Source organism: Nocardioides sp. NPDC004968 (genome assembly GCF_040608935.1).
Taxonomy (GTDB): Bacteria; Actinomycetota; Actinomycetes; order Propionibacteriales; family Nocardioidaceae; genus Nocardioides.
In genome coordinates this window covers 107,580-162,489 of sequence record NZ_JBEXJF010000006.1, presented here as the reverse complement: position 1 = coordinate 162,489, position 54,910 = coordinate 107,580, and the positions used below count along the sequence as shown (strand labels likewise).

Here is a 54,910-nt window from a genome sequence, read left to right as displayed (position 1 = left end):
TGAACGTGGCGTGACGATCTGCCGAAGCACGTCAGGCGGCATCGCCCAAGTCTAGGGAAGGCGTACGCCGCCCCGCGATCACTTCGCGGAGCACGTCGGGGTTGTTGGTGATGATGCCGTCGACACCACGGTCAAGGACGGCGCTCATGGTCGCGGCGTCGTTGACCGTCCAGGAGTGGATGTGCATCCCGAGCGCGTGCACCCGGGCGACGTAGCCCGCGTCGAAGGAGCCGAAGTGCGGGTTGATCTGGTCGGCCCAGGTGTAGCTGTCCAGGTCGGCGTAGGCCGGGGTGCCGAGCAGGCCGACCGGCACCTCGGGCTGGATGCGCTTGTAGGTCTTCATCGAGTCGAAGTCGAAGCTCTGCACGGCGAGGCGGCCGGCGGCGACCGCGGCGGGCACGTAGCCGGGGAACGAGTCGAACTCGGCCGCGACCTTCTTCTCGATCCCCGGGTAGAGCTCCGGTGACTTGAGCTCCATCAGGATGCCGGACCGCGTCGGCCGCACCTGCTCGACCATCTCCTTCAGCGTCGGCACCGGCTCGCCGGCGTACTTCTCGCCGAACCAGGAGCCCGCATCCAGCGTCTTGATCTCGGCGAGGGTGAAGTCCTTGACGTTCCACGGCGAGCGGCCGGGGAAGCGCTGCTCAACGTCGGTGGTGCGCGACAAGGTGGTGTCGTGCATCAGCACGAGCTCGCCGTCCTTGGTGGCCTGCACGTCCGACTCGATCCAGTCGGCCCGCTGCTCGACACCGACGGCGAAGGCGGCGAGCGTGTTCTCGGGGGCGTACGAGCTCGCCCCACGGTGGGCGGTGACGGTGATGTCGTCGGCCCGGTTGGCCTCGACGGCGTTGACCGCCACCGGAACGATCATCGTGCCTGCTGCCAGCGCGACGCCGGCCAGTGTTGAGGTGAAGGTCTTGGACGCGACGGACGACAGCGACATTGCGCACTCCCGAGATCAGTGGACGACAACTGATCTCGAGTGAATCGGTCGCCGCCGACCTCACCCCGACGCCTTGATGGCCGAAGCCGTACGCCTCGGTGAACTCGGCCCGGAACAGGCCCGGAGTCAGCCCAGCACGGCACGCAGCCGGTCGGCGTACTCCTTCTGCTCGCCCTCGCCGTATTTGTGGCGCGGCCAGAAGAATCCCTTGAGGCCGTCGCCTCGGGTGCGGGGGACGACGTGCAGGTGGAGGTGTGGGACGGACTGGCTGACCACGTTGTTGACCGCCACGAAGCTGCCCTGGGCTCCGAGCCCGTCCACGACCGCGGCAGCCAGGCGCTGGGCGTTGGCGACGAAGCGTTCGTGCAGGTCAGGAGGGAGATCGAGGAGTGTCGCGAGATGCTGCCTGGGCACCATCAGGATGTGGCCCTTCTGCACCGGCCGATGGTCGAGGAACGCCAGGAATCCCTCGTCCTCGAAGACCACCTCGGTCGCCAGGTCGCCGGCGACGACGTCGCAGAAGACACAGCGCTCACTCACGACTCGTCTCCCCACGACAGCGTCGCGACCACGAGGTCGACGGTCGGCAGGGCCAGGTCGGCGAGGTCGGGGTGCGGGAAGGAGTAGATCAGCCGCGACTCGTAGAGCCGGTCGGGCGAGGCCACCCACCGCTCCCCCACCGTCGTGGTCTCGGCCTGCAGCGGGTGCCGCACCATGCCGAACGGGGCCGGCCGGCTCAGCGCGACCGCCAGCCCGGCCGGGCGCCGCCCGACCCGTTGCAGCCAGTAGGCCAGGAACGCCGCGCCCTGCTCGACGGCCGCGTCCTTGGCGGCAGCCATCCACTGGGCCCAGTCGGGCTGCTCGACCTTGGACCGCTGCACCTTCGGGAGGACCTTGGCGGCCAGGTCGGCGAGCTGGTAGTCGCGTACGTCCTCGTCGGACATGTCCACGACGTACCACTCCTGCGCCTTCGGCAGCCGCAGGTCGACGTGCGGCTTGGGGCCGATCGCCTTGACCACGTCCTTGATGCCGGCGCGGAACCGGCTCGGCCCGGCCGGGTCGAAGGTGACGTACGCGATCTCCTCGATGTTGGCGGTCAGGAACTCCCGCAGCCCGTCGACGTTGCGCAGCTGCGCGCGCCGGCGGGTGTCCTCGGCGAGGAAGGTCTCCAGCGCCTCCTGGGAGGAGAAGAGCATCGCCTCGTACGGTGGCCGGTTGCCGCGATCCCCGGGGAAGACCCTGATCCGGGCCTCGTCGAGCTGGGGAACGACAACCTGCCCCGTACGCAGCGCGGCACCGACCGCGTCGGCGTCGGCGGCGGCGAGCGCCGCCTCGAGCGCGCGGTTGCGGTAGCCGTCGATCATCTTCCGAGGCTAACCCTCGGACCTGGCCGGATCGGCCTAGGCGGCACCGAGACGCTGTGGCGTGTCGTCGTCGCAGGTCGCGAAGAAGTTGCCGACCTCGTCGACCATGTGGCTGAACGACTCCGCCGCGAAGAGCACCGGCTGGTAGTGGGTGATGTCGTAGTCGACCGTCGCCATCTGGGCGAAGTCGATCGGACGCACCTCCACCTCCCGCATCTCCTCGATCTCGCCGTAGGACGAGAGCAGCCCGGCCCCGTACGCCTTCAGCTCCCCGTCCTCGTGGAGCACGCCGAACTCGATGGTGAACCAGAAGACATCGGCCACGACCTGGAGCGCCTCCCTGGTCTCGACGCGACGCGCGGCGGCGCCGGCGAGACGCTTGACCTCGGCGATCTGAGGGTCGGCGAGGAGGTTCCCGTGGCCGATCACCTCGTGGATGATGTCGGGCTCCGGGGTGTAGAGCGGCACGGCGTGATGACGCAGGTACTGCGTCGAGTGGAACTGCCCGTCGGCCAGGCTCCCGTAGAACTCCTCCAGCGGGACGATCCCCGCGGCCGGGACGTACTCGAAGCCCGTCAGCGGCTTCAGGCCGGCGCTCACCTCGTCGAGCTGTGGCACCCGGTCCTGCGGGAGGTTGAGAGCCTCCACGGCCGCGATGTAGTTGCGGCAGGCGTACTTCGCGTGCAGCGGTGCGATCTCACGGCACACCGTGCGCCAGATCTCGTTCTCCGTCTCGGTGTAGTCGATCCGGGGCACTGCGTCCCCCGGTTTCCAACCCAGCGCCGCGGCAGCGATCTCGCTCCGCCGCGCCCGGTAGTCCTGGTCTGCGAACCCGGGGTGGTTGTCCCCCAGATGCACCTCGACCTGCCCATCCTCGCCCACGGTGACGGGCGAGTAGAGCTGTCCTTCCTCGAACATCCTTACCTCCATGTGACGTACGCCTCACAACCCTATCGCGCACGCAAGAGAAGTCATCCCGCCAGGGAGATGAACAACCGGAAGTCTTCCGACAGACGCGACCAGGCAAGAAACACCAGCCACGCGGAACTAGGGGGTGCGGGTGGCGAAGCCCCCGCCGCGACGCGAAGCGTCGCCTGAAATGACAAACCGACGTGGCCCTCCGTCAGGAGGGCACACGTCGGCCAAAGGTTTGTGGAGCTGCGGGGAATCGAACCCCGGTCCTCGAGCGCCGTGCCAGGTCTTCTCCGGGTGCAGTCTGTGGGTGGCGTTCTCTCATCCCCGGGGCTCGACGCAGACACGTCCCCGACAGGCTCAGCCGACTAGATGTCCCTCATGCCCCGTCGGCATGTGCATGAGGTTGAGTCTCCTAGATGACGCCTGGATCCGAGCCGGAGACGGATACTCGGTCAGACGCTTCGATCACCGCTCAGGCGGCGAGAGCGAAGGAACTGCGCTTAGCGTTGGCAGTTATTGGTTTCCAGCGATCGTTTACGAGATGACGCTGGCTCCTCGACCCGCTTCCCCTGGGAGCAACGTCCCAAGTCGAAACCGATCAGCCCCTTTTGAGTTTTCAACGCCTGCAACCAGGCAACAGGACAACACTACAGTCCCCCGCCGGCATTCCCCACTCGGTTTATCCCGTCATCCCCTTGAGCTTGCGGCCGACCTCGACCTCGGCCTCCCGCTTGGCCGTACGCTCGGCGATGGTGTTGCGCTTGTCCCACGACTTCTTGCCCTTGGCGACGCCGATCTCGACCTTGGCGCGGCCGTTGAGGAAGTAGAGGGCGAGGGGGACGACGGTGAGGCCCTTCTCGGAGACCTTGCGCTCGATCTTGTCGATCTCGGCGCGGTGCAGGAGGAGCTTGCGCTTGCGGCGGGCGGAGTGGTTGGTCCAGGTGCCGTTGAGGTATTCGGGAATGTGGATCCCGTGGATCCAGGCCTCGCCACGGTCGATGTCGACGAAGCCGTCGACCAGGGAGGCGCGACCCTCACGCAGCGACTTCACCTCGGTGCCCTGCAGGACCATGCCGGCCTCGTAGGTGTCCTCGATGTGGTAGTCGTGTCGCGCCTTCTTGTTCTGCGCGATCATCTTGCGCCCCTGCTCCTTCGCCATTCTTCTATTCTCTCAGGCGCAGGGTCATGACCGCGAAACGTTTAGGGCCCGAGTCACAGACCCAGCAGCGGCATCGGGTCGACCGGGGTGCCGTCGCGGAGGATCGTGAAGTGCAGGTGGCAGCCCGTGGACCAGCCGGTGGTCCCTGCGTACGCCACGGTCTCACCGCGCCCGACGGACCCTGAGGTCCTCGCGTAGCTCGAGATGTGGTTGTAGACGGCGGTGTAGGAGCGCCCGTTGACCTTGCCGAGATACAGGTGCAGGCGGTTGCCCCACACGCTGGAGTACGAGGTCGAGATGATCTGCCCGGAGTCGACGGCGAGCAGCGGGCGGCCGCAGGGTGCGGAGAAGTCGGTGCCGTTGTGCAGCGAGACGTAGCCGTAGATCGGGTGCTTGCGGACGCCGTAGGGCGAGGTGACGTAGGTGTCGGTCACCGGCGGCCCGAAGAGCCCGCCGACCGACCCGACGTTGCGGTCGGAGCCGGAGCCCGCCGAGGCGAGCGACCGGATCTTCGTACGCAGCGCCGACTCCTCGGCCTCGAGCTCGCGCAGCTCGGCGGCGTCCGCCGCCCGGGCCGCCTCGGCCGACTGCTTCGCGGTGGCTGCCTGGTCGGCCAGCGTGGACATCTCGGCGTGGGCCGCGGCGGCCTGGTCCCGGAGCGAGTCGACCTCGGCGACCAGCTGCCGAGCCTTCTTCTCCTTGGCCGCGATCCCGTCGGTCGCCTCCTGCACCTCGCCCTCGCGGACGACGAGCATCGTCTCGGTCGCCTCCATCCGCTGGAGGGTGGCGTCCTGGCCCGCGGAAGCCGCGTCCACGTACGTCTGCTGGCGCATCAGGTCCTCGAGGGAGCCTCCGGAGAGCAGGGCCGCCGCCTGGGCGAGCTGCGGGTCTCCGCCGGTGAACCGGGTCAGGATCGCGTCGCGCATCTCCTCGCGCTGCACCTTCACCTCGGCCTGGCCCTCGGCGAGCTCCCGCTTCGCCTCGGCGAGCAGCAGCTTCTGCTCGGCGAGCTCGGCCTCGAGCTTGTCGTGCGCGGCCTGCACCTCGACGAGCTTGGCGTTGAGCTCATCGAGACGGGTCTGGGCCTGGTCGAGTTTCTTCCGGGCCGCGGCGTACGTCTCCGACGCCTTGCGCAGGCCGGCGCTGGAGTGCTCGAGATCCTCGGCGGCGGCCTTCTGGTCCTGCTGGACCTCGCGCTGCTCCTGCTCGAGGCGGTCCTTCTCGTCGGCGGAGGAGGGGAGGGTGGGCGAGAGCAGCACGGCAGCCACCACGGCGCAACAGAGCACAGCGGCGAGCGAACCGGCACGGGGGAAGACGTGCACGGCTCCGACGGTAGGGGATCCGGGTCAGACCTTGATGTATTTGCGGGTGAGCAGGAGTGTCGGGACGAGCGTGAGCAGGATGCCGAGGATCGCGACGATCGCGAAGGAGCTGAAGAACTCCTCCCAGCCGACCCACTGGGTCACCGCGGTGGACGAGAGCCGCTGCTCGACGCCGAAGTACATCACCGCGGCCAGCGCGATCCCGGACAGTCCGATCCCGACCAGGGCCACCACGAGCGACTCCAGGAGGAACGGCAGCGCGATGTAGAGGGTCGAGGCACCGACCAGTCGCATGATCCCGATCTCACGACGGCGGGCGAAGGCCGCCAGCCGGATGGTGTTGGCGACCAGCAGCAGCGCCGCGATCACCAGCACGATCGCGCCGACCAGGGCCGCGCTCTGCAGCCCGTCGACGGCGGCGAGGATGGGCCCGGTGACCTCGTGGACGTCACCGACGTGGTCGATGCCGTCCAGGCCGGCGACCGCCTCGATGATCTCGGCGGAGTGGTGCGGGTCGGTCATCGTGACCCAGTAGGACTCCCACATGTCGCTGGACTTGACCACCGGGTCGGGACCGCTGACGCCTTCGACGTCGAGAGCCTGCAGCCGCTCGTAGGCCTGCTCCTGGCTCTCCTCCTCGATCTTGTCGACGTAGCGGTTGTCATCGAGGGCGGCGGTGATGACCTTCTTCTGGCTGTCATCGACGGCGCCGGCGCACTGCGGGTTACGGTCGTTGGCGCCGTTGCACATGTAGAAGGTGATCTGCAGCTCGTCGCCCCAGACCTCCTCGGTCAGCTGGGCCTGCTCACGCAGCAGCAGGCCGACGCCGGCGAGGGTGAGCGAGACGAGCAGCGTCAGGGCCACCGCGACGTGCATCGACAGGTTGCGGCGTAGCCCCTGGCGGAGCTCGGTGAATACATAGCGCAGCTGCATGGCGGGTCGAGGAACCTTTTCTGGTTGTGGGACCTGGTCGAAAGCGAGAGGGCCGGCTCAGCGCCGAAGCCTCAGAACTGGGCTCCGTAGCCGCCCTGGACCTGGTCGCGTACGAGGTGGCCGTGCTCGAGCTCGATGACGCGCTTGCGCATCTGGTCGACCATCTGGACGTCGTGGGTCGCCATCACGATCGTGGTGCCGGACCGGTTGATGCGGTCGAGCAGGCGCATGATGCCGACGGTGTTGCCGGGGTCGAGGTTTCCGGTCGGCTCGTCGGCGATCAGGATCATCGGCCGGTTGATGAACGCACGGGCGACGGCCACGCGCTGCTGCTCACCACCGGAGAGCTCGTCGGGCATCCGGTCGCCCTTGCCGTCCAGACCGACCAGCTCGAGCGTCTCCGGGACGCGCTCCCGGATCTCGCGGTTGGAGTGACCGGTCACCTGCATCGCGAAGGCCACGTTCTCGGCGACGTTCTTGTTGGCCAGGAGGCGGAAGTCCTGGAAGATCGTGCCGACCTGGCGGCGCAGCCGCGGCACCTTCCAGCCGGCGAGCCGGTTGATCTCCTTGCCTGCGACGTAGACCCGACCGGTGGTCGGGCGCTGCTCGCGCAGCATCAGCTTGAGCGCCGTCGACTTCCCCGAGCCGGATTGGCCCACGAGGAAGACGAACTCCCCCTTCTGGATGTCGATCGAAAGGCTGTTGAGGGCGGGGCGCGCCTGCCCTGGGTAGGCCTTGCTGACCTTCTCGAAGCGGATCACCGCACCGAGGGTAGTGCAACGGTGGTGGGCTCAGCACTTCGGCTCAGAGATACCTGCCCCTGTACTCTGACGGCGTGCGCTCTGCAGTCCGGATCCTCATCGGTGCCGTAGTCCTCACCGCGATCGCGGTCGGGGTCGGCGTACTCACCCTGAAAGACGACGAGCCCGAGGTCGCCGAGGTGAAGGGCGACCTGAGCACCGCGGACACCACCACGATGCACGTACGCCGCGGCGCGTTCTGCGACCGCGTCCCGACCGAGGACGCGACCGAGGCTCTCGGCGGCGCCGCCGCCGAGAAGAAGGCCTACGGCGACGGCGACCAGACCGCCATCTCGGGTGAGGTCAACGACGTCTCGCAGGAGTACGGCTGCATCTGGACCGGGCCGGAGGACTCGGCCACCTCGGCGCGGGCCTGGGTCTTCGCGCCGCCGGTCACCCTGGACTGGGCCACGCAGATGATCAAGAGCGTGCCCAAGGGCTGCAAGGCCGCGTCGACCCCTGCGTACGGGAAGCCGTCGGTCGCGCTCACCTGCACCGACGCGAAGAAGCAGACGAAGGTGGTCTACCGCGGCCTCTTCGGCGACGCCTGGCTCTCCTGCGAGCTCACCGGCAAGGCCGGCGAGGCGCCCGCGGCGGTCCAGAAGCGTGCCTCCCGCTGGTGCCTGGTGACCCTCACCGCGGCCGCCGCTGACGCCTGAGGTTCTGGATCGAGACCCGGTCCCGGCGCGGCGTTTGCACCGAACTAAAGTCTAGTGCTTTAATCGACTTAGTCGCTCGGGTCGGGTAGGCACCTCACCGGGCGGCGCGCGCCGCGGGCACTGAGTCAGAGCAGAGCCGGCTGGCGAGAGCGGGTGGGGTCCTTAGGGATGGGGATCCCACCCGCGACGCGGGACGCGTCGCATTCAGCACCGCGACGCGAGCCACGCCAGGACGGTGCCGGCGAACTCGTCGGGCTGGTTGCGATGCACGAAGTGACCGACGTCGAAGTGGACGAGGTCGGCCTGCGGAATCCGCTGGGCGACCTTCTCCAGGTCCGACTGCGGGATGTGGCTGTTGCCGCCACCAGCCACGATCAGGGTCGGCATGGGCAGCAGCTCGAGCTGCTCCCACATCCACGCGTCGTACATCGTCGCCTCGACCAGCAGGGACGCGATGCACTCCCAGTCGTGGGGCATCGGCCTGGCCGCGCGCCCGGGCGACCTGCGCTCGCGCGGCGCAGGTGGCACCACGTCCTCGATGATCAGCCGGGAGACCAGGTCGGGCCGGTGCATCGCGACCAGGAGGGCGACGTTGCCGCCGGTCGAGTGCCCGACGACCACGGCGCCCGAGATCCCGAGCGCGTCCATCGCCACGATGACGTCGTCGGCGATGAGCCGGTGGGAGTACTCCGAGGCCCAGTCCGAGTCCCCGTGCCCCCGCATGTCGAAGGCATGCACCCGGTGGTCGGCCGCGAACGGCGGCACCACACCCTGCCACCGCTTCGCGCTGCCTCCGAGCTCGTGCAACAGCACCATCGGCACCCCGTCCTCAGGACCGTAGGCGTCATAGACGTACGCCGCTCCCCGGCCCGGGAGTGGAAGCCTGGTGCGCGTCAGCGCATCCATCAGGTCAGTTCTGTTCGGCCTTCTCGGCGCCACGGCGCCACCGGATGCCGGCCTCGAGGAACCCGTCGATGTCCCCGTCGAAGACAGCCTGCGGGTTGCCGGTCTCGTAGGTCGTACGCAGGTCCTTGACGATCTGGTACGGGTTGAGCACGTAGTTGCGCATCTGGTCGCCCCACGAGGCGGCGACGTCACCCTTGAGATCCTTGAGGTGGGCCTCCTCCTCAGCCTTCTTCAGCGCGAGGAGCTTGGCCTTGAGGACGATCATCGCGGCGGCCTTGTTCTGCAGCTGCGACTTCTCGTTCTGGCAGGAGACCACGGTGCCGGTCGGGATGTGGGTCAGCCGGACCGCGGAGTCGGTGGTGTTGACCGACTGGCCACCCGGCCCCGAGGAGCGGTAGACGTCGACCTTGATCTCGTTCTCGTCGAGCTCGATCTCGTCGGTCTGCTCCAGCACGGGCACGACCTCGACCGCGGCGAAGGAGGTCTGGCGGCGGCCCTGGTTGTCGAAGGGGCTGATCCGCACCAGACGGTGGGTGCCGGCCTCGACGGAGAGGGTGCCGTAGGCGTAGGGGGCGTGGATCGCGAAGGTGGCGGACTTGAGCCCGGCCTCCTCGGCGTAGGAGGTGTCGAAGACCTCCACCGGGTACTTGTTGCGCTCGGCCCAGCGGACGTACATCCGCATCAGCATCTCGGCGAAGTCGGCGGCGTCGACGCCACCGGCGCCGGAGCGGATCGTCACCAGGGCCTCGCGGGCGTCGTACTCCCCCGAGAGCAGGGTGCGGATCTCCAGGCTCTCGACGGCCTTCTTGACCCGGCCCAGCTCGGCCTCGGACTCGGCGAGCGAGTCTGCGTCGCCCTCCTCCTGGGCCATCTCGACCATCAGGCCGAGGTCCTCGATGCGGGTGCGGAGCTCGGTGAACTTGTTGAGCTCGTTCTGCAGCAGGGAGAGGCGGCCGGTGACGCGGGTGGCGTTGTCCTGATCGTCCCAGAGGTCGGGCGCGGCGACCTGCTCGCCGAGGTCGGCGATCTCCTTGCGCATCGCGTCCAGGTCCAGCACCTGGCCGATGGTCTGCATCGTTGCCTGGAGCTGCTTGATCTCGGTGTCGAATTCGGGGCCTGCCACGTCTTACAGGTTACTTGACGCGTGGTGCCGCACCCGATTCGCCGACCTTCAAATATGCGCTCGCCCTCCGGTACGGGGAACCGGAGGGCGAGCATCAGGGGGATATAGGCCCCGAGACTGGGCTCAAAGGGAGGTCAGGCCTGGTGGGTGGAGCCGGCGAACCAGCCGTCCCAGGCAGCCTCTTCACGAACCGACGCGCCCGGCTTGGGGGCGTGCAGCATGATCGCCTGACCATTCTCCCAGCGCAGGAAGATGCCCACGTGGTAGACCGGGCTGCCCCAGAACATCAGGTCGCCGCGCTGGATCTGGTCGTTCGGGACCGTCGGCAGCGCAGCGGCCTGGTCCCGCGAGACCCGGGGAAGCTCGATGCCGGCGGCGCTGAAGGCGTACTGCGTCAGGCCGGAGCAGTCGAACGAGCTCGGGCCGGTGGCACCCCAGACGTACGGGTCGCCGATCTGCTCCGAGGCGACGCTGATCGCCCGCTCGATCTTGCCTTCCTGGCTCGCGGCGAAGGCCTTCGCCTCAGCCTCGGCCTTCTTCTTCGCCTCCGCGGCCTTCTTGGCGGCGATCGCTGCCTTGCGCTTCGCCTCGGCGGCCTTGCGGGCTGCCTCGGCCTTGCGCTCCTGCACCTCGACAGCCCTCTCGAGCTGCTTGATGTCGGTGAGCATCGCGGTGGGGGTGGCCGAGGCCTCCAGGGTCGGAGCCTCCACCACCTTGGCCGCCTCGACGGTCGACTCGACCGTCGTGGTCTCGTGGGAGGCCGGGGCGGCGTTGGCGGCGGGCACCGCCACCAGGGCACCGGCGGCGATGCCGCTGGCGAGGGTGATGCGGCCGATGAGCTTGCCGTGGCCGCTGAGCGTCGTCCTGAGCTTGTCGAAGGGAGATCCTGCGATCGACCGGGCGATCGAGACGTTCGGCGACCGGAACGGGCGGGGCGCGCCTCGGTGGGCAGGGTTGGATACGGACTTGGACATGCGTGAGTTCCTTCCCACGCCTGCGAGGTGAGCTGTCGGGTTCGGGCTAGAAGGTTGCCCGGCCATCTGCGATGGCTTCACCCCAAGCGACCGTCCGAGTTAGTCGCGTGGAACTTGGGTCCCCCGCTCCTGTCCCATACGTACTGCTGAGTGTGAGGGTAAAGGGGGTTCAGTAGTTGGGGCCGGCGTCCGGAGGGACAGGATTCGGCGTGTACCGGGGCCGGTCGTGCGTTCTGCACGGCTCAACCAAGGTGACATGCGATCTGGAACGGATCCAATCCCGAATGGCCGAATCTGGAGCACAATCCGCGTGTTCACGCGTGACTTTGCCGTCGTTTGTGAAACATCTCACGGACTGAACACGCGTATGACGCCGTGTCGAACTTGCGTTTACTCCGCAGCTTCGAGACGGAAACCGACGCCGCGGACGGCGACGACCTTCTCCTGCACACCGGCCGCCTCGAGCTTCTGGCGCAGGCGTCCGACGGTGACGTCGAGCGTCTTGGTCGAGCCGTACCAGTTCTCGTCCCAGACCTCGGCCATCAGCCGGTCACGGGAGACGACCTTGTCGCGGGAGGCGGCCAGGACGGCCAGCAGCGCGAACTCCTTGCCGGTCAGGGTCACCTCGCGCTCGCCGGCGTAGACCCGGTGGGCAGCCACGTCGATGCGCAGGGCGTCGTCGTCGGCGCCGAGCTCGACCGGACCCGAGCGGCGCAGCAGCGCGCGGACCCGCGCCTGGAGGACGGCCAGCGCGAACGGCTTGGCCAGGTAGTCGTCGGCACCGGCGTCGAGCCCGACGACCAGGTCGATCTCGGCATCACGTGCGGTGAGGATCATGATCCCGCCCTCGTAGCCGTTGTCGCGAGCGGCCTTGCAGACCTCGAGCCCGTCCATGTCCGGAAGGCCCAGGTCGAGCAGCACCAGCTCGGCGTCGTACGGAGGTGCCAGCAGCTCCAGCGCCTTCTTGCCGGAGTCGACCCAGGTGACGTCATAGCCCTCACGCTGGAGCGTGCGCACCAGGGGAGCAGCGATGTCCTCTTGGTCTTCTACGACAAGCACGGAGTTCGACATGAAGAGAACAATAGTTACAGCCCCGTAGGGCTTGTGAAGAGATCCCCCCTTTCAGATAAGCGCGTGATCACATCGTTAGGTCCGAGCTGGTCGATACCGAGGGGATCCTCGGCCCCTTCGGAGACCTCATCCCAGGTCACCGGAGCAGCGACGGTGGGGATCCCTTTGCCTCGCAGCGAGTAGGGACAGATCGTCGTCTTCGATCCCGAGTTCTGCGACCAGTCCAGGAAAACCTTGCCTGACCTGCGACTCTTGGTCATGGTCGCAGTGACCTTGCGCGGGTGGGCCTTCTGGAGGTCCTCGGCGATCTCCTTGGCCAGCGCCGTGGCGACGTCCGGCTCGACGGGCTCCGGCAGGGCGGCGTACAGGTGCACGCCCTTGCTCCCGCTGAGCACCGGAGTCGCGGAGAGGTCACGGGCGCCCAGCGCCTCCCGCACGAGCAGCGCCACCTCGCAGCACTCCTGCAGGCCGGCCGGCTCGCCGGGGTCGAGGTCGATCACGATCCGGTTCGCGCCGGCCGGGGCGCCGTCGCCACCGACCGTCCACTGATGGACGTGCAGCTCCAGCGCGGAGAGGTTCGCGGCCCAGGTGAGGGCGGCGAGGCTGTCGAGGATCGGAAAGGTGAGTGTTCCCTCCCTGTGGTCGGCGGTTCGGGATCCCGTTGTCGGAACGACGACCGTACGGACCCAGCTGGGTGTGCCGGCCGGTGCGTTCTTCTCGAAGAACGACATGTCGCCGACGCCGTGCGGCCAGCGGATCCTCGTCACGGCGCGGTCCTGGAGCTGCGGCAGGAGCGCCGGCGCGACCTGGGCGTAGTAGTTGAGCACCTCGCCCTTCGTCATGCCCGTACGTGGATAGAGCACCTTGCTGAGGCTGGTCAGGGTCAGGACCCGGCCGTCGACCTCGACGCGTACCTCTTCTCGTTCGACCATCACAGATCCTCCGGTGAGACGTCGTCCCTGATCCCGATGAAGCTCGGCTGCCGCAGCCGGCCCTTGTAGCTCGCCGCCGCGACGGCGGTGCCGTGGGTCTCCACCTCGACGACGAGGAGCGGCTCGACCCAGTGGGTGCCCCGAGCGTCCAGCGACGGCACTCCCCCGTCGGGGTCGACGTCGGGCCCGGCGAAGGGGCTCCGGCTGGTCTCGCGGAGCAAGTCCCCGAGTCGCTGGGCCCGTTTGCCGGTGATGCCGCTGCCGACCCGCCCGCGGTAGATCAGACCCTCGGGCGTCGGCTGCCCGACGAGCAGGGCGCCGAGTCGTTCGGTGCCGCCTTCGGTGCCCACCTCGGGCCGCCAGCCGCCGACCACCAGGGAGGCCCGGTAACGGTGGGCCAGCTTGATCCAGTCCTTGCTCCGCTCCCCCGGCCGGTAGCGGCTGCCGCGCCGCTTGGAAACGATGCCCTCCAGCCCCTGCGCCCGCGTCACCTCGTGGAGCATCCGGCCGTCGTCGTAGGTCGCCGGCACCTGCCACGAGCCCAGGTCGCCGTCGGCATGGACGGCCTCGAGGATCTTGCGGCGCTCGACCCAGGGCTCCTCGATGAGCAGCCGCCCGTCGAGACGGAGAAGATCGAAGACCATGTACGTCGCGGGGATCCTCTCCGCGAACCGCGCGGCGCGGCGTGCGTCGCGGTTGTGCATCCGATCCATGAGCACCCGGAAGTCGGGCAGCCCGGCGTCGTTGAGCGCAATCACCTCCCCGTCGACGACGATGTCGCGCTCCGGCCCCCTCGCGATCTCGGGCCAGGCGGGGGTCGCGTCGTTGTCGTTGCGTGTGGTCAGCCGGGTCTGCGTACGTCCTTCCGGGCTGTCGCCGAGGAGGCGGATGCCGTCCCACTTGACCTCATGGACCCACTCCTCCCCCGGCGGAACGTGGGCGCCAGGGGTGGCGAGCATGGGACGCATGCGTCCATCTTGCCTCTATGAAGTCGTTGCGCCGGGCAGATCGGGTCCAATCCTCACGCCCAGTCGATGTCGACGCCGGCGCTACTCCAGATCGGGTACCTCGGCCGGTGGTCGGCTGTCGCGCTCGACCAGGCAGGCCTAGCGTCTGGGTCGCGGGTCAGCGACCCGTGGCCCTCTCCGTTGGGTTGGCGGAGGGGCCGTTTCCGCTTCACAGCCAACCGGGGAGAGAGGGGCCAGACCCGTGTCCACCGACCTACGTGTGCTGTTCGTCTTTGCCGCGCTGATCGCCGCCTCTGTCGCTGCCTACATCGGGCTCATGCCCCTCGACGCACCATCGTGCGGGACCGGGCTGCGCCCCGAGGACATGTGCTTTTGGACCACTCCCGAGGCGCGCCGCCCGGAGGCGCTCGTGTGGCTCGCAGGCTCGGTCGGCCTGGTCGTGGCGGCGTTTCTCAGCGGCCGCTACCACTGGACCGGTCGCGACCTGTGACCATTGGCGCCGCCGTCGCGTGAGCCGACCCTGGCGAGTGCATTCCTCTCACCCGCCGTGTGACAGGTGCGGTTAAGGGGTACCGAGAAACTGGATTCCGGCAGATACTGGGGAAGTCGTTGCCGTTGCGGAGGGAGTCACCATGCGTGCGATCTGGAAGGGCGCGGTGTCGTTCGGGCTGGTCAGCGTGCCCGTGAAGCTTTATTCGGCGACGGAGTCCCACGACGTCTCGTTCCGTCAGGTGCACCAGTCCGACGGTGGCCGGATCCGCTATCAGCGGATCTGTTCGATCGACGGCGAGGAGGTGCCCTACTCCGAGATCGCGAAGGGCTATGAGACCGAGGACGGCGAGATGGTCGTGCTCACCGACGACGACTTCGCCAACCTGCCGACCACCTCCTCGCGCGAGATCGCGGTGGAGAAGTTCGTGCCGAGCGACCAGATCGACCCGATGCTCTTCGAGAAGAGCTACTACCTGGAGCCGGAGAACACCGGGGTCAAGCCCTACGCGCTGCTGCGCCAGGCTCTGCTCGAGGCCGACCGTGTCGCCCTGGTGACCGTCGCGCTGCGGCAGCGCACCACGGTCGCGGCGCTGCGGGTGCGGCCGACCGACAACGGCGACGTGATCGTGCTGCAGACCATGATGTGGCCCGACGAGATCCGGGTACCCGACTTCAAGGTCGAGGCCGGCGAGATCAAGGACTCCGAGATCAAGATGGCCAACATGCTCGTCGAGACGCTCGCGGGCGACTTCCATCCCGAGGAGTTCTCCGACGACTACGCCAGCGCCGTCGAGGAGATGGTGAAGGCCAAGATCGAGGGCGGCGAGGTCGAGCGGACCCCCACCTCCACCAAGACCTCCGGCGAGGTCGTCGATCTGCTCGCGGCGCTGCAGCGCTCGGTCGCCGCGGCCAAGAAGTCGCGCGGCGAAGAGGTCCCCGAAGAGGCCGAGGACAAGAAGTCGGAGGCGTCCTGAGGCGTCCTGACCGACACGTACCGAATTCTCTGGTGCGGACGTGTCGAAAGCGGCAGGCTCTTCTCGACGCGTAGGCGACGACGCGCAACGGACGCGACGCCGACACGCAAGGAGAAGCCGATGCGCTACATGATGTTCGTGAAGATGGACCCCGAGGCCGGGCCGCCGCCGGTCGCGCTGATCGAGGCGGTGGAGGCCGAGATCAAGCAGCAGTACGCCGACGGCATCCTGCTCGACGCCGACGGGCTCGGTCCCGCGGTGGAGATCCGGCTGACCGCGGGCGAGGTGACCCACATCGACGGGCCGTTCGCCGAGGCCAAGGAGGTCGCCGGCGGGTTCTCGCTCTTCGAGGTCCGCTCGCCCGACGAGGCCATCGAGCTCGGGCGCCGGATGATCCAGCTCCACGAGGAGCTGTGGCCGGGACAGGACGTGGCCGTGGAGATGCGGCCGCTGTTCGGTCCGCCGACCCCGGCTGAATGAGCTCGCCCACCGAGCACGCGATCGTCGCGGTCTGGCGCAACGAGTCCGTACGCCTCCTCGCCGGTCTGGCGCGGATGACGCACGACCTCGACCTGGCCGAGGACCTCGCCCAGGATGCTCTCGTCGCGGCGCTGGAGCAGTGGCCGCACGAGGGCATCCCTCGCAACCCCGGAGCGTGGTTGATGTCGATCGCGAAGCGGCGCGCGATCGACGGGTTCCGCCGTGACGAGGTGCTGCGCCGCAAGGTCGCCCTGCTGGGCCACGAACTGGAGGAGGGTGAGATGCCTGACCTGGCTGCCGCGGTAGACCACATCGAGGACGATGTGCTGCGGCTGATGTTCCTCTCCTGCCATCCGGTGCTGGCGCCCGACTCCCGCACCGTGCTGACGCTGCGGCTCGTGGGCGGTCTGACGACCGCCGAGATCGCCCGGGCCTACTTCGCCAAGGAGTCGGCCGTCGGCCAGCGGATCTCGCGGGCGAAGCGCACCCTGGCGGAGGTCGGGGCCTCGTTCGAGCTGCCCACCGGCGAGGAGCGGACGGCACGGCTGCGCGACGTGATGCAGACGATCTACCTGGTCTTCAACGAGGGCTACGCGGCCACGTCGGGGCCGTCGTGGACCCGGCCTGAGCTGTGCCTGGAAGGGATGCGGCTGGCCCGGATGCTGGCCGCGCACGCCCCGGGCGATCCCGACGCGCAGGCGCTGCAGGGGCTGCTCGAGATCCAAGGGTCACGGCTCGCGGCCCGGGCGGATGCAGAGGGTCACCCGGTGCTGCTCGAGGACCAGGACCGGACCCGCTGGGACCAGCTGCTGCTGCGGCGCGGCCTGGCCGCGGTCGACCGGGCGACGGCGCTGGCCTCCTCCGGCACCCCCGGCGGAAGCTATCTGGTGCAGGCGATGATCGCCGCGTGCCACGGCCGCGCCCGACGGGCCGAGGAGACCGACTGGGCCGAGATCGCACGCCTCTACGACATGCTCGCGACCGGCGTCCCCGGCGCCGTCATCGAGGTCAACCGGGCGGTGGCACACGGGCGCGCTTTCGGTCCCGATGCCGGGCTGGCCATCCTGGCAGCACTCCCCGAGGGAGCGCTTCCTGGGTCGCATCTGCCCGCCGGCGTACGTGGTGACCTGCTGCACCGCGCCGGGCGACACCTCGAGGCCGCGGTGGCGTTCGACGAGGCGGCCGCGTTGACCACCAACGCCGGGGAACAGGAACTTCTCCAGAAACGTGCGGCCGCGTGTCGAAGCGACGAGGTCTCGTCCGACGCGTAAGTATCAACCGGCTCGACCACCGCGACAGAAGTGAGCAGACGATGACCACAACCACCACCTCCGCCGACGGCACCACGATCGCCTACGACGTCACCGGCACCGGCCCGGCGCTCGTCCTGGTCGACGGGGCCTTGTGCTACCGCGGCTTCGGGCCGTCGAAGGAGCTGGCCGACGCGTTCTCGGACCGGTTCACCGTCTACCGCTACGACCGCCGCGGCCGCGGCGACAGCAACATCGCCAAGCCGGCTGCCGCCGGCACCATGGAGGCGGTCGAGCAGGAGGTCGCCGACCTGGGGGCGGTGATCGAGGCGGCCGGCGGGCACGCCCACCTGCTGGGCCTGAGCTCGGGCGCGTTCCTCGCCCTGGAGGCCGCACGGGCCGGGCTGCCGATCGACAAGATCGTCGCCTACGAGGCGCCGCTCATCCTCGACGACACCCACCGCCCCAACGACGCCGACCTGGCGCAGCAGGTCGAGGCCCTGGTGGAGAAGGGCAAGCGGGCCGCCGCGGTCGAACTCTTCATGCGCATGGTCGGCATGCCGCTGATCGCGGTCAAGATGATGCGGCTCACCCCGGCCTTCAAGAAGCTCATCCCGGTCGCCCACACGCTGGTCTACGACCTGGGCATGTGCGTGCCGTTCCAGCAGGGTCTGCCCCTGCCGGGCGGCTACTTCAAGAACGTCTCGGTGCCGGTGCTGTCGGTGGCGGGCAGCAAGAGCCCGACCTACATGACCAACGCCCAGCAGGCCATCTCCAAGGCCGTTCCAGAAGGCCGCTACGTCGTCCTCGACGGGCAGGACCACATGGTCAAGGCCGACGCCCTGGCTCCGGTGGCCACCGAGTTCCTCACCGCCTGAACGACCCCGCCGGAGGGCGGCCTATCCTGGCGCCATGGCGCAGCTCTGGGACATCTCCCCACCGGTCCATGCATCCTCGCCGGTCTTCCCCGGCGACCATGCCACCGAGGTCGGCTGGACGTTCCGGATCGGCCCCGGGTGTCCGGTCAATGTCGCCGAGCTGACTCTGTCGGCCCACGTCGGCGCGCACGCGGACGCTCCGCTGCACTTCACCGACGGCGGCACGCCGGCCGGCGAGATGCGGCTAGAGCCGTTCCTCGGTCCGTGCCGCGTGGTCGACGTGTCAGGGGTCCGACCGCTGGTCACCGTCGACGACATCGACCTCACCGATCTTCCGCCGCGCGTGCTGTTCCGGACGTACGCCACCCAGCCGACGACCTGGGACGACGACTTCTGCGCGCTCGACCCTGCGCTGATCGACCTCCTGGCCGCCCACGGGGTGCAGCTGGTCGGCACCGACGCGGCCAGCCTGGACCCGTCCTCCTCCAAGGATCTTCCGGCCCACTTCGCGACCCACCGTCATGACGTACGCATCCTGGAGAACCTGCTGCTCGATGAGGTACCCGCGGGCGACTACGAGCTGATCGCGCTCCCCCTCAAGCTCACCACCGCCGACGCCGCGCCCGTGCGCGCCGTGCTCAGGCCGATCAAGGAGACTGCCGAATGAACCGCGACGATGCGGTCGCTCTCGACCAGGCCGACCCGCTGGCCCCGCTGCGGGACCTCTTCGACCTGCCCGAAAGGACGATCTACCTCGACGGCAACTCGCTGGGCGCGCTCCCCCGCGCCACCGCGGGCCGCGTGGCCGAGGTGGTCACGCAGGAGTGGGGCCAGGGACTGATCGAGTCCTGGAACACCGCCTCCTGGATCACCCTCCCCCAGCGCGTCGGCGACAAGATCGCCCGGCTCGTCGGCGCAGGTCAGGGCGAGGTCGTGGTCGCCGACTCAACCTCGCTCAACGTCTACAAGGTGCTCGCCTCGGCGCTCTCGATCGCGTCCGTAGACTCGCCCGAGCGCCGCATCGTGGTCAGCGAGCGCAGCAACTTCCCGACCGACCTCTACATCGCCTCATCGCTGTGCCGTGACCGCGGCTACGAGCTGGTCCTGGTCGACTCCCCCGACGAGATCGAGGGGCTGCTGGACCGGACCGCGGTGCTGATGCTGACCGAGGTCAACTACCGCACCGGCTACCTGCACGACATGGCCGCGGTGACCGCGCTCGCGCACGAGCACGGCGTGCTTGCCGTCTGGGACCTGTGCCACTCGGCCGGTGCGGTGCCGGTCGACCTTCGGGACGCCGACGCCGACTTCGCGATCGGCTGCGGCTACAAGTTCCTCAACGGCGGCCCCGGCTCGCCTGCGTTCCTGTGGGTCAACCCTCGCCACGTCGACCGTTTCGAGCAGCCGCTGTCGGGCTGGATGGGTCACGCGGCGCCGTTCGAGATGTCGCCGGGCTACCGGCCCGCGGAGGGGGTCTCGCGCTACCTGTCCGGCACCCCCGCCGTCATCGGCATCTCCGCCCTGGAGTGCGGTGTCGACACGCTGCTGGCGGCCGAGACGTACGGCGGTCTCGAGGCGATCCGGGAGAAGTCGCTCGCGCTGACCCGGCTCTTCGCCGACCTGGTCACCTCCCGGCTTCCCGGGTTCACGATCGAGTCCCCGCTCGACGACGCGCAGCGGGGCAGCCAGCTCTCGCTGAGCATCGGCGAGGGTGCGTACGCGATCGTGCAGGCGCTCATCGAACGCGGTGTCGTCGGCGATTTCCGCGCAGGCTCACCGGACATCCTCCGTTTCGGCGTCACCCCGCTCTATACGCGCTACGTCGACGTGTGGGACGCCGTCGACCACCTGGTCTCGGTGATGGACAACGACGAATGGCGCGACGAGCGCTTCTGGACCCGAGGAGCAGTCACATGAGCAGCACGCAGGACCTTCCGATGGACTACTCCGACTATCTCCACCTGCCGGAGGTGCTCGGCGCGCAGAATCCGCTCTCGGGCGACCACAACGAGATGCTCTTCATCGTGCAGCACCAGGCGATGGAGCTGTGGATGAAGCTCGCGCTGCACGAGCTGACCGAGGCGCAGCGGCTCCTCGCCGAGGATGCGGTACGTCCGGCGTTCAAGGGGCTGGCCCGGGTCTCCCGGATCATGGAGCAGCTCGTGCATGCCTGGGACGTCCTCTCGACCCTGACCCCGACCGAGTACGACAAGTTCCGCCCCTACCTGGCCACCGGCTCGGGCTTCCAGTCGTGGCAGTACCGCTGCATCGAGTTCGCGCTCGGCAACAAGGCCGCCTACACGCTCCGCGTGCACGAGGGACGCCCGCACGAGCAGGATGTGCTCTCCGCGTACGGACGTCCGTCTCTCTACGACGAGTCGCTACGCCTGCTGTCCCGGCGCGGCTTCGACATCCCGTCCGATCATCTCGACAGGGACTGGAAGCAGGAGTACGCGGCGTCCGACGCCGTCGAAGCCGCCTGGGGCGAGGTCTACCGCGACCCGGACAAGCACTGGGACCTCTACGAGCTCGGCGAGGAGCTCACCGACCTCGAGACCGCCTTCCGGGTCTGGCGGTTCCGGCACGTGACCACCGTCGAGCGGATCATCGGGTTCAAGGTCGGCACCGGCGGGACCAGCGGTGTCTCCTACCTGCGCAAGCAGCTCGACATCATCCTGTTCCCCGAGCTGTGGGCGATGCGCACCGAGCTGTAGCGCTGTTCCGCCATCAAGGTATGCAGGGAAAGGAACACATCCCGTGCGGAGTTCCGCCCGGAATGTGTTCCTTCGACTGCATACCTTGACGAAGGAACCGACCGCTCAGCGCGCCAGCTTCCCGCGGAGCCGCTCGGCGAGACGTACGGAGGCCTCGATCTCGACCTTGCGGATCGAGACGGACTCGATGTTGATGCCGAACGGCACGCCGAGCTGGCGGCAGAAGGACATCAGCTCGATCGCCGTGGCCTCGGCCTGCTCGAGCGAGGCGTCGAGGGTGTCGGTGGCGTGGCGCAGCTCGTTCTCGATCCAGCGCGGGACGTCGACGCCGAGCCAGCGGAGGAACTCGAGGGTCTTCATCGAGCCGCAGACGGAGAAGGTGAACACGATCGGCACCGGCTGCAGGCCACGGGTCTCGCACTCGTAGCGGTAGTCGGAGACGAGGTTCTTGGCGGCGTTGACGTCGTAGACGACCTGGGTGACGAAGTAGGAGCAGCCCGCCTCCTGCTTGGCGATCAGCCGAAGGTGCTCGTCGCCCTTGGCCGTGTGTCGCTCAGGGATCGCGACGGCGCCCAGGAGCAGGTCGGGGTTGGCCTCGTTCCGGATCTGCTGGGCACGGCGCAGGCTGGTGGCGACCCGCTTCTCACCCGAGGAGGCGCCGACGAAGACCGACAGCGCCTTGGCCGGGTCCTGGGTCTTGACCCAGTCGCGCAGTGTCGGCTCGTCGTACTTGCCCGTGGCCCGGTAGACGACGGCCGGCACGTCGAGACCGGCGAGGTTGCGCTCGAGGAACTCGGCGGGGTCGAGGGTGCGTGCGAACGGGAACGGCCGCTCTTCCGGGTTGCGGTCGGACTCGTCGTCGATGTCGTAGAGGATCAGCCCGTCGACATCGAGGGGCCGGATCCGCTCGAGCGTGACCTCCGCGATCTGCTGGACCCTCTCGGGTGCCGTCGTCACCCTCGGCGGGGTGACGGCGAACAGAAGAATCTCACCGGCACGGTCATTGATGCGCTGCTGCAGATCCACGACATCAACGCTAGCCGAGCCGTGCCGACCCGGCGCGTCTGTCCCACCCCAGAGCGCCGAGTCGGCGTCGATCAGTAGACGCTCGGCCCCGAGGTGGGGGCGTCGTAAGCCTCGGTGTCCGGCTTGATCTTGAACAGCTCGGCACGGCGCTTGATCGTCTCGGCGCGAGCCAGACGCGGCTTGTCGCTGCCGTCGCGGATCACGCGGCCGCCCTCCTCGAACTTGTGGAGGAACTCGTGGGCCCAGGTCACGTCGGACGGTGTCGGGCTGAACGACTCGTTGATCACCGAGGGCTGCTCGATGTCGAGGCAGAGCTTGCCGGTCATACCCATCGCGACGCCGTCGGCCGACTGTTCACGGAGCAGCGGGTGGCTGCTGCCCACCGTCGGGCCGTCGATCGGACCGGACAGGTTGCCGATCCGCGAGGCCAGGACCAGCTTGGTCCGCGGGTAGGCCATGGCGAGCGGGTCGTTCTCCGCGCCCGTGTCGCGGCGGTAGTCACCGGAGCCGAAGGCGAGCCGGTAGGCGCCTCGGGCGCGCGCAATCGTCGCGGCGTCCTCGATCCCCAGCGCCGACTCGAGCAGCGGGATCACCGGGGTCTTGCCACCCAGCCGCTGGAACGTGTCGGTCACCTGGTCGGGCGACTCGGTCTTCGCGAGCATCACACCGGCGAGCGTCTCGATCCCGGCGAGCGCCGCGATGTCCTCGCTCCAGTCCTCGGTGGTCCAGTCGTTGATGCGTACCCAGGCACGGCCGCCACCCTTGAGCCAGCTGGTCACGTTCTCGCGCGCCTGCGACTTGAGCGAGGTGTCGATCGCGTCCTCCATGTCGAGGATGATCTGGTCGGCTCGGCTCAGCTGGGCGTCGTCGAAAATCTCCGTACGCATCGCGGAGACCAGGAGCCAGGACCGGGCGTTGTGGCCCTCGACTCGGTTGGCTTCGCGGACCTCGCGCTTCTCGGCGATCTGGCTCGTGCTCATCGTTCGTCTATCTCCCTACTGGCGTCCTGGATGGGCGCGACTTCGGACGGTAAACCAACTTCTCGGTGACTCGCGAGTAGGAGGCGGCCTGGGGCAGGCGTTGAGACATGACTCACGTCGCCGCCCCCGGATCGGCCTCACCGGCCAGGTCCGGCATCGGCTGAACGAGCTGGTAGACCGAGTAGAGGTCCCGCTCCTCACCGGATGGCTGGCGGCCGGTCTCGCGGTAGCGCGCGACGACCTGGTTCAGCTCCTGCTGCAACTCGAGGGCCTCGTCCTTGGTCAGGCGCAGCGACGACTCCGACACGAGCCGCCTGGCCGGATCGTCCTCGAGCTCCGAGGAGATCTTGAAGGCCTCATCGACCAAGTGGTGGCCCCAGGCGACGGAGCTGCGCTGGAACACCGTGTACGCCGCCTCGCCTCCCGGCTGCTGGACCATCTCTCTCGGGCTGATGGTGATGTCGTCGTCGGTGAGCCGCCAGACCCGGTCGCGCTTGTCCCGGCCGGCGTCGGGGTCGATCTCCACCAGGCCGTACTTCGCCAGCTGCCGCAGGTGGAAGCTGGCCTGGTTGGCCGGGATGCCGGTGCGCTGCGCGACATCCGCGGCGCGGAGGGATCCCGCCGCGGACAGCTCGTGCAGCACCCGGTTGCGAGTCGGGTGGGCGATCGCGCGCAGGATCCGCGGGTCGTCGTACGTAGCCATGGCCGCAGTCTACAGAATTCCGCAATACATATTGCGCAACATATCTTGCGCACCTTATGGTGCGGGTATGCCCTCCTACCGCGAGCTCGCCCGCAACCACGACTTCACCGCCCTCTGGATCGGCGCCACCGTCGCCGAGCTCGGGACCCGGGTGAGCCTCTTCGCGATGCCCCTGGTCGCCTACGCGATGACCGGATCCGCCTTCTGGGCCGCGTCCGCGGAGGCGATCCACCTCATCGGGATGGTGGGGATGCTGCTGCCGGCCGGGGTGATCGCCGACCGCCGCCATCGGCTGCGGATCATGCGGTTCGCCCACGGCTCGGGCACTCCTCGTCGCCCTCCTCACCGGAGCGCTCAACGGGCTCTTCCTCCCGGCCGAGAACTCAGCGATCAGATCGGTCGTCGCGGCAGACGACCTCCCGACGGCCCTCTCCCAGCAGCAGGCACGCCAGCACATCGCCGGACTGCTCGGCGGGCCGCTCGGCGGCGTGCTGCTCGGCTTCACCCGCTGGGCGCCGTTCGCCGGAAACGCCATCGCGTACGCCGCCGGCTGGCTGCTCCTCGGACGCGTCCGAGCCGACCTCTCGGCACCGCCGGCCCTCACCCGCGCGCCTCGCGAGAAGGCCTCGGCCGACCTGGTCGCGGGACTGCGCTACAGCTGGCAGCAGCCGTTCCTGCGTACGCTGCTCTTCTTCGGGCCTGCCGCCAACCTGGCCGTCAACGCGCTCTTCTTCATGGCCCTGCTGCGACTGATCGAGGCCGGGTTCCCGGCCTGGCAGATCGGGTTGGCCGAGGCGGCGATCGGAGCATGCGGGGTCCTCGGCGCGCTGGTCGCTCCGTGGCTCATCGACAAGATCCCGACGGGCAGGCTCACCGCCCTGGTCGCGTGGAGCTTCGTGCCGCTCTCGATCCCCCTCGCGTTCTGGACCCACCCCGCCGTGATGGCTCTGGCGGTCTCCGTCGGCCTCTTCCTCAACCCTGCAGGCAACGCCGGCGTCGCGGCGTACCGGATGGCGATCACCCCACCGAAGCTGGTCGGACGCGTTCAGTCAGCGGCCCCGTTCGTCTCCATGCTCTCGATCCCGCTGGCGCCCGCCCTGGCCGGGGCACTGCTCGCCGTCACCGACGGCACCACCGCGGTCCTCGCGGTCACGGCGCTGGTCGCTCTCGCCGCCCTCATCCCCACGCTCGCTCGCTCCGTACGGTCGATCCCGCGCCCCGCGGACTGGCAGACGCTGCGCTCGAACGATGACAACCTCGGCCACACACGCGCTTCAGAGCGTAAAAATGCGGTTCCGCAGGGATAACCTTCGTCAAGTCCCCCAACGCAACGTTTGCTCCTCGGAAGCAAAGGATCCCCTCGCATGTTCAACCGGGCCTGTCTGGCGTTGGCACTTCTGGCCGGCGTGTTCGTCACGGTGCTGTCTCCGGGACCGGCTCATGCCGCGACCGACTCGTGGGCCGAGTGGGCGCCCGTCTCCGGGACGTCCAACGACTACTCCACGACGATGACCCAGCGGTCTGCGGGCTTCCCCGCGGCCCAGATGGCCAGCGACTCCCGGGCCAACGTCGCCCTTCCCAGCGGCGCGAGCACGTTCCTCGACGCAAGCACGCCTCCTGGAGCGAAGTACGGATCGAGCCGCGGCTCGGCCTACATCAACCTGCGCCCGAAGGCCGACACCCCGACCGGCGCCTCGACCACGACGTACGCCTTCGAGAACCCCACGCCCGACACCGGCTGGGCGTTCGTGCTCGGTGACATCGACTCCGACCAGGTACAGGTCCAGGCGACCGACGAGAACGGCGAGGAGGTTCCGGCCGCGGCGATCTCCTCGTGGTTCCAGGGTTCGTTCAACTACGCCGGCGGCACCGACCAGCCGACCTGGAACCCGGCCACCTCGACGCTGACCGGCAACCCCACCGCCACCGACACGAACGGCGCCAGTGGCTGGTACGAGCCCGACATCCGGCTCACCAGCCTGACCTTCGCCTTCACCCGCCGGGCCGGCTTCCCGGTCTACCAGACCTGGTTCGTGAGCCGGGCGCGGCCGATCGGCGGCATGGTCTCCGACGTGTCGACCTCCGGGTCGTGCCCGGTCGAGAGCTCGGTGCTCACCCTCGTCTCGCCCTACGGGGAGACCCTGGCCACCACGAGCCCCGCCGCCGATGGCACCTACTCCTTCGGCGAGTTCGCCACCCAGGACGGCTACACCGTCCGGCTGAGCCAGCCCGACGGATGTGCGATCGTCGGACAGACCGAGGCGACCGCCAGCAACCGCGGCGAGGACAGCGACCCCGCCTCCCGGGCCGACTTCGAGGTGCGGCAGGTGATCCCGCAGGCGATCAGCGGCACCGTACGCGACGACGCCGGCGCTCCGGTCCCGGGCGCGACCGTGACCCTCACCCGGCCCGACGGGACCACCGCGACCACGACCACCGGCACCGACGGCAGCTATCTCTTCGACGACAACGCGGTCGGCACCGGCTACTCGCTGACCCTGACGGTGCCCGACGGCTACACCGCGGGCCCCGATGGTACGACCCGCTCCGACATCACCGTCGACGACAGCCCGATCACCGACCAGGACTTCGTGGTCAACCAGCTGGCCAGTGTCTCCGGCACCGTGACCGGCGGCGGCAGCGGGCTCGGCGGCGTCCAGGTGCGCCTGGTCCCCGCCGGCGGCGGCGACCCGATCACCACTGTCACCGACGGCGACGGCAACTACGCGCTCGACGGGGTGCCGCCCGGCGACTACACCGCCGAGATCGAGGCGCCCGAGGGCTACACGGGCGCCACCACGCGACCGGTCACCGTGGCGACGAGCGACGTGACCGGGGTCGACTTCGACCTCACCCGCCCCGGCACGATCGCTGGGCGGGTCACCGACGCCTCCACCGGAGACCCGGTCGCCGGCGTCACCGTCACCGTCGACGGGCCCGACGGCCCGATCACCGCCACCACCGACGACGCGGGCGGCTACATCGTCGAGGATCTGCCGCCGGGCGACTACACCATCACCGTCACCGCACCCGATGGGATGCGGGTCGTGGGTGAGGCCTCGCGTACGGTCACGATCACCTCGGCCGGCGAGATCCGGGGAGGACAGGACTTCAGGGTCGACGAGGTCCCATCGCCGAGCCCCACACCGGACCCGACCCCGACGCCGGACCCGACCCCGGATCCCACGCCGACCCCGGATCCGACGCCCACGCCGGATCCGACCGACGTCCCGACTCCCGGCGGAAATGAGAATCCGCCGACGGCCCCGAACCCGGGACCGCCGACGGAAACCTCACCTCAGAGCTCGCTCCCCGAGACCGGCGGCCCGTCGTGGGTGTTCGCCGCCCTCGGCATCTCGCTCCTGCTCGCCGGCACGGTGCTCACCGTGACGGCGCGTCGAGCGTCCCGAATGCGAGGTTGACCTCCTCGTTGAGCACCGAGGTCGCCCAGATCTCCCACCGCAGCGGGTGATCCACGATGGCCTCGGGGAACCGCTCGCGGATCGCGGTCGGGAAGTAGGCCACCAGACGCTCCGTCATCACCGGATCCGCGGCCGGGTCGGGAAGACCCGCGGCGACCAGCTCGCGTCGGCGCTCGATCTTGGTCCAGGCGAGCATCACGGCCAGCTCGGGGGCGGTGAGCCCCTCACCCGCCTCCAGACGGCGGGCGACCTCGGTCGAGGAGGGCAGGCCCTCCACCTCGCGGCCGAGCAGTCCGGCCGTGACCCACTCCGCGATCTGGCGCTCGTGAGCCTCCAGGAGCTGCGGGGCCGAGGCGACCGCACGGGTGAGGGTCACGTTGTGGGCCTCGTTGTGAGCGAGCACCAGCGCGGCGACCTCGTCGGTCATCTCCTCGAGGAGCTCGTCACGCGCGGCCAGCGTCAGCGAGCCCGCGCGTACCTCTCGGTCCAGCAGGATCTTGAGGTTGACCTCGTGGTCGGAGGTGCCGACACCGGCGGAGTTGTCGATCGCGTCGGTGTTGATCAGCCCACCCTTGCGGGCGAACTCGACGCGGCCGGCCTGGGTGATGCCCAGGTTGCCACCCTCACCGACGACCCGCACCCGCAGCTCGGCGGCGTCGACCCGGACCCCGTCGTTGGCGTGGTCACCGGCGTCGTCGTCGGTCTCGCTGGACGCCTTGACGTACGTCCCGATCCCGCCGTTCCACAGCAGGTCGACCGGCGCACGCAGGATCGCGCTGATCAGCTCCTGCGGGGTGAGCCGCTTGACGTCGGTCGCCAGACCGAGCGCCTGCCGCACCTCGGGGCTGATCGGCACCCACTTCAGCTGCCGCGACCACACGCCGCCGCCCGCCGAGATCAGTGAGGTGTCGTAGGACTCCCAGGTCGACCGGGGCATCTCGAAAAGCCGCTTCCGCTCCTGGAATCCCACCGCCGCGTCGGGCGTGGGGTCGATGAAGATGTGCCGGTGGTCGAAGGCGGCCACGAGCCGGATGCGATCCGAGCGCAGCATGCCGTTGCCGAAGACGTCACCGGACATGTCCCCGACGCCGACCGCAGTGATCTCGTCGGTCTGCGGGTCGATGCCGAGCCGCTTGAAGTGGTGCTGCACCGAGACCCAGGCACCACGCGAGGTGATGCCCATGGCCTTGTGGTCATAGCCGGCCGAGCCGCCGGAGGCGAACGCGTCGCCGAGCCAGAAGTCGTACTCCGCCGCGACCGAGTTGGCCAGGTCGGAGAACGTCGCGGTGCCCTTGTCGGCGGCGACGACCAGGTAGGAGTCGTCGCTGTCGTGGCGCACCACGTCGGCCGGCGGCACGATCTCACCGTCCACCCGGTTGTCGGTGACGTCGAGCAGGCCACGCAGGAACGTGACGTACGCGTCCGGACCGGCGACGCCCTTGGGGACGAAGCCACCCTTCGCGCCGCCCGGCACGATCACAGTGTTCTTGACCTGCTGCGCCTTCGCCAGCCCGAGCACCTCGGTGCGGAAGTCGTCGCGCCGGTCGCTCCACCGCAGGCCGCCACGGGCCACGGGGTCGAAGCGCAGGTGCACACCCTCGACGTCGGGCGAGTAGACGAAGATCTCGTACGCCGGCCGCGGCAGCGGCAGGTCGGGCACCTGCTGCGGGTCGAACTTGAACGCGAGGTAGCTCCGACCGCGGTAATAGTTCGTCCGCATCGTCGCCAGGATCGTGGAGACGTAGCTGCGCAGGATCCGGTCCTGGTCCAGGCTCGCGACGTCATCGAGAGCCTCGATGATCGCCTCGGCCCGCTTCGTCTCGTCACGCGTGGTGAGCGAGGGATCGAACCGGGTCTCGAACAGCTCCACGATCTGCCGGGCGATGCCCGGGTTGGCGCACAGCGCGCCCGCGATCGTCTGGAACGAGTTGGGCGTACCGGCCTGGCGCAGGTAGCGACCGTAGGCACGCAGCAGCGTCACCTGACCGTGGTCGAGACCGGCCAGGACGAGCGCGTTCAGCCCGTCGACCTCGCTGCGGCCGGACCAGGCCTGGTGCAGCGCGGCGACCAGCTGGGTCGGGGTGCCGGCCGGGGTGCCGGAGTAGGCGAGCCCGAAGTCGTAGATGAACCACTCCTCCGACCCGGACGTGCCGACGCCCTCGAGGTCGTAGGGCCGCTCGTCGGTGACCTCGAAGCCGAACGAGGACAGGATCGGGAGCATCAGGGACAGCGAGAGCGGACCACCGGTGCGGTAGATCTTGATCCGGAAACCGCCGGGGCTCTCCGGGTCCTTGTAGAAGGAGAAGTCGACCGCCTCGCCCTGGTGCGAGAGCATCTCGAGCCGGGTCAGGTCGGCGGCGCCGGTGTCGGCGTCGAAGTCCTCCTTGTAGGCCTCCGGGAAGGCGTCGAGCACGTGCGAGAGCCGGGCCGCGCCGTCCTCGCCGGCATGGGCGATGACCGCGCTGACCAGGTCGTCGCGCCAGCTCCGCGCGGCCTTGCGCAGCCGCGACTCGAGGCTGTCGACCAGCCCCGGGGTGTCCAGGGCCTTCCCCAGCGACTCGGTGGTGCCGTGGACCACGAAGTGCACCCGGGCGGTGGTCGACTCGCTGATGCGTACGGTGAACTCCAGGTCGGTGCCGCCGAGCGCGTCGAGAAGCACCTTCGAGAACCGCTCGCGGACCGTCGTGTTGTAGCGGTCACGCGGCAGCGAGACGAGCACCGAGACATAGCGACCGTACGTGTCGGGCCGGACGGCCACCCGCAGGATGCGACGCTCGATCGCTCCCAGCGCGGCCTCGGCCAGGTCCATCAGCTCCTCGGTGGAGGCGTGGAACAGCTCCTCGCGAGGGTAGGACTCCATCGCGTCGAGCATCGCCTTGCCGGTGTGGCTGCGGGCGTCGTAGCCGGTGTGGTCGAGGACCGCGGCGACCTTGCCGCGTACGACCGGAATCCGGGTCACCGACTGGCGAGCCGCCTTGGTGGTGAAGAGGCCGAGGAAACGGTGCTCGCCGATCACCTCACCGGCGGCGTTGAAGATCTTGATGCCGACATGGTCGAGGTAGGCGGGCTCCCCGACGGTCGAGCGGGAGTTGGCCTTGGCCAGGACGAGCATGACCTTGTCGCGGGCGTGGGCGGCGACCTTGGGCGGCATCTTGCCGTGGTCGGGGGCCTGCGGCGGGTCGGCGCGCAGGATGCCCAGGCCGGTGCCGGAGCGACCGCGCAGGTACTCGCCGTCGAGGCGGTACTCGCGGTAACCGGTCAGCAGGAAGTGGTCCTCGGCCAGCCAGGCCAGCAGCTCGGCGGCCTCGGAGGCCTCCTCGCGCGGCACGCTGTTGGGCGGGGTGTAGCGCAGACCGGCCGCGATCTCCGCCAGCCGGCGGTGCAGCCTAGGCTCGTCCTCGACGACCTCGCGTACGTCCTCGAGGACTCCCTCGAGGCCCGAGACGATCTCCTTGGCGGCGTCGGGGGCCAGACGGTCGATCTCGATGTGCATCCAGGACTCGCTGATGTCGCCTTCGTTCACCCCCTCGAGCGCACCGGTCACGTCACGGGCGACGTCGATGACGGGGTGGACGACAAGATGCACGTCGAGGCCACGACGGTAGAGCTCGGTCTTGACCGAGTCCACGAGGTAGGGCATGTCGTCGACGACGATCTCGACGACGCTGCGGCCTCCGGCGGACCAACCGTCTGCGGCGGTGGTCGGGGTGAGGATGCGCACGGCGGCGGTGCCCTGCGGGCGGTTCGCTGCCAGCGCCAGATGCGATCCCACCGCGCCGGCGAGATCAGTCTCGCTGCGGCCGGTGAGCTCCTCGGGGGCTACGTGGCGGAAGTAGGTGGTGCTCGGCAGTCGGAACTGCTGGACGTTCTGCTGAGCTTGGACAGGTTTGATATGCGTCTCCGTTGACACACCTGTCACGGTATCCCGGGCGAGCACCGAGTAGGCGGCTGGATCCGAAGGAATCGCCGATGTGAGTCATAGGCTCACGACCTCCCGCCGGCCTGGGGGTAAAGAGCATACTCCTGGAATGTGTCGGTTCTCTCGGCCGCTTCGCTGATGACTCTGGCCGGACTAGGCGTCATGATGTGTGCTTATGAGTAAAAAGCTGTCGATCGACCTGGCCTACGACGCGCCGATCGCGGCCGTCTCCGGGATGCTCGCCGATGCGGCGTTCCGCGAGCAGGTCTGCGACGCCCAGCACGCGCTGTCCAAGAGCGTGGCGATCACCGGGTCGACGGTGAGCATCCGCTACGAGCAGAAGGTGAGCGGCGTGCCCGGGTTCGCGAAGAAGTTCGTCGGCGACACCATCGAGGTGCACCAGGACGAGATCTGGTCGGCCGACTTCACCTCCGGCGACCTCAAGGTCACCCTGCCTGGCAAGCCGGGCTCGCTCTCCGGCGTCGCGCGGGTGGCCGAGAACGGCACGAAGACCATCGAGACGGTCACCCTGACCGCTACGGTGAATGTTCCCCTGGTCAGCGGAAAGCTGGAGGATCTCATCCTCTCGATCTTCAAGAAGGCGCTCGAGAAGGAGCATGAGGTGGGCACCCGCTGGCTCGCCGCCTGATCCCCTCAGCCCCAGCCCCAACCCGCAGAAGCCCCAAAGGATTCGGCAATGACGACGACCCTTCAGCACGAGCTCGTGTACGACGCCCGCATGGGCGAGGTCTCCGCGATGCTCGCTGATCCGGGCTTCCGCGAGCGGGTCGCCGACGCTCAGGGAGCGCTCCGTCGCCGGGTGACCGTCGGCGGTGCGCCGCGGGAGGTCCGGATCGACCGGGTGCAGTCGACCGTCGGCGTACCCTCCTTCGCGAAGCGCATCGTCTCCGGCGATCTCACCGTCCATCAGAGCGAGGTCTGGTCCTCCGACACCGTCGCCGTCGTCGACATCACCGTCCCCGGCGGCCTGGCCACCTTGCGCGGCAACATCTCGCTGTCCGAGTCCGACGGACGCACCACCGAGAGCGTGCGGCTGAACATCAAGGTGCCCGTGCCGCTGGTCGGGGCCAAGCTCGAGGAGTACGTCGAGGAGCTGATGCTCAAGGCCTTCGACCTCGAGCAGGCGGTCGGCGCGGCGTACCTTTCTCGCTGATCTCACCGATCTGGTGCAACCAGACCGGGAAACCAACCGTCCCCATATGCGGCGGGCACTAGATTGCCGGCCACTCGGCGCCTCGGATCGGGAGGATCCAAGGCCGTTATAAGGGGATCTCGATGGTCAAACCTCGCACTCGCGTCCGGCAGCTGGTCTCGGCCGGCATCGGGCTGGTCGCAGCCGCACTCGTCGTCACCACGACGGTGACGGCGAACTACGGGGCCGCGAGCGGCACCACCGGCAAGGGAACGTTGAAGCTCGTCGCCGCTGCCGACACCGTCGAGGTGGCGTCCTACGACGGAATGGCGTACATGGAGCCGTCGGTCTGGCTGGCCGCCTATGACGCGGCATTCGAGTTCCGCGCCAGCCACACGGCGTACGACAAGCCGGTCAAACTGACCAAGACCATCATCCGGGGCAAGAAGCGCACCACCACGACCGCGCCCGCAGCGATCGTCGACGGGATGAAGGGCTTCAAGGACGGCCTGCGGGTCACGCTCAAGAACAAGGCCGGCAAGGTGATCCTCGACGAGAGCCGACCGCTGTGCCCCGGCGGCTACGACCGGCAGCGGGTGCAGACCGACGGTGCCACCGGCCCCGTCTACCCGGAGTTCTGCGGCGGCAACTGGTTCACGAAGGGCGTCCTGTACGGGATCGAGCGGGGCATGGCGGTCCCGACCGTCTCCGACCTCGAGTTCGAGACCAAGGGCGAGACCAAGCTGACCATGACGATGAGCGTCAGCAAGCCCGTCGCCGACTTCCTCGGTCTGCCGAAGGCCAGTCGCAGCGCCAAGCAGAACCTCGTCATCGTCGACGGCTGCCCCGAGGGCGGCTGCGAGGGTGAGGGCGAGATGGGCGCTCGCTCAGCCCATGGAGCCGATGGAGCCCACGGAGCCCATGACGACCAGGGCGCTCGCACGGTGGTCCCGCGAGAGTCGCTGGAAGGCGCCGAGGACGGTCGTGGACGACTCCCGCTCGGCGGCGGCGCCGGCGGTACGTCGCACGGCAAGCCCAAGAAGAGCAGCCTGCCCGACCTCGTCTCCGTGCCCGCCTGGCAGATCTCGACCGCGATCGACGAGGAGGGCACCGACCGCCTCAACTTCGCCGCCAACGAGTGGAACGCCGGACCGGCTCCGATGATCGTCGAGGGCTTCCGGCGCGGCACCGCTCCGGTGATGGACGCCTACCAGATGTTCTACAGAGACGGTGAGCAGGTCGGGATGAAGCGCACCGGCACCATGGAGTTCCACGAGGCGCCGGAGCACAACCACTGGCACTTCCTCGACTTCGCGAAGTACGAGCTGGTCGACGCCAAGGACAAGGTCGTCTCGACCAGCGGCAAGCAGTCGTGGTGCCTGGTGCCCACCGACCCGGTGGACCTGACCGTGCCCGGTGCGACGCTGCGGCCGGGACAGACCGGCCTGGAGTCGGCCTGCGGCTCCAAGTCCGCGCTGTGGCTGCGGGAGAGCCTGCCGTCCGGCTGGGGCGACACCTACGACCAGTCCCAGACCCAGGCCTTCGACCTCACCAAGGTCAAGAACGGCACCTACCGGATCAAGGTCACCGTCAACCCGGACGGCAACCTCTACGAGACCACCCGGTCCAACAACGTCAGCCACCGCACCGTGATCATCGGCGGCAAGGCCGGCGCCCGCACCGTCACCGTCCCGCCCTACCAGGGCGTCGACACCGAGACCTGGTGGAACGAGGACTGAGGAGTACGCCGACCGCCTGCTCGAGGGCGACCTCGAGCAGGCGGTGCGTGCCGGGTGCGGTTCACGATCGCCCAGGTCGCAGCATCGTGTGGGCACTCGACCAGGCCCATCTCCCTCGGGACTTCGCGGACCTGGCTGGCTGCTCGCCGCCGCAACTGTTCGCCGATGACGTCCCAAACGTCCAAGACTCGCTGGGGGACGGAGTGTGACGCTGTGTCCATGACCTACACCAACACCAGCGGAACCGATGGCCCGACCCGCGTCTGGCCGGTCCTCACCTACCGTGACGCCCCCGCGGCGACGAAGTTCCTCAGCGAGGCGTTCGGGTTTGAGCTGCGGGTGGCGTACGCCCGCGACGACGACCCCACAGTCATCGAGCACGCCGAGATGCGGTGGGCCGGCGGTGGTGGCCTCATGCTCGGCACCGCCGGAAAGGATGACTCGGCGTTCGGGCTGCGCAACTCGGGCAACGACTGCGTGTACGTCGACTGTGACGCGCCCGATGCGCTGTTTGAACAGGCCGTGGCAGCCGGAGCCGAGGTCGTCCGAGCCCTGAACGATGCGGATTCCGGCTCACGCGGCTTCACAGTCCGCGACCCGGAGGGCAACCTCTGGAGCTTCGGCACCTACGACGGCGAAGCCAAGCCGGACTCCGGAGAAGCATCGAGCGCGATCGACACCTTCGCCAAGCTGCTGGACGATTGGGCGGAGGCTTTGGTTGCCAACGATGCCGATGCCATCGGCGCCTTCGCCGAGCCGGACTGGATGTTCGTCGGCGAGAACGGGATCGTGCCGGGCTCGTCGTTCCTCGAGAGCGTGACCAGCGGCCTGGTGACCCACAGCTCGATGGCATTCGAGGTTGCGGAGGCCCGGATACTCGGTGACACCGCGTTCGTCGTCGCCCGCTGCGACAACCACGGCACGTGGCAGGGCGAGCCGTTCCACCTCGACGAGTGGACCTCCGACGTGTTCGTCCGCCGAGGCGCCCGCTGGCTGTGCAGCCTGACTCATCTGACGCCGGTCAAACCATGACACTGGAGTCCGACAGCGAGGTGGGCGTAGCGGTTGAGTTTGGCGGAATGTCCGCCCTCGATTGAGTAGAACTCACAGCGAGGTCACGCATGGCCATCATCGGAAGGGCCACGCCACCCCACCCGAAGACACCTGAGCCGCCGCCGGGTCCTCGAAGCTCTGACGATTGGTGGAGTAGAGCGACGGCGCGCCGACGAGCGGCTGCATCACGAAGGTGGGGCTGTCGAGTCCGCGATCGCGAGGCAAGTAGGACTGCACGGTGGCTCGGCGGCTGCACATGGGTGTGCGTACTACCCCTACCCGATGAGCTGCGGGATCTCCTGGGTCGCGAACCAGCCCAGGTCCTCGTCGGGGTCGGCGTCGGCAGGCCGGTCGGCGAGGTCGGCGTGGACGGCGGCGACGAGCTTGAGCGGCACGACCTGGTCGCCTAGCGCGGCCGGAGCGTCGACGACGACCACGACCCGGCGCCCGGGGCCCGCCAGGAGTGCCGCCGAGTCGTCGGCGGCGCTCATCAGGGCTGCGTACTCGGCCTCTTCACTGTCGTCGGGAGCCGCGTAACCGTCGGCGGTGCCGGGCAGCTCCCCCTTGGCGTACCAGTCAGCGAGGAGCTCGAGCGTGGCGGGTACGTAGATGCGGGTCACGGGTCGGATTCTGCCTCACTCGCCGGAGTTCTTGACCACGCGCAGGCCCCGGGGGGCCCGGAACCGGCGTCCGGAGACGGTGTCGAGCAGCTCGTCGAGGGCGTCGCTGATGCACTGTCCGACCAGTGACGCATCGGGCACCAGGTCGCGGTCGGCGGTGATCGCGAAGAAGACCTGGCCGTCGTAGGAGGTCACCCCGATCGCGAGGGTGTGCCCCTTGGCCAGCGGGTGGATGGGATAGGAGGCGACCAGCCGGGAGCCGGCGGCATAGCGCGGCTCCTGCGGGCCGGGCACGTTGCACACCGAGAGCAGGTAGTCGTGCTCGCTCTCGGCGGCCACCCGGGAGCCGACCACGTGGAAGGTCGCCGGGGCAAAGCCGCTGATCCCGGCCAGCCGCTGCGCACTGACCGTGCGGGCGTTGGCCTGGTGCTGCTCGAAGGAGTAGGACACCTGGTGGAGACGGACCACCGGCGACGGCTCTGCCACCGGGAGCACCACGAAGTGAGGCGCCACCGCGGAGCCGAGCTGGGTCGGGTCGAGCTCCTCGTCGATCACCGAGACCGGCACCAGGGCCGGCACCTGGCGTACGCCGGCCAGGGACTGCTGCCGGGTCATCAGCCAGGCGCGCAGACCGCCGGTGACGGCAGCCAGGATGACGTCATTGACGGTGCCGCCGTGGGTGTCCCGGATGCGACGGAAGTCGGCCAGGTCGGCCTGGAGCGTGACCACGAGCCGCTGCTGGGAGAGCGTCCCGTTGAGCGGCGTCGGCCGCTCCGGAGCGCGGCGGGTGAGCGCCCGGGCGATGCCGACACCCGCGTTCTGGACGTCCTTGGCCACCCCGGTGACCCGCCCCAGGGCGAAGCCGCCCAGGCTGCGTGCCATGCCGGTCAGGCCGCTGACCGAGGTGACCGCGTCGAAGACCGCGCCGGCGACCAGACGCGCGCTCGACTGCGGCTCGGGCGGCTCCCACAGGTCCGGCACGACCGGCCCGACCTCGGGCTTGTCGTCGAGGAGCAGCTGGACCAGGTCGACGGTCTCGGCGCCGTCCACCAGCGCCTGGTGGGTCTTGGTGATCAGCGCGACCCGATCGCCGGCCAGTCCCTCGATGACGTACAGCTCCCACAGCGGCCGGGAGCGGTCCAGCGGCCGGGACACGATCCGTCCGGCGAGGTCGAGGAGCTGATCCATCGAGCCCGGACGGGGCAGCGCGGAGCGGCGTACGTGGTAGGTGAGGTCGAAACGGTCGTCGTCCGCCCAGACGGGGTAGGCGATGCGGCCGGGCACGACACGGACCCGTTGGCGGTAGCGGGGCACGAAGGACAGCCGGTCCTCGACGTGCTCGAGGAACGCGCCGTAGTCGAAGCCCTCGGCCTTCGGCTCGATCAGCTCGATGCTCGCCACCTGGTGCGGAACGGACAGCGTCTCCCCGTCCAGAAAGGCCACGTCCCGTGCCTTCAGCCGATCACTCATGCCCTCTCAGCCCCCTCTTTGGTTCATGTGCGATTGTGGCAGACGCCAGCTTGAACTTAGTCCACGAAACGGGGAAGCAATGCGCCTCACGGCCCGGATAATCGCGGTCGTGGCAGCAATCTGCGGGATCGCGTGCGTCGCGACAGCCTGCGGAAACGACGTCGCCACCGAGCCCAGCAAAGACAGCGACCCGGTGGTCGTCGGTATCAACTTCTCCGGTGACTCGGTCGACCCGCACGGGACCCAGATCGACGTCCCCGTCGGCCACGGAGTCGAGCTCGACGTGACCGCCGACGCCGCCGGCGAGATCCACGTGCACTCCGACCCGGAGCAGTCCGCCGCCTACGGCGTGGGCACCACGCGGATCAGCCTGGGCGCGTTCGAGATCCCTGGTCAGTACGAGGTGGAGTCACACACCCTCGGCAAGACCATCGTCACCCTCGAGGTCAAGTGATCCTCACCCACGGCGTGGGTGGTCGCCAGGACCTCCCACTGCCGCTCGAGTACGTCATCGCGGGCGCAGTCCTCGCCCTCCTCGTCTCCTTCGGGCTGCTGGTGCTGACCACCAAGCGCGCCGCCGAGGGCCAAGTGGTCGGCGTACGCAACCCACGCGGCTGGCCAGTGCCCCGTCTCGGGCGTGTCGTCGACTCCCCCGCCTGGATCGCGCTGTGGCGCGTCGTCGGACTGCTGATCTTCGCCTACTTCGTGCTGGTCGCCTTCGCCGGCTCCGACAACGCCAACAACCCCATCTTCGGGATGACGTACGTCTGGCTGTGGGTCGGCCTCGTCCCGTTCTCCCTGCTCTTCGGACGGGTCTTCCGGGCGATCAGCCCGGCCCGCACGATCGTGGCCGCACTGACGTGGCTGCGCGGCGCCGGCGATCCGCCGTTGCGCCTGCCCGAGCGCCTCGGCTACTGGCCGGCGGCGTTCACGCTGCTCGCCTTCGCCTGGCTCGAGCTGGTCTACCCGGAGAACAACTACCTCGGCCCCGTACGCCTCTGGCTGGCCGTCTACCTGGCCGTGATGATCCTCGGCGGCGTGCTCTTCGGCGAGAAGTTCCTGGAGCGCTGCGACCCCTTCGAGGTCTACTCGTCGCTGACCGCGCGCCTGTCGGTGTGGGGACGTACGCAGGCCGGCAACCTGGTCCTGCGGACGCCGCTCGGCAACCTGGACACCCTGCGTCCGACCCCGGGGCTGGTCGCGGTCGTCTCGGTGCTCTTCGGCACCATCGTCTACGACTCCTACCGGGAGTCGCCGACATGGCTCCAGTTCGTGCAGAACCCCGAGATGTCGGCCAACACCGCCTACCTGATCAGCAACGTCGCCCTGATCGCGTTCCCGCTGCTCGTGGCCGGGTTCTACTGCCTCGGGACGATGCTGACCGGCGTCGGTGACGTGCCGCGCCGGGCGCTGCCCGGCGAGCTGGCGCCGTCGCTGGTGCCGATCATCGTCGGCTACGTCGTGGCCCACTACCTCAGCTACTTCTGGGAGAGCGGGTTGGCGACGCTGCGCAACGCCTCGGATCCGTTCGGAAACGGAAGCGACTGGTTCGGAACCGCGGACATGCCGGTCTCCTACTTCTTCGCCTTCCACGCCACGCTGCTGGCCGTCATCAAGGTGGCAGCGGTGATCACCGGACACGTGCTGGGAGTCTGGTCGGCCCACATCCGAGCGCTCCAGGTGCTTCCGCCGCAGCACCTGGTGACCGGGCAGATCCCGCTTCTGCTCACGATGGTCGGCTTCACTGTTGGTGGGTTGTATCTGCTGTTCGCCGCATAGCGCGTCGCTGCTTCACGGTTCACCCACCACGCATCCACAAAGCAGCGCAACTGTACCTAATGCGGACTAACAGGTTGGCGCGATGGTTTACGGCCGCTTGCAGAGTCTGGGAGACTGATCCTTATGTCTGGTACCCCCCGCTTCCTGACTCTTGCCGACGTCGCCGAGGTGCTCAACACCTCGAGCGCACAGGTCTATGCCCTTGTCCGCCGTGGTGAGCTTCCCGCCATCAAGATCGGCGGGCGCGGCCAGTGGCGCGTTGAGTCCAGCGTCCTCGAGAAGTTCATCGATGACATGTACTCGCAGACCAAGGCCTTTGTGGCCGACCACCCGTTCGTCGAGGCCGAGCCTGCTGCGCCCGCCGCCACGCCGGACGCTTCTTGAGTCAAAGCAACCTCAACCCCCACAACTAAACCTTCCCCACAACAACGCGAAGAGCTGCCAGGCATCCTGCCGAGCAGCTCTTCGCGTCTTTTCAAGTGGTGCGTCCTGGAAGTTCCTGGATGCTTGGCGTCGTCAGGGTGCGTGCATGGCAAGGCGGCGCCGCGAAGTCATACCGGGCGTCTTCCGAGCGGCGCCAACGCAGCCAAGTGCGTGCCATGGCGGCGCGAAGCGCCTAGGAACTTCTGGGACGCACCACTGGTCAGGCGAGGTTCTCGGTCTGCGCCTCGAGCTTGATCTTGAGCTCGTGGCGGGCGCCGTTGCGCATCACCGTGAACTCGACCGTCTCGCCCGGCTGGTGAGCCCGGATGGCGACGATCATGCCGATGCCGTCGGTGACGGTGACGTCTCCCACCTTCGTGACCCGGTCGCCGTCCTTGAGCCCACCGGCGGCGGCCGGCGAGCCGGCATCGACCACCGAGATCAGAGCTCCGTTGTGGTCGGCGGCCTGCACGTCGACGGAGGCGCCCACGATCGGGTAGGTCGCCTTGCCGGTCTTCAGGATCTGCGCGGCGGTCACCTTGACCTGGTCGATCGGGATCGCGAAGCCGACGCCGATGCTGCCGGCCTCTCCGCCCTCTCCCCCGCCCGCGGTCGCGATGGCCGAGTTGACCCCGATCACCTGGCCGACGAGGTTGACCAGCGGACCACCGGAGTTGCCGGGGTTGATCGCCGCGTCGGTCTGGACGGCGTTGATGTAGGAGGTGTCGTCCTCGGTCTGCCCGGTGCTCACCGGGCGCTGGAGCGCACTGACGATGCCCGAGGTCACCGTCGAGCTGAGACCCAACGGCGACCCGATGGCGACGACGCCCTCACCGATCCTCAGCCGTGACGTACTGCCGAGCGAGGCCGGCTCGAGCTCCTTGACCTCGGGCACGTCGAGGACCGCGAGGTCGTAGACCGCGCTGCGGCCGACCACGTCCGCCTTGTAGCGGCGGCCCTTGTGGTCGACCACCTCGATGCTGCCCTTGGCCTTGGCGGCGTCGGCGACCACGTGGTTGTTGGTGACCACGTGGCCGTTCCGGTCGAAGATGAAACCGGAGCCGGTCGCGGCATCCTCAACGCCCTGGTACTCGGCGAAGATCTGGACCGTCGAGGGCAGCAGCGTCGCGGCCACCTTCACGATGCTGGCGTCGTCGCCCTCCAGGGGCGCGTCGGTCTCGATCGAGCCCGGGTCGAGACCACCGCCGGCCAGGCTCGACATGTCGTCCTGGTCCTCGAGTACGCCGCCGGCATAGCCGCCCAGTACGCCGAGCAGGAACGCGACGGCAGCCGCGAGCGCCCAGATCGGGCCGGGGATCCGGCGGCGCTGCGAGGAGTCGGTCCGGCGTAAGGACGGTGGTGGCGCAGGCGGGGTGTCGAACCCGGGCAGGGAACCGCCAGGCGGTGGCGGCACCATGGGCGGCAGCGGAGCGGTGTCGGCGGCCGGAACCGGCGCGACGGCGGGTCTCGGCATGCCTGGCAACGGCACCTCGGCCGTGTCCCGCTCGTCGTCGACAAGGTCGTCAGGGGACGACTGCCCGGCCGGGGGCACGTCGGAGGGTGGTGCCCAACGGGAGATCGGCCGCGACTGGTCGTCTTGTGGTTCCTGCGTCACGACACCCATTCTTCCCACTCGTCCCAACAATGGGCAGCCCGGGTCTCGTGTCGCGTCGCCGGGCCGATGCTCAGCGGCGTACGTGAGCGACGACGGGAGCGCCCGGAGCGCCCGGGACCTGGGTGACCGCGGTGACCGGGAGATTCCTGGGGACCGGCGCGTCGGCGGGCGCGGCGGCGAAGGCGAACATGCCGAATACGGCGGCTCCGACAGCACCGCCACCGGCGGCGACCATCACCAACGTACGCCGCATCGACCGGGGGTCGGAGTAGGTCTCGTCGAGGTCGTCGGCTGGCCACACAGAGGCGGCCAGGGCACCGCCGCGGAGCGAGCCCTTGAGGTCGGCCGGTGCGGTGACGCCGGGGTCGACGCTGAGGCCGGCCAGGCGTCGCTTGAGCCAGCCCTCACGCTCCACGGCGCGGCGGCAGGCGCAGCACTGGTGCACGTGCGCCCAGGCGCGCTCCTCCTCCGCTGCGGGGAGCTGTCCGTCGAGAAGAGCGCTGGTGCGTGCGCCGAGGTGGTTGCCGAGAAGACTCATGAAGCCCCGCCCCACAACACCTTGGGCCCGGAGTGACGCAGTCGTCCGCCGCGCGGAGCGCGGTGGGCGAGGTTGTCACGGAGCATCGCCCGGCCGCGGTGGATACGCGAGCGGACGGTGCCGAGCTTGGCACCGAGGATCTCGGAGATCTCCTCGTAGGAGAGCCCCTCCACGTCACAGAGCACGACCGCGGCCCGGAAGTCGGGCGGCAGCGTCGCCAGCGCGCGCTCGATGTCGTCATCGAAGCGCTGGTCGGTATAGGCCACGTCGGGCGTCGGGCCGCTGCTCGTCAGGCGCGAGGCGCGCTCGTCGGAGAGGGCGTCGAAGCGGATCCGCTGCTTACGACGGGCCTGGTCGAGGAAGAGGTTGGTGGTGATCCGGTGCAGCCAGCCCTCGAAGGTGCCGGGGCTGTAGGTGTCGAGAGAGCGGAATACGCGCACGAAGACCTCTTGGGTGAGGTCCTCCGCGTCGTGGCGGTTGCCGGTGAGACGGTAAGCGAGCCGGTAGACCCGGTCGGAGTGCTTCTCCACGATCTCGTCCCACGTCGGAACACCCGGCTCTACGGTCGGGGCCTGCGTGGGTTCGGCGGTCATGGTGCTCCTGTCGTCTGTCTCGCTGATCGCTGACATCTCCTACGGTAGATCCCCTGGGACCGGAAGGGCTGAGAGTTGCCTGTGAGGCTCCTATTTTTCCTCTTCCTGTGCTCTTCCAACGCACAAGTTGGATCAGGCGTTCCCGCACCGTTGCGCGAAACAGGTTAGGTTTTGCGGTGTGACCAGCCCTGTCTCGACCGCAAGTTGGACCTACGCCGACGAGTTCGTCGGTGAGGACGACCTCCTCGCAGCCGCCCGATCCCGGGCCGAGGAGGTCGGTGTCGCCCCGATCGGGCCTGGTGGCGGAGCGGCGCTGCGCTTCCTCGCCTCGGTCCTCGACGCCAAGAACGTCGTCGAGGTCGGCACCGGCACCGGCGTCTCCGGGCTGTGGCTGCTGCGTGGCATGCGTCCCGAGGGGGTCCTGACCACCGTCGACATCGAGACCGAGCACCAGCGACTGGCCCGCCAGAGCTTCACCGAAGCCGGCTTCGGCCAGCGGCAGGCGCGGTGCATCGCCGGCGCCGCCCTCGACGTACTCCCCCGGCTCACCGACAACCACTACGACCTGGTGTTCGTCGACGGTGACAAGACCGAATACTCGGCCTACCTCAAGGAAGCGCTGCGTCTGCTCCGTCCCGGCGGCGTCGTCGCCTTCGACAACGCCCTGTGGCATGACCGCGTGGCCGACCCGTCCGTACGCGACGAGGAGACTTCCACCATCCGCGAGCTCAACCAGCAGGTCGCCGACAACGACGGCCTCATCCCGCTGCTGCTCCCGGTGGGCGACGGCCTCCTGCTCGCCCGGAAGATCTAGCCGAGACGTCACCCCCGTCGGCCGAAGCGTCACCCCCGTCGGCCGAGGCGGCACCTGAGTGCCATCTCGGACGACGTACGTGACCTCTCGGCCGACGCGGGTGACGTCTCGTCAGGAACCGACTCGGGAGAGCGGGTCCGCGCTCGCCAGCCAGCTGAGGAGGACCCGGGCACCGAAGCCGGTGGGGCCGGGAGTGAGCTCGTGGACGTCGGCGTACGCATCACCGCAGGCGACGTCGATGTGGGCCCACGGGATGCCACCGGTGAAGTGGTGCAGGAAGAGCGCGGCGGTGATGGCGCCGGGCCCACCGGGGGCGTTGTCGGCGTCGGCGACCTTCGAGGAGAGCTTGTCCTCGTAGTCGGCGACCAACGGCATCCGCCACAGCACCTCGCCGGAGACCTCGGACGCCTCGGCCAGCAGCGTGGCCAGCGCGTCGTCGTCGGCGAAGTAGCCGGCCATCGTCTGCCCGAGCGCCACCCGCATCGCACCGGTGAGGGTGGCGATGTCGACGAGGGCGGCCGGCTTGAGCTTGTCCACGGCGTACGCCATCGCGTCGGCCAGCACGAGGCGGCCCTCCGCGTCGGTGTTGGTGACTTCGGAGGTGCGGCCGCCGTAGTGGGTGACCACGTCGCCGGGGCGCAGCGCCGAGCCGGAGATGGCGTTCTCGGCGGCGGCGATGAGGCCGACCACCTTGACCGGGCAGCCGATCTCGGCCAGAGCCGACATCACCGCGAGCACCACCGCGCCGCCGGTCATGTCGCGCTTCATGTTGAGCATGCCGTCACCGGGCTTGATGTTGAGCCCGCCGGTGTCGAAGGTGATGCCCTTGCCGACCAGCACCACCGTCGGGGCCGTCTTCAAGGAGTTCAGCCGACCCGACTTGCGGGGCGTGTAGTCGAGCCGGATCAGCCTCGGCGGGGTCGCCGAGCCTTGGCCCACCGCGACGATGCCTCCGAAGCCATCGACCGCGAGCTGGTCCTCGTCCCAGACGGTGACCTTCAGGCCGGTCTCGCCTGCCAGTGTCGTCGCCTGCTCTGCGAGCCAGCCCGGATTCTTCAAGTTGCTCGGGACCGAGGAGAAGAACCGCGCGCGCCAGCGGGCGCGCGCGATCGCCTGGGCCCGGTCCAACGCTGCCGCCTGGTCGTCGCCGAGGTCGGCCAGAGTGATCGTCTCCACCGGCTTCCACGGCGCACCCTCGGAGCGCCAGTGGAAGAGGAATGACCCCAGCGTCGCGCCGGCCACGAACGGCTCCAGCCCGACCTCCGGATCGGCCGCCGGAATGGTCGTGACCACCTCGGACCGATCCCGCACGGCACGAGCCAGCGCGGCCCCCGCCCGCCGGAAGTCGTCGCGACGTTGCGCGCCGACACCGATCAGGAGGATCTGCCGCAGGGTGCCGGAGCCGGTGACGGCGTACGTCGTCACCTCACCGGCGCTGCCGGTGGCACCTTCGAACTCGAGATGACCCAGGAGGTCGTGTTGGTCGCCGAGGGCGGCGGCCCCAGGACCGATGACCAGCTCGTCCTCGCCCGGGATGACCGGGAGCGCGATGATCTCGGCATCGAGACTCTCCGGGCCGAGCGGATTGAGCGTGAAGGTGGGCGGCGTGACCTGGGTCGGCAGAGCCGGTGACGGCAGCGTTGTGGTCATCTACGCGTTCAGCCCAAGACCTTTGATCTCTTCGCCGAGCGCGGCGGCCTCTTCAGCGTTCAGTTCGACGACCAACCGGCCACCACCCTCGAGCGGGACGCGCATCACGATGCCCCGACCTTCCTTGGTGACCTCCAGCGGACCGTCTCCCGTCCGCGGCTTCATCGCCGCCATGCGGCACCTTCTTCCGTGTCTCGCGTGTCGGCGCTCACCTGCCGGATGGCCTCGGAGCGCGCATTGCACGTCCATTATCCCTCATCAGGTCAGCAGACCTGACGGCAAGGTGGGAGTTTCGGCGGGTTGACCTGCCTTCGAACCTGTCAGATGACCGAGGTTCCGTAGGCCCAGGTCAGCCAGATCGCGAGGATCACCAGCGTGAGGTGCACCGCGATGGCCACTCCGGAGGACTCGTGGAACGCTCCGCCGCGGTCCCGACGGTCGCCTCCGACGGGCCGGTCGTAGGCATCGTCGTAGCGCTCGTCATAGCGGTCGTCATAGCCGCGGTCGTAGGCCTCGTCGTAGTCGTAGCCCTGCGCGTACGCCTGGTCGTAGCCCTGCTCGTAGCCCGCGTAGGCCGGCTCGTCGTAGCCCTGGTCCCGCCGCCGTCGACGGGGCTGCGCCTCGGGCGCGGGCGGGGTCGGGGCAGGGGGCTCGGTCCGGTCACGGCCCCGGTCCCGGTCGCTCGGACCGTAGGACTCGAAGGAGTAGGGATCGTACGTCTCGGGCTGCTGCTGCCCCGCCTGGCGGCCGGACGGCCGGCTCGGCGCGGGCGGCGGCGCAGGCGCGGGTTGGGGGGCCGGCTGCGGGGCGGGCCGGGGTGCGGGGCGCGGCGCGCGCGGCGGGCTCGGCTGCTGTTGACCCGGGTAGTCGGAGTAGCTACTGTCGCGCCGGTAGCGGCGGTCGGCGAACTCGTCATGGCTGTCGTTGCGGCGGTCGTCGTAGCGATCGTCGTAGCCGCGCGAGCGGCGCTGCGGCGGCTCCTGACGGCGACCCCATGGGTCCTGGCCGCTCCGGCCCGGCTCGCCCTGACTCGGCTGGGGCTGCTCGGGCGCCGGGCGCTGAGGAGCCGGACGCTGAGGGTCGGGACGCTGCGGGGCGGGACGCTGGGGGGCCGGACGCTCACGCATCGGCTGCTCCGGGGCTCGCCGCTCCTGTGCGGGTCGCGCGGGAGCAGGGCGGTCCTGCCGCGGCCGGGCGGGAGCCTCCGGGACCGGCGGCTGGGGCGCGGGCTGGTGACGTACGGGCTGCTGGGGTGCCGGCGGCTGGGGGGCGGCTGCCCGCCGCGGAGGCCTCTGCGGGGCGGGCTGGGGCTGCGGTGCGGGCTGCGGCGCGGGCTGCGGTGCGGGCTGCGGTGCGGGCGGGGGCGGTGTCTGCCGCCCGGCCACGCGGCGACCGATCTGCCCGTCCCGCGTCGGAGCAGGAGCCGGAGCAGGGACAGGAGCCGGAGCGGGGGCCGGCGCAGGGGCCGGGGGCGCAGGCGAGGAGTCACGCTCGATCGGCGCCATCACGGCGGTCTCCTCGACACCCGAGGCTGCTCGCCGGGGCTCGGGCCGGCGTTCGGCCGGACGTCCCTGCTGTGCGACGGGCTGAGGAACAGGCTGCTGAACCGGTCGGCGCGGGTCCGCGTAGCCCGCCCGGCCGTCGGGCTCGGCGTAGTCGTCGTAACCGGCCTCTGCATAGCCGTTCTCGCCGTAGGCGTAGCCGTCCTCGGCGTACTCCTCGGCGTAGTCGTCATAGCCGTCGTCATAGGCGTAGTCGTCGTGGCCGGAGGCTGCGGCGCGCTGCTCCTTGAGCCGGCGGGCGAGCAGGTAGAGGCCCGCGATCGCGGCGAGCCAGATCCCGAAGAGCCCGATCACGCCCGGGAGGTCGCCGCCGAGGAAGAACGACGACGGCGAGGCGAGGAAGAGGACCCAGACCAGGAGGCCGGCTGCGCCGGCGTACAGGTGGATCTTGGGCGGCAGCCCCGCCTCCTGCGGCTGCAGGAGATGTGGCTTCAGATAGGTGAGCGCGACGATCACCGCGACCAGGGCGGTCACGGCGTAGACGAGTACGGCAGCGAAGCTCACGGCAGCGATTCTGTCCTAGACGTCGGGCGAGCCCGAATCGGGCTCGGGCGATTGTGATGTGAGTCCCCCGACTCCGACCTCGGCACCGGCATCCCCGGCCGCGGTCGACTCACGCCATTCTGCCTCCTCGGCAAGGCGGGCGATCAGAGCGTCCACCTCGTCCATCCGGTAGCCGCGGAAGGCCACCGAGAAACGTACGTGACGCAGGTCCGCCGCTTCCAGGACGCGGTCGCGGGGCACCAGAGCGTCGGGCTGGTCGCCGTACTCCTCCCCCATCGGCGCGCCTGTCCCGGCGGCTACGAGGGCGACTCCTCCGAGAGCCAGCACGATGAGTGCCGCGAAGATCCAGCCCATCCGTCAGTCACGCGCCTTCAACATCAGCTCGACCGCCTCGTCCACGTCGTCGGTGAGGGTGATCATGTCCAGGTCGCTCTGCTTGATCCGGCCGTCGGCCAGCATGGTCTCGCGCATCCAGTCGAGCAGTCCCTGCCAGTGCTCCACGCCCATCAGCACGATCGGGAACTGGGTGATCTTCTTGGTCTGGGAGAGCGTCATCGCCTCGAAGAGCTCGTCCATGGTGCCGAGCCCGCCGGGCATGACGATGTAGCCCTGGGAGTACTTCACGAACATCATCTTCCGCACGAAGAAGTAGCGGAAGTTGAGCCCGAAGCTGACGTAGTCGTTGAGCCTGGCCTCGAAGGGCAGCTCGATGCCGAGGCCGATCGACTCGCCACCGGCCTCGAGAGCGCCCTTGTTGGCCGCCTCCATCGTGCCCGGGCCACCGCCGGTGATCACCACGAAGCCGGCCTCGGCCAGGCCGCGGCCGACCGCCTCGGCCTGGGCGTAGGTCGGGTGGTCCTGGGGCGTGCGCGCCGACCCGAAGACGCTGATCGCCGGGCCGATCTCGGAGAGGTCGTTGAACCCCTCGACGAACTCGGCCTGGATCTTCATGACCCGCCACGGATCGGTGTGGACCCAGTCGCCGTGGCCGGAGCTGTCCAGCAGTCGCTGGTCGGTGGTGCTGCCGGCGGGGCGTCCCTTGGTGGGGCGTGGGCCGGAGCCGCTGCGTCGGGTCATGCGGTCAACCAATCACGAAGGGCCTGCTCGCAGGTGGTGATCTCGGAGATCCGCACGTGCTCGTCGGCCTTGTGGGCGAACATCGGGTCACCTGGACCATAGTTGACCGCCGGTATGCCGAGAACCGTGAACCGCGCCACATCGGTCCAGCCGAACTTGGGTCCGACCTCGCCGCCGACCGACTCGATGAAGGCCTTGGCCGCGGGACGGTCCAGGCCCGGCAGCGCGCCCGGGGCCGAGTCGGTCAGGGTGACGTCGTAGCCCTCGAAGAAGTCGGTCACGAACGCCAGCGCCTCCTCCTCGCTGCGGTCCGGCGCGAAGCGGAAGTTGACCGTCACCACGCACTCGTCGGGGATCACGTTGCCCGCCACTCCCCCGGCGACGAAGACCGCGTTGAGGCCCTCGTGAAACTCCAGCCCGTCGATGACCGGCTTGCGCGGGACGTACGACTCCAGGCGGCGCAGCACCTCGCCGGCCTTGTGGATCGCGTTGACGCCGCGCCAGGAGCGGGCGCTGTGGGAGCGCTCGCCGGTGGTGCGTACCTCGACCCGCAGGGTGCCCTGGCAGCCGGCCTCGACTCCGGCGTTCGAGGGCTCCATCAGGATCGCGAAGTCTCCGGCGAGCAGGTCGGGCTCGCTGGCAGCGAGCTTGCCGAGACCGTTGTGGACGGCCTCGATCTCCTCCGCGTCGTAGAAGACGTACGTCACGTCGCGGTTGGGCGTCCGGAGGGTCGCGGCGAGCTTGAGGATGACCGCGTCGCCGGACTTCATGTCACACGCGCCAAGGCCGTGCAGGATGCCGGTGGCCTCGTCGAGGCGGCTCGGGAAGTTGCCGTTGACCGGCACCGTGTCGAGGTGGCCGGCGATGACGACGCGCTCGGGGAGGCCGAGGTCGGTGCGCGCCACGATCGAGTTGCCCCGCCGCTCGACGACGAGGTGGTCGTACGCAGCCAGCGCCCGCTCCACGGCGTCGGCCAGCTCGAGCTCGTTGAGGCTCACCGAGTTGATGTCCATCAGCTGCCGGGTCAGCGTCACCACGTCGGTCGTCAGGTCGATCTCAGGAGTGTCAGGACTGGTTGTCACAGGCGCTAGTCAACCAGCCCTTCATGAGAGTTCGTCGGCCGCACCGGTTGACCGGCGGCCGACGTGCGCGAGCACGCCGTCGATGATCCGGGCCAGCCCGTAGTCGAGCTCGCGCGCGGGGTCGCTGGCCGCCTGATAGGCCTCGCCGGCGGCGGTGCCGACCCGGTTGGCGAGCGGATAGTGGGCGCCTGCCATGACCTCGCTCAGCGTGTCGTAGTTGGCCTCCCACCACTCTGACTCGGTCATCCCGGTGACCTGCTCGGCGCGGCGCTTCATGAGCTCGCTGCGGGCGATGTTGCCCGCGAAGCCGATCAGCACGGCGACCGTCTGGTCCATCTCCAGGTCGGAGAGCCCGAGGCCTTCGACGGCCTGCAGCTGCCACTCGTAGCGGTCGCTCATGTTCGGACCCAGCCAGGGGCGTACGTCCTGCACCTCGAGCAGCCACGGATGGGCCCGGAGCTCGTCGTGCGTGAGGTTTGCGACCAGCTCGAGGCGCTTGCGCGGATCCTCGGGCAGCTCCGGGAGCTCGGCGCGGCCGGTCACCTGGTCGGCCATGAGCATCAGCAGCGCGTCCCGGTTGGGCACGTAGGAGTAGAGCGTCATCGCCCCCAGGCCGAAGCGCTGCGCGATCGCGCGCATCGTGACGGCGGCCAGGCCCTCGGCGTCGGCCAGGTCGATCGCGGCGTCGACGATCTCGTCGACGCTCACCTTCTGCTTCGGGCCGCGCTTGGTCTTCGGCTCCTCGCGCACACCCGCCCGATGGCGCCACAGCAGGCGCAGGGAGGGGTCCGACTGGTCTGGCTGGTCCGGCACGTCGCTCATCGTAACCTCATCCGAAATAATTTCGTACGTCGTACGGAACAAATGCTACAGTCGCTCCGTTGACATCTTCGTACAGCGTACGAAATTGGAGGAACGTGTATGCCGAACGACGCGAAGCCGGTCCCGCCGCGCTGGCTCAAGCCGATGAACAAGGTCTTCATGACCCTGTCGAAGACCGGGATCGGGATGAAGGATCTGCCGGTGCTCACCGTGCCGGGCCGCGCGAGCGGCAAACCCCGCAGCACCCCGCTCTCGGTCCTGGACCTGAACGGACGCCGCTACCTGCTCGAGGGCTTTCCGGGAGCCGACTGGGCCCGCAACGTACGTGCCGCCGCCGGTCGCGCCACTCTCCGGATCGGCAAGGACACCGAGGAGGTGCGTCTCGTGGAGGTGGAGGGCGAGGAGGCGTTGGCCGTGCTCCGGGCCTGGCCGGAGCGGATGACGGACGGCGCGAAGATCATGCTCGACGCCGGCGTGGTCACGGCGGTGACGCCGGAGGCGTTCGAGGCGGTCGCCGGCCGCTGCGGCGTGTTCCGGATCGAGGTGGGCCGATGACCTCGACTCCCCTGTCCGCGCGCGGCGTGCGCAAGCGCTACCGCGACACCCATGCCCTCGACGGCCTCGACCTCGAGGTCGCCGCCGGCACCGTGCACGCCCTGCTGGGCCCCAACGGCGCCGGCAAGTCGACCGCAGTGAACGTCTTCGCGACCCTGACCCGGCCCGATGCCGGTGAGGTCCGCGTCGGCGGCCACGACGCCGTACGCCATCCCGCCCGGGTCCGCTCCACGATCGGCCTGGTCGGCCAGAGCGCCGCGCTCGACGAGGCCCTCCACGGCCGGGAGAACCTGGTGATGTTCGGCCGTCTGCACGGCCTCTCGAAACCCGATGCCGTACGCCGCGGCGGCGAGCTCCTCGACGCCTTCGGCCTCACCGAGGCCGCCGACCGGAAGGTCTCGGGCTACTCCGGCGGGATGCGGCGGCGCCTCGACATCGCCGCCGGCCTGGTCACCCGTCCGCGGATCCTCTTCCTCGACGAGCCGACCACCGGGCTGGACCCGCGCGGCCGTCACGAGGTCTGGGAGATGGTGCGGCAGGTGGTCGCCGACGGGACGACGGTGCTGCTGACCACCCAGTACCTGGACGAGGCCGACCAGCTCGCCGGCATGGTCACCGTGCTCGGCGCGGGCCGGGTGATCGCCGAGGGCACCCCGTCGGTCCTCAAGAGCGATCTCGGCGGCGACCGAGTGATCATCACCGCGACCGGGCCGGACGATCTCGCCCGGATGGCCGGCGTCCTCGGCTCCGCCGCCGTCATCGACCCCGACCGGCACGAGGTCACCGTCGAGGCCGGCGCGGCCGGCGGCGGTGCCGCGGTCGTCGAGGTCGTACGCACCCTCGACTCCGCCGGCATCACGGTCGACGACGTGCTGCTGCGCAGACCGACCCTGGACGAGGTGTTCCTCCACCTGACCGCCCCCGAACCCGCACACGATCGCGAAGGAGCCGCCCGATGACCGCCATCGCCTCGACCCTGCGACAGACCGTGACCCAGACCTGGGTGATCACGCTCCGCGACCTCAAGCACTGGCAGCGCGAGCCGTGGGGACCGGTCTTCGGGATCCTGTTCGCGATCATGATGCTGCTGATCTTCGGCTACCTGTTCGGCGGCGCGATCGAGATGCCGGGCGGCGGGTCGTACCTGCCCTATCTGCTGCCCGGAGTGCTCGCGCTGACGATGATGTTCGGCATCGACGGCACCATGGCCGTGGTCACCGAGGACACCAAGCGCGGCGTCACCAACCGGTTCCGGTCGCTGCCGATGAGCGGTCTCGCTGTGCCCCTGGGGCGGGCGATCGCCGACCTGGGCAACTCGGCGGTCCAGCTGGGCGTCCTAATGCTCGGCGGGCTGCTGATCGGGTGGCGGATCGAGGGCTCGTTCCTCGAGGCGGCGGCTGCGGTCGGGCTCCTGCTCTGGCTGCGGCTGGCGATGCTGTGGCTGGGCATCTTCCTCGGGCTGACCCTGCGGATGGAGGGCGCGCTGACGATGGTGCAGGTGCTGGTGTGGCCGCTGGGGTTCTGCTCGAGCCTGTTCGTCTCGCCCGAGACGATGCCCGGCTGGCTCGGCTTCCTGGCCGCCTGGAACCCGGTCTCGGCGACCGCCACCGCCTGCCGCGACCTCTTCGGCAACCCGACCGGGATCACCTCCGGGGTGCTCGCCGACCACGCGACCCTTTTGGCGCTGGCCTGGCCCGCGGTTCTGCTGGCGGTCTTCGTCCCGCTCTCCGTCCGCGCGTTCCGGCGCCTGGGCTGAGAACGGAAGAACGGGCCCGGGAAGGCGATGCCTTCCCGGGCCCGTTGGCGAATGGGCGGGGGTCAGGCGGTGGCCGGCTCGAGGCCGTCGGGCTCCTCCGCCGACTTCTTCTTCACAGGTGCGACGGCTCGGGTCAGTGAACCGAGCGCGAACGCGACGAAGAGCAGCACGACGCCCAGGCCCGCGACCAGCGCCGAGAGGCCGAACGCGGTGACCGCGGTCAGCAGGGAGGCGCGTACGAACGACGACTCCGCCGCGACCGCGCGGATCGGGTCCTCCTGTGCGAGCTCGGCGTACGTCTTGCCCTTGGTGATCCCCAGGGCGTGCTTCTCGACGGTGGCCGCCTGTGCGTAGGCCGAGAACGGGCCGTCGACGTTGTCACCGGCGAGGAAGGAGGCGTCGTCGGCGACGGTGATCTCCTGCGCCTTCAGCTGGGTGTGGGCCAGGTAGTAGGTGGCGGCGCCACTGGCGATGAACAGGAGGCCGAACAGCCCGATCAGGGGGCTCAGCAGCTTCGCGATCCGAGGTTTGCGGGTCATGCCGGTTAAGGCTCACCTAACTTACCTTGGGATGTAAGCCCTGGAGGGTGTGATCTTCGTCGTGCAGAACTTTTTTCCGAGAACCTGTCGGATCGGTGTCGAGCCGTTCGTGGAGTGAGTGAGAAGCGGCCAGACGGACCGCGACAACCACCACCAGATGAGAGGCACCATCATGAGCACCAGCACCTACACCCAGGCCACGACCACCTCCCGCGGTCAGTTCGCAGCGCGGATGCCGGTCTGGCTCGTCAGTGTCACCGCCGTCCTTGTCGGCGCCCTGGTGACCGGCGTCTTCGAGTTCTTCGCCCGTGCCGTCGGGGTGCTGTTCAACGTCGCCCTCCCCGGCACCGGCGTCGAGCCCGCCGCGATTCCCGCGACCGGGCTCGCCTGGGCCGTCGCCGAGCTCGGTCTGATCGGCATCATCATCGCCGTGTGCCTGGACCGCTTCGCCAAGCGCCCCCGCTCCACCTGGAAGCGCACCGCCTGGACCCTGACCGCGGTCTCCTGCGTCCCGAGCCTGATCGCCGTCACCGACTCCTACGCCACCAACATCATGCTGGTGATCTCCCACCTCGTCGCCGCGGTCGTGATCGTCCCCGTCATCGCCGCCCGGCTGGCGGAGCGCAACCCGCGCCGCGCCTGAGGTGTCTGCGGACGTCAGCCCGGTGTTCGGCGAGCGATGATCAGCTCGCCGACACCGGGCATCGGCGTCGTCTCGACCGTGAACCCGGCGTTGGCCAGGTCGGCGAAGAGCGCCGGCCTGGGATGGGTGCGGTAGTACATGACGAACTTCGGCCGCCACACCGCGTTGCGCACCCGCATCACCAGGTCGAAGCCGGAGAGCAGCCAGTAGGCCGGGTGGGTCGGCCCCGGTGCCCTGCTGACCAGCAGCGCGAACACCCCGCCCGGCCGTAGCGCCCGATGGATGCCGTCGAAGAGCTCCGGCCGCTCCTCCGGCAGGAAGTGCCCCAGCGCCCCGAAGCTCACCACCAGGTCGTACGCAGCCTCGAACGGCAGCGCTCGAGCATCCGCCCGAACCAGGTCGGCGTCGGGGTGCGCGGCCCTGGCCTGCTCGAGCATCCCGACGCTGAAGTCGACCCCCGTCGGCCGCTCCCCGGTCGCCTCCGCGAGCATCTCCAGCCCCGCCCCGGTGCCGGTGCACACATCGAGCCCTCGCTCGAACGGCCCGTACTCCCGCAGCGCGGTGATGGTCGCGGCGAGCATCCAGTCCGGCGTACGGAACGGGGTCGCGTCGAACTTCGGCGCCAGCAGGTCGTAGCCGTGCTCCACCGACGACAGCGCCTGCACCGCCAGCTCCCGCAGCGTGGGTCCCTTCATGTTCCGACCGTAGCGCCGGCGGTGCGCGTATTCCTGCGAAGCGGTGCTTCGCTGCTCGAAACTGATCCCATGACCCCCACCCAGCGAGCCCTCACCTTCGGCTCCTACTGGCTCATCGGCCTCGGTGTCCTCGCCGTGCTGCTCTCTCCGTACGGACTCACCTGGGAGACCGACCCTGACACTCCGGCCGATCTCCTCTCATCTCACCCGGACTTCGGCGAACTCAACGGCTGGGGGCTCTACTCGACCATCGCCGTGATCATTCCTGCGTTCGGCCTACTCACCGCCATGGCGGTGAGCCGTCCTGCCAACGCCACTCGCGCCTCGCTCCGCGTCGCTCTGGTCGCCCAAGCCGTCGGCATCTCCCTCGCAATCGTCGCCGGCTGGGCGACGCTGATGGCGACCAAGATCACCTTCTACATGCTCCCACCGCCCAGCGTCCTGCCGGAGACGGTCTTCGCCTTCCTCCTCTGGAGCATGTATGCCGCGGTCGGCTTCGTGGTCGCCGGCGCGGTGCGCGTCGACCCGGGGCTACCGGCTGCCGCTGCGAAGCGGCCATAACGACAGACAGAACGGCCGCGACACGCCGATGCCCCAGCGTGTCGCGGCCGTTCGAGCCGCGTTTCGGCCGCTAATCGACCTTCGCTACCGCGATCTGCGCCTTTTCGCCGTCGCCCAGGTCGACCGTGTTGCCCTCGAGCGAGTCGACCACGTCGTACGTCGTGGCGAGGGTCTCGCGGGAGATGAGGTCGGCGTGGGTGGTGGCTGCCTGGCGTACGGTCTCGGAGCCGGCCACCGAGAGGGTGATGCGGTCCTCGACGTTGAGGCCGGAGTCCTTGCGGGCCTGCTGGACCGCGCGGATCAGGTCTCGGGCGAGGCCCTCGGCGGCGAGCTCGGGGGTGACGACCGTGTCCAGGACGATGAACCCGCTTGGCAGCATCGAGACGGCGATGTCGTCGGAGGCGGCGCCGGCGACGGTCTCGAGGGTGTATTCACCCTCCTCCAGCGCCAAGCCTCCGGCGACGACCTCGCCGGAATCGGAGACCGACCAGTCACCGGACTTGGAGCCCTTGATGGCCTTCTGTACGTCCTTGCCCAGCCGCGGGCCGGCGGCGCGGGCGTTGACGGCGAGCCGCTGCTCGATGCCGTAGGTGCCGGCCTCCTCCGAGTCGGCGGCGAGCAGCCGGACGGACTTGACGTTGACCTCGTCGGCGACGATCTCCTCGAAGCGGGCGATGTCGGCGCCGACGACCGTCAGGCCGGCGAGCGGCAGGCGGTTGCGGAGCTTGCGCGCCTTCCGCAGGGCGGACGTCGAGGAGCA

The 54,910-nt window shown here is 69.3% G+C and carries 58 protein-coding genes, 1 other RNA gene and 1 riboswitch (1 of these 60 running past the window's edge); of the genes, 24 read left to right on the top strand and 35 right to left on the bottom strand.

Going from position 1 to position 54,910, the window contains the following annotated elements; all coding sequences use genetic code 11:
* Positions 1-31: 31 nt before the first annotated feature.
* The 9 genes from ABZU72_RS09715 to ftsE form a co-directional block, all read right to left on the bottom strand.
* Positions 32-943 (bottom strand): glycerophosphodiester phosphodiesterase family protein, encoded by a 912-nt coding sequence (locus ABZU72_RS09715; RefSeq protein ID WP_355018651.1) that lies wholly within the window; start codon positions 941-943, stop codon positions 32-34.
* A 126-nt stretch (positions 944-1,069) separates the two neighbouring features.
* Entirely contained in the window at positions 1,070-1,483 is a 414-nt protein-coding gene (locus ABZU72_RS09710; RefSeq protein ID WP_355018650.1) for an HIT family protein, read from the bottom strand.
* Positions 1,480-2,307: a hypothetical protein gene (locus ABZU72_RS09705; protein ID WP_355018649.1), complete on the bottom strand. Its 828-nt coding sequence runs from the start codon at positions 2,305-2,307 to the stop codon at positions 1,480-1,482. Before ABZU72_RS09705 ends, ABZU72_RS09710 begins: the two co-directional genes overlap by 4 nt.
* Positions 2,308-2,343: 36 nt before the next feature.
* Complete coding sequence (locus ABZU72_RS09700; RefSeq protein ID WP_355018648.1) at positions 2,344-3,225, bottom strand: phenylalanine 4-monooxygenase; 882 nt, start codon at positions 3,223-3,225, stop codon at positions 2,344-2,346.
* 232 nt (positions 3,226-3,457) lie between these two features.
* Positions 3,458-3,828, bottom strand: a transfer-messenger RNA (tmRNA) gene (gene ssrA / locus ABZU72_RS09695).
* 73 nt (positions 3,829-3,901) lie between these two features.
* Complete coding sequence (smpB, locus tag ABZU72_RS09690) at positions 3,902-4,381, bottom strand: SsrA-binding protein SmpB (protein WP_160024725.1); 480 nt, start codon at positions 4,379-4,381, stop codon at positions 3,902-3,904.
* 53 nt (positions 4,382-4,434) lie between these two features.
* Entirely contained in the window at positions 4,435-5,703 is a 1,269-nt protein-coding gene (locus ABZU72_RS09685; RefSeq protein ID WP_355018647.1) for a peptidoglycan DD-metalloendopeptidase family protein, read from the bottom strand.
* A 24-nt stretch (positions 5,704-5,727) separates the two neighbouring features.
* Positions 5,728-6,636 (bottom strand): permease-like cell division protein FtsX, encoded by a 909-nt coding sequence (gene ftsX / locus ABZU72_RS09680; protein WP_350664163.1) that lies wholly within the window; start codon positions 6,634-6,636, stop codon positions 5,728-5,730.
* A 71-nt stretch (positions 6,637-6,707) separates the two neighbouring features.
* Positions 6,708-7,397: a cell division ATP-binding protein FtsE gene (gene ftsE, locus ABZU72_RS09675; RefSeq protein WP_008358693.1), complete on the bottom strand. Its 690-nt coding sequence runs from the start codon at positions 7,395-7,397 to the stop codon at positions 6,708-6,710.
* A 74-nt stretch (positions 7,398-7,471) separates the two neighbouring features.
* Here ftsE and ABZU72_RS09670 point away from each other — a divergent pair, with 74 nt between their 5' ends.
* Positions 7,472-8,095 carry a hypothetical protein gene (locus ABZU72_RS09670; RefSeq protein WP_355018646.1) on the top strand — a complete coding sequence of 208 codons (624 nt, stop codon included), beginning with the start codon at positions 7,472-7,474 and terminating at the stop codon, positions 8,093-8,095.
* Between the two features lie 204 nt (positions 8,096-8,299).
* On the opposite strand, the gene ABZU72_RS09665 is transcribed toward ABZU72_RS09670, so the two are convergent.
* From ABZU72_RS09665 to ABZU72_RS09640, 6 genes are all read right to left on the bottom strand, one after another.
* Positions 8,300-9,001: an alpha/beta hydrolase gene (locus ABZU72_RS09665; protein WP_355018645.1), complete on the bottom strand. Its 702-nt coding sequence runs from the start codon at positions 8,999-9,001 to the stop codon at positions 8,300-8,302.
* Positions 9,002-9,005: 4 nt separating this feature from the next.
* Positions 9,006-10,124 carry a peptide chain release factor 2 gene (gene prfB / locus ABZU72_RS09660; protein WP_355018644.1) on the bottom strand — a complete coding sequence of 373 codons (1,119 nt, stop codon included), beginning with the start codon at positions 10,122-10,124 and terminating at the stop codon, positions 9,006-9,008.
* 134 nt (positions 10,125-10,258) lie between these two features.
* Entirely contained in the window at positions 10,259-11,098 is an 840-nt protein-coding gene (locus tag ABZU72_RS09655; RefSeq protein WP_355018643.1) for a C40 family peptidase, read from the bottom strand.
* Between the two features lie 5 nt (positions 11,099-11,103).
* Positions 11,104-11,275: riboswitch (cyclic di-AMP (ydaO/yuaA leader) on the bottom strand.
* 213 nt (positions 11,276-11,488) lie between these two features.
* A complete protein-coding gene (locus ABZU72_RS09650; protein ID WP_355018642.1) occupies positions 11,489-12,169 on the bottom strand; it encodes a response regulator transcription factor in 681 nt (226 codons plus the stop codon).
* 14 nt (positions 12,170-12,183) lie between these two features.
* The gene (ligD, locus tag ABZU72_RS09645) at positions 12,184-13,101 is read right to left on the bottom strand and encodes a non-homologous end-joining DNA ligase (protein WP_355018641.1); all 918 of its coding nucleotides are present in this window, start codon (positions 13,099-13,101) and stop codon (positions 12,184-12,186) included.
* A complete protein-coding gene (locus ABZU72_RS09640; RefSeq protein WP_355018640.1) occupies positions 13,101-14,069 on the bottom strand; it encodes a DNA ligase in 969 nt (322 codons plus the stop codon). The genes ligD and ABZU72_RS09640 overlap by 1 nt, the downstream gene beginning before the upstream one ends.
* 241 nt (positions 14,070-14,310) lie before the next feature.
* Here ABZU72_RS09640 and ABZU72_RS09635 point away from each other — a divergent pair, with 241 nt between their 5' ends.
* The 8 genes from ABZU72_RS09635 to kynA all read left to right on the top strand — a co-directional run bounded on the left by ABZU72_RS09635 (position 14,311) and on the right by kynA (position 20,857).
* Positions 14,311-14,559, top strand: coding sequence for a hypothetical protein (locus ABZU72_RS09635; protein WP_355018639.1), 249 nt, complete (start codon positions 14,311-14,313; stop codon positions 14,557-14,559).
* 142 nt (positions 14,560-14,701) lie between these two features.
* Entirely contained in the window at positions 14,702-15,535 is an 834-nt protein-coding gene (locus tag ABZU72_RS09630) for a Ku protein (RefSeq protein WP_355018638.1), read from the top strand.
* A 120-nt stretch (positions 15,536-15,655) separates the two neighbouring features.
* A complete protein-coding gene (locus ABZU72_RS09625) occupies positions 15,656-16,015 on the top strand; it encodes a YciI family protein (RefSeq protein ID WP_355018637.1) in 360 nt (119 codons plus the stop codon).
* The gene (locus tag ABZU72_RS09620) at positions 16,012-17,286 is read left to right on the top strand and encodes an RNA polymerase sigma factor (RefSeq protein ID WP_355018636.1); all 1,275 of its coding nucleotides are present in this window, start codon (positions 16,012-16,014) and stop codon (positions 17,284-17,286) included. The genes ABZU72_RS09625 and ABZU72_RS09620 overlap by 4 nt, the downstream gene beginning before the upstream one ends.
* Before the next feature lie 41 nt (positions 17,287-17,327).
* Positions 17,328-18,143 carry an alpha/beta hydrolase gene (locus ABZU72_RS09615; protein ID WP_355018635.1) on the top strand — a complete coding sequence of 272 codons (816 nt, stop codon included), beginning with the start codon at positions 17,328-17,330 and terminating at the stop codon, positions 18,141-18,143.
* Positions 18,144-18,177: 34 nt separating this feature from the next.
* Complete coding sequence (kynB, locus tag ABZU72_RS09610; protein ID WP_355018634.1) at positions 18,178-18,810, top strand: arylformamidase; 633 nt, start codon at positions 18,178-18,180, stop codon at positions 18,808-18,810.
* Positions 18,807-20,060 carry a kynureninase gene (gene kynU / locus ABZU72_RS09605; RefSeq protein WP_355018633.1) on the top strand — a complete coding sequence of 418 codons (1,254 nt, stop codon included), beginning with the start codon at positions 18,807-18,809 and terminating at the stop codon, positions 20,058-20,060. The genes kynB and kynU overlap by 4 nt, the downstream gene beginning before the upstream one ends.
* Positions 20,057-20,857 (top strand): tryptophan 2,3-dioxygenase, encoded by an 801-nt coding sequence (gene kynA, locus ABZU72_RS09600; RefSeq protein WP_355018632.1) that lies wholly within the window; start codon positions 20,057-20,059, stop codon positions 20,855-20,857. The genes kynU and kynA overlap by 4 nt, the downstream gene beginning before the upstream one ends.
* A gap of 105 nt (positions 20,858-20,962) precedes the next feature.
* Here the strand turns inward: kynA and ABZU72_RS09595 are convergent, their stop codons facing one another.
* The 4 genes from ABZU72_RS09595 to ABZU72_RS09580 form a co-directional block, all read right to left on the bottom strand.
* Positions 20,963-21,883, bottom strand: a complete 921-nt coding sequence (locus ABZU72_RS09595) for a methylenetetrahydrofolate reductase (protein WP_355018631.1) — start codon at positions 21,881-21,883, stop codon at positions 20,963-20,965.
* Between the two features lie 71 nt (positions 21,884-21,954).
* Positions 21,955-22,863: a CoA ester lyase gene (locus tag ABZU72_RS09590; protein ID WP_355018630.1), complete on the bottom strand. Its 909-nt coding sequence runs from the start codon at positions 22,861-22,863 to the stop codon at positions 21,955-21,957.
* A gap of 112 nt (positions 22,864-22,975) precedes the next feature.
* A complete protein-coding gene (locus tag ABZU72_RS09585; protein ID WP_355018629.1) occupies positions 22,976-23,566 on the bottom strand; it encodes a helix-turn-helix domain-containing protein in 591 nt (196 codons plus the stop codon).
* Between the two features lie 180 nt (positions 23,567-23,746).
* Positions 23,747-23,869 (bottom strand): hypothetical protein, encoded by a 123-nt coding sequence (locus ABZU72_RS09580; RefSeq protein ID WP_355018628.1) that lies wholly within the window; start codon positions 23,867-23,869, stop codon positions 23,747-23,749.
* On the opposite strand from ABZU72_RS09580, the gene ABZU72_RS09575 reads away from it, so the two are divergent.
* Both ABZU72_RS09575 and ABZU72_RS09570 read left to right on the top strand, forming a co-directional pair.
* Positions 23,854-24,873 carry an MFS transporter gene (locus tag ABZU72_RS09575; protein ID WP_355018696.1) on the top strand — a complete coding sequence of 340 codons (1,020 nt, stop codon included), beginning with the start codon at positions 23,854-23,856 and terminating at the stop codon, positions 24,871-24,873. The two genes, ABZU72_RS09580 and ABZU72_RS09575, sit on opposite strands and share 16 nt — an antisense overlap.
* Before the next feature lie 57 nt (positions 24,874-24,930).
* Positions 24,931-26,988 carry a carboxypeptidase-like regulatory domain-containing protein gene (locus ABZU72_RS09570; RefSeq protein ID WP_355018627.1) on the top strand — a complete coding sequence of 686 codons (2,058 nt, stop codon included), beginning with the start codon at positions 24,931-24,933 and terminating at the stop codon, positions 26,986-26,988.
* On the opposite strand, the gene ABZU72_RS09565 is transcribed toward ABZU72_RS09570, so the two are convergent.
* Positions 26,948-30,898, bottom strand: a complete 3,951-nt coding sequence (locus ABZU72_RS09565; protein ID WP_355018626.1) for an NAD-glutamate dehydrogenase — start codon at positions 30,896-30,898, stop codon at positions 26,948-26,950. The genes ABZU72_RS09570 and ABZU72_RS09565 overlap by 41 nt on opposite strands.
* A 184-nt stretch (positions 30,899-31,082) precedes the next feature.
* On the opposite strand from ABZU72_RS09565, the gene ABZU72_RS09560 reads away from it, so the two are divergent.
* From ABZU72_RS09560 to ABZU72_RS09545, 4 genes are all read left to right on the top strand, one after another.
* On the top strand, positions 31,083-31,556 hold the full coding sequence (locus tag ABZU72_RS09560) for a DUF2505 domain-containing protein (protein ID WP_355018625.1): 474 nt from the start codon (positions 31,083-31,085) through the stop codon (positions 31,554-31,556).
* A gap of 48 nt (positions 31,557-31,604) precedes the next feature.
* Entirely contained in the window at positions 31,605-32,081 is a 477-nt protein-coding gene (locus ABZU72_RS09555) for a DUF2505 domain-containing protein (RefSeq protein ID WP_355018624.1), read from the top strand.
* A 122-nt stretch (positions 32,082-32,203) separates the two neighbouring features.
* Positions 32,204-33,799: a lysyl oxidase family protein gene (locus tag ABZU72_RS09550; protein WP_355018623.1), complete on the top strand. Its 1,596-nt coding sequence runs from the start codon at positions 32,204-32,206 to the stop codon at positions 33,797-33,799.
* 219 nt (positions 33,800-34,018) lie between these two features.
* Positions 34,019-34,831 (top strand): DUF4440 domain-containing protein, encoded by an 813-nt coding sequence (locus ABZU72_RS09545; protein WP_355018622.1) that lies wholly within the window; start codon positions 34,019-34,021, stop codon positions 34,829-34,831.
* Positions 34,832-35,127: 296 nt separating this feature from the next.
* Here the strand turns inward: ABZU72_RS09545 and ABZU72_RS09540 are convergent, their stop codons facing one another.
* Together ABZU72_RS09540 and ABZU72_RS09535 are read right to left on the bottom strand one after the other, a co-directional pair.
* Positions 35,128-35,472, bottom strand: coding sequence for a hypothetical protein (locus ABZU72_RS09540; RefSeq protein WP_355018621.1), 345 nt, complete (start codon positions 35,470-35,472; stop codon positions 35,128-35,130).
* 15 nt (positions 35,473-35,487) lie between these two features.
* Positions 35,488-36,942 (bottom strand): wax ester/triacylglycerol synthase family O-acyltransferase, encoded by a 1,455-nt coding sequence (locus ABZU72_RS09535; RefSeq protein ID WP_355018620.1) that lies wholly within the window; start codon positions 36,940-36,942, stop codon positions 35,488-35,490.
* Between the two features lie 109 nt (positions 36,943-37,051).
* Here ABZU72_RS09535 and ABZU72_RS09530 point away from each other — a divergent pair, with 109 nt between their 5' ends.
* The 3 genes from ABZU72_RS09530 (at position 37,052) to ABZU72_RS09520 (ending at position 39,105) form a co-directional block, all read left to right on the top strand.
* Positions 37,052-37,396 (top strand): hypothetical protein, encoded by a 345-nt coding sequence (locus ABZU72_RS09530; protein WP_355018619.1) that lies wholly within the window; start codon positions 37,052-37,054, stop codon positions 37,394-37,396.
* Positions 37,393-38,721, top strand: coding sequence for a hypothetical protein (locus tag ABZU72_RS09525; RefSeq protein ID WP_355018618.1), 1,329 nt, complete (start codon positions 37,393-37,395; stop codon positions 38,719-38,721). Before ABZU72_RS09530 ends, ABZU72_RS09525 begins: the two co-directional genes overlap by 4 nt.
* A gap of 123 nt (positions 38,722-38,844) precedes the next feature.
* Positions 38,845-39,105 carry a helix-turn-helix domain-containing protein gene (locus ABZU72_RS09520; RefSeq protein ID WP_355018617.1) on the top strand — a complete coding sequence of 87 codons (261 nt, stop codon included), beginning with the start codon at positions 38,845-38,847 and terminating at the stop codon, positions 39,103-39,105.
* 259 nt (positions 39,106-39,364) lie between these two features.
* On the opposite strand, the gene ABZU72_RS09515 is transcribed toward ABZU72_RS09520, so the two are convergent.
* The 3 genes from ABZU72_RS09515 to sigE form a co-directional block, all read right to left on the bottom strand.
* Positions 39,365-40,759 (bottom strand): trypsin-like peptidase domain-containing protein, encoded by a 1,395-nt coding sequence (locus ABZU72_RS09515; protein WP_355018616.1) that lies wholly within the window; start codon positions 40,757-40,759, stop codon positions 39,365-39,367.
* A gap of 70 nt (positions 40,760-40,829) precedes the next feature.
* The gene (locus tag ABZU72_RS09510) at positions 40,830-41,297 is read right to left on the bottom strand and encodes a hypothetical protein (RefSeq protein WP_355018615.1); all 468 of its coding nucleotides are present in this window, start codon (positions 41,295-41,297) and stop codon (positions 40,830-40,832) included.
* Positions 41,294-41,926, bottom strand: a complete 633-nt coding sequence (gene sigE, locus ABZU72_RS09505; RefSeq protein WP_350664228.1) for an RNA polymerase sigma factor SigE — start codon at positions 41,924-41,926, stop codon at positions 41,294-41,296. Before sigE ends, ABZU72_RS09510 begins: the two co-directional genes overlap by 4 nt.
* A 142-nt stretch (positions 41,927-42,068) precedes the next feature.
* Between sigE and ABZU72_RS09500 the strand changes: the two genes are divergently transcribed.
* The gene (locus ABZU72_RS09500) at positions 42,069-42,704 is read left to right on the top strand and encodes an O-methyltransferase (RefSeq protein ID WP_355018614.1); all 636 of its coding nucleotides are present in this window, start codon (positions 42,069-42,071) and stop codon (positions 42,702-42,704) included.
* 111 nt (positions 42,705-42,815) lie between these two features.
* Here ABZU72_RS09500 and ABZU72_RS09495 read toward each other — a convergent pair whose 3' ends face one another.
* From ABZU72_RS09495 to ABZU72_RS09465, 7 genes are all read right to left on the bottom strand, one after another.
* Positions 42,816-44,354: a leucyl aminopeptidase family protein gene (locus tag ABZU72_RS09495; protein ID WP_355018613.1), complete on the bottom strand. Its 1,539-nt coding sequence runs from the start codon at positions 44,352-44,354 to the stop codon at positions 42,816-42,818.
* Complete coding sequence (locus ABZU72_RS09490; RefSeq protein ID WP_008358749.1) at positions 44,355-44,528, bottom strand: DUF3117 domain-containing protein; 174 nt, start codon at positions 44,526-44,528, stop codon at positions 44,355-44,357.
* Between the two features lie 146 nt (positions 44,529-44,674).
* The gene (locus ABZU72_RS09485; RefSeq protein ID WP_355018612.1) at positions 44,675-46,420 is read right to left on the bottom strand and encodes a hypothetical protein; all 1,746 of its coding nucleotides are present in this window, start codon (positions 46,418-46,420) and stop codon (positions 44,675-44,677) included.
* A gap of 15 nt (positions 46,421-46,435) precedes the next feature.
* Positions 46,436-46,774 (bottom strand): DivIVA domain-containing protein, encoded by a 339-nt coding sequence (locus ABZU72_RS09480; protein ID WP_355018611.1) that lies wholly within the window; start codon positions 46,772-46,774, stop codon positions 46,436-46,438.
* A 3-nt stretch (positions 46,775-46,777) separates the two neighbouring features.
* Positions 46,778-47,497, bottom strand: a complete 720-nt coding sequence (locus ABZU72_RS09475) for a TIGR00730 family Rossman fold protein (RefSeq protein ID WP_355018610.1) — start codon at positions 47,495-47,497, stop codon at positions 46,778-46,780.
* Complete coding sequence (dapE, locus tag ABZU72_RS09470; RefSeq protein ID WP_355018609.1) at positions 47,494-48,579, bottom strand: succinyl-diaminopimelate desuccinylase; 1,086 nt, start codon at positions 48,577-48,579, stop codon at positions 47,494-47,496. The genes ABZU72_RS09475 and dapE overlap by 4 nt, the downstream gene beginning before the upstream one ends.
* A gap of 21 nt (positions 48,580-48,600) precedes the next feature.
* Complete coding sequence (locus ABZU72_RS09465) at positions 48,601-49,401, bottom strand: TetR/AcrR family transcriptional regulator (protein ID WP_355018608.1); 801 nt, start codon at positions 49,399-49,401, stop codon at positions 48,601-48,603.
* A 99-nt stretch (positions 49,402-49,500) separates the two neighbouring features.
* On the opposite strand from ABZU72_RS09465, the gene ABZU72_RS09460 reads away from it, so the two are divergent.
* From ABZU72_RS09460 to ABZU72_RS09450, 3 genes are read left to right on the top strand one after another with little or no spacing between them, the layout of a single operon-like run.
* The gene (locus tag ABZU72_RS09460; protein WP_355018607.1) at positions 49,501-49,956 is read left to right on the top strand and encodes a nitroreductase/quinone reductase family protein; all 456 of its coding nucleotides are present in this window, start codon (positions 49,501-49,503) and stop codon (positions 49,954-49,956) included.
* Positions 49,953-50,915, top strand: coding sequence for an ATP-binding cassette domain-containing protein (locus tag ABZU72_RS09455; RefSeq protein WP_355018606.1), 963 nt, complete (start codon positions 49,953-49,955; stop codon positions 50,913-50,915). Before ABZU72_RS09460 ends, ABZU72_RS09455 begins: the two co-directional genes overlap by 4 nt.
* A complete protein-coding gene (locus tag ABZU72_RS09450; RefSeq protein WP_355018605.1) occupies positions 50,912-51,712 on the top strand; it encodes an ABC transporter permease in 801 nt (266 codons plus the stop codon). Before ABZU72_RS09455 ends, ABZU72_RS09450 begins: the two co-directional genes overlap by 4 nt.
* 62 nt (positions 51,713-51,774) lie before the next feature.
* Here ABZU72_RS09450 and ABZU72_RS09445 read toward each other — a convergent pair whose 3' ends face one another.
* Positions 51,775-52,251 carry an aromatic ring-opening dioxygenase LigA gene (locus tag ABZU72_RS09445; RefSeq protein WP_355018604.1) on the bottom strand — a complete coding sequence of 159 codons (477 nt, stop codon included), beginning with the start codon at positions 52,249-52,251 and terminating at the stop codon, positions 51,775-51,777.
* A 172-nt stretch (positions 52,252-52,423) separates the two neighbouring features.
* Between ABZU72_RS09445 and ABZU72_RS09440 the strand changes: the two genes are divergently transcribed.
* Positions 52,424-52,894 carry a DUF6069 family protein gene (locus ABZU72_RS09440; protein ID WP_355018603.1) on the top strand — a complete coding sequence of 157 codons (471 nt, stop codon included), beginning with the start codon at positions 52,424-52,426 and terminating at the stop codon, positions 52,892-52,894.
* Positions 52,895-52,908: 14 nt separating this feature from the next.
* Here the strand turns inward: ABZU72_RS09440 and ABZU72_RS09435 are convergent, their stop codons facing one another.
* Positions 52,909-53,589, bottom strand: a complete 681-nt coding sequence (locus ABZU72_RS09435; RefSeq protein WP_355018602.1) for a class I SAM-dependent methyltransferase — start codon at positions 53,587-53,589, stop codon at positions 52,909-52,911.
* A gap of 69 nt (positions 53,590-53,658) precedes the next feature.
* Here ABZU72_RS09435 and ABZU72_RS09430 point away from each other — a divergent pair, with 69 nt between their 5' ends.
* Positions 53,659-54,150, top strand: a complete 492-nt coding sequence (locus tag ABZU72_RS09430; RefSeq protein ID WP_355018601.1) for a hypothetical protein — start codon at positions 53,659-53,661, stop codon at positions 54,148-54,150.
* A gap of 70 nt (positions 54,151-54,220) precedes the next feature.
* On the opposite strand, the gene ileS is transcribed toward ABZU72_RS09430, so the two are convergent.
* On the bottom strand, positions 54,221-54,910 hold the end of the coding sequence (ileS, locus tag ABZU72_RS09425) for an isoleucine--tRNA ligase (protein ID WP_355018600.1). The gene runs 2,544 nt beyond the window's last position; 690 of the gene's 3,234 nt are visible here — the last part of the coding sequence; its start codon lies beyond the right edge, outside the window; it ends in the stop codon at positions 54,221-54,223.

Coding starts and splice junctions, on each gene's coding strand:
- kynA (WP_355018632.1), top strand. CDS start 20,057: ATGAGCAGCACGCAGGACCTTCCGATGGACTACTCCGACTATCTCCAC.
- ABZU72_RS09625 (WP_355018637.1), top strand. CDS start 15,656: ATGCGCTACATGATGTTCGTGAAGATGGACCCCGAGGCCGGGCCGCCG.
- ABZU72_RS09650 (WP_355018642.1), bottom strand. CDS start 12,169: ATGTCGAACTCCGTGCTTGTCGTAGAAGACCAAGAGGACATCGCTGCT.
- ABZU72_RS09715 (WP_355018651.1), bottom strand. CDS start 943: ATGTCGCTGTCGTCCGTCGCGTCCAAGACCTTCACCTCAACACTGGCC.
- sigE (WP_350664228.1), bottom strand. CDS start 41,926: ATGTCAGCGATCAGCGAGACAGACGACAGGAGCACCATGACCGCCGAA.
- ABZU72_RS09490 (WP_008358749.1), bottom strand. CDS start 44,528: ATGGCGGCGATGAAGCCGCGGACGGGAGACGGTCCGCTGGAGGTCACC.
- ABZU72_RS09465 (WP_355018608.1), bottom strand. CDS start 49,401: ATGAGCGACGTGCCGGACCAGCCAGACCAGTCGGACCCCTCCCTGCGC.
- ftsX (WP_350664163.1), bottom strand. CDS start 6,636: ATGCAGCTGCGCTATGTATTCACCGAGCTCCGCCAGGGGCTACGCCGC.
- ABZU72_RS09495 (WP_355018613.1), bottom strand. CDS start 44,354: ATGACCACAACGCTGCCGTCACCGGCTCTGCCGACCCAGGTCACGCCG.
- smpB (WP_160024725.1), bottom strand. CDS start 4,381: ATGGCGAAGGAGCAGGGGCGCAAGATGATCGCGCAGAACAAGAAGGCG.
- ABZU72_RS09545 (WP_355018622.1), top strand. CDS start 34,019: ATGACCTACACCAACACCAGCGGAACCGATGGCCCGACCCGCGTCTGG.
- ABZU72_RS09445 (WP_355018604.1), bottom strand. CDS start 52,251: ATGACCCGCAAACCTCGGATCGCGAAGCTGCTGAGCCCCCTGATCGGG.
- ABZU72_RS09510 (WP_355018615.1), bottom strand. CDS start 41,297: ATGAGTCTTCTCGGCAACCACCTCGGCGCACGCACCAGCGCTCTTCTC.
- ABZU72_RS09440 (WP_355018603.1), top strand. CDS start 52,424: ATGAGCACCAGCACCTACACCCAGGCCACGACCACCTCCCGCGGTCAG.
- ABZU72_RS09620 (WP_355018636.1), top strand. CDS start 16,012: ATGAGCTCGCCCACCGAGCACGCGATCGTCGCGGTCTGGCGCAACGAG.
- ABZU72_RS09535 (WP_355018620.1), bottom strand. CDS start 36,942: ATGAGTGATCGGCTGAAGGCACGGGACGTGGCCTTTCTGGACGGGGAG.
- ABZU72_RS09585 (WP_355018629.1), bottom strand. CDS start 23,566: ATGGCTACGTACGACGACCCGCGGATCCTGCGCGCGATCGCCCACCCG.
- ABZU72_RS09560 (WP_355018625.1), top strand. CDS start 31,083: ATGAGTAAAAAGCTGTCGATCGACCTGGCCTACGACGCGCCGATCGCG.
- ABZU72_RS09435 (WP_355018602.1), bottom strand. CDS start 53,589: ATGAAGGGACCCACGCTGCGGGAGCTGGCGGTGCAGGCGCTGTCGTCG.
- ABZU72_RS09550 (WP_355018623.1), top strand. CDS start 32,204: ATGGTCAAACCTCGCACTCGCGTCCGGCAGCTGGTCTCGGCCGGCATC.
- ABZU72_RS09590 (WP_355018630.1), bottom strand. CDS start 22,863: ATGAGCACGAGCCAGATCGCCGAGAAGCGCGAGGTCCGCGAAGCCAAC.
- ligD (WP_355018641.1), bottom strand. CDS start 13,101: ATGGTCGAACGAGAAGAGGTACGCGTCGAGGTCGACGGCCGGGTCCTG.
- ABZU72_RS09455 (WP_355018606.1), top strand. CDS start 49,953: ATGACCTCGACTCCCCTGTCCGCGCGCGGCGTGCGCAAGCGCTACCGC.
- kynU (WP_355018633.1), top strand. CDS start 18,807: ATGAACCGCGACGATGCGGTCGCTCTCGACCAGGCCGACCCGCTGGCC.
- ABZU72_RS09430 (WP_355018601.1), top strand. CDS start 53,659: ATGACCCCCACCCAGCGAGCCCTCACCTTCGGCTCCTACTGGCTCATC.
- ABZU72_RS09665 (WP_355018645.1), bottom strand. CDS start 9,001: ATGGATGCGCTGACGCGCACCAGGCTTCCACTCCCGGGCCGGGGAGCG.
- ABZU72_RS09655 (WP_355018643.1), bottom strand. CDS start 11,098: ATGTCCAAGTCCGTATCCAACCCTGCCCACCGAGGCGCGCCCCGCCCG.
- ABZU72_RS09475 (WP_355018610.1), bottom strand. CDS start 47,497: ATGACCCGACGCAGCGGCTCCGGCCCACGCCCCACCAAGGGACGCCCC.
- ABZU72_RS09520 (WP_355018617.1), top strand. CDS start 38,845: ATGTCTGGTACCCCCCGCTTCCTGACTCTTGCCGACGTCGCCGAGGTG.
- ABZU72_RS09555 (WP_355018624.1), top strand. CDS start 31,605: ATGACGACGACCCTTCAGCACGAGCTCGTGTACGACGCCCGCATGGGC.
- ABZU72_RS09615 (WP_355018635.1), top strand. CDS start 17,328: ATGACCACAACCACCACCTCCGCCGACGGCACCACGATCGCCTACGAC.
- ABZU72_RS09480 (WP_355018611.1), bottom strand. CDS start 46,774: ATGGGCTGGATCTTCGCGGCACTCATCGTGCTGGCTCTCGGAGGAGTC.
- ABZU72_RS09460 (WP_355018607.1), top strand. CDS start 49,501: ATGCCGAACGACGCGAAGCCGGTCCCGCCGCGCTGGCTCAAGCCGATG.
- ABZU72_RS09570 (WP_355018627.1), top strand. CDS start 24,931: ATGTTCAACCGGGCCTGTCTGGCGTTGGCACTTCTGGCCGGCGTGTTC.
- ABZU72_RS09705 (WP_355018649.1), bottom strand. CDS start 2,307: ATGATCGACGGCTACCGCAACCGCGCGCTCGAGGCGGCGCTCGCCGCC.
- ABZU72_RS09630 (WP_355018638.1), top strand. CDS start 14,702: ATGCGTGCGATCTGGAAGGGCGCGGTGTCGTTCGGGCTGGTCAGCGTG.
- ABZU72_RS09700 (WP_355018648.1), bottom strand. CDS start 3,225: ATGTTCGAGGAAGGACAGCTCTACTCGCCCGTCACCGTGGGCGAGGAT.
- ABZU72_RS09640 (WP_355018640.1), bottom strand. CDS start 14,069: ATGCGTCCCATGCTCGCCACCCCTGGCGCCCACGTTCCGCCGGGGGAG.
- ABZU72_RS09580 (WP_355018628.1), bottom strand. CDS start 23,869: ATGATCCGCAGCCGATGGCGGCGGTCGGCGATCACCCCGGCCGGCAGC.
- kynB (WP_355018634.1), top strand. CDS start 18,178: ATGGCGCAGCTCTGGGACATCTCCCCACCGGTCCATGCATCCTCGCCG.
- ABZU72_RS09450 (WP_355018605.1), top strand. CDS start 50,912: ATGACCGCCATCGCCTCGACCCTGCGACAGACCGTGACCCAGACCTGG.